The organism is Candidatus Binatus sp. (assembly GCF_030646925.1).
Taxonomy (GTDB): Bacteria; Desulfobacterota; Binatia; order Binatales; family Binataceae; genus Binatus.
On the sequence record NZ_JAUSKL010000107.1, the window covers coordinates 55,902 to 109,049 of the forward strand.

Genomic DNA, 53,148 nt, shown 5'->3' on the forward strand with positions numbered 1-53,148 from the left:
AGAAACAATTGAGCCCGAGCCCGCGGAGCCCGGTCAGCAGTCCGCGCGCATAGCGATTCATGATCTGTTCGGGCTTGAGCGGCGCGGCTTCGTCGATGAGGAGCGCCGTCCGCGACGGGAGAATCAGCGCGAGCCCGAGCCATCCTTCGCCCGCGCCGACAACCCGTCCGCCGGTCAGCCGCCGGTACGCATTGATTCCCGCGCGTTCCGCCGGCCCGCCGTACAGATGAAACCGGCCGAGCGACAGATATCGCCCCGGCGCGCGATAAATCAGCAGGAGCGGCGGCGTCGCCCGCGCGGCGACCGCGTCGAGGAAGTGCAATTCGAGGCCGGCGAGCGCATCGGGCGCCAGTGCCGATGCTGCGATTACATCGAAGGCGGCCACTCCACGATGCTATCCGCGCGCCTCCCGCCGTATCAAGGCGAGCTATCAACGCGATCGTCCGGCAAATTCACATGTTCTGAGGATCTTGTCGCGTTTAGTTTCGGATGATCGCGCTGTCAGAAATGTCGATTACGGGATTCGTCGGACGACCATATGATGTTCACACCTTTATCCCGATTAGGAGCAAAGCGATGAGATATCTATGCGCCGTCTACTTCGAACCGAAGGCATTGGAATCACTGTCCGCGCTTGAGCGCGCGGCGCTCGACCGCGACTCGATGGCCTACGACGAAGAGTTGCGGCGAAGCGGTCATTACCTCGTGTCGGACGCGCTGCAGCCGGTGAGCAAGGCCCGGACGGTGCGAGTCCGGAAGGGCAAAGTATCCGCTATCGACGGTCCCTTCGCCGAGACCAAGGAGCATCTGGGCGGCTTTATCCTGATCGAAGCGAAGGACATGAACGAAGCGATCCAGCTTGCATCGGGGATCCCGCTGGCGAAGCTCGGCAGCATCGAAGTGCGCCCCTCAATGGAGATCGCGCCGCCCGCCGAACGCTGACCCGCACCCCCCGCGGGGAAGAGAGAAGAGGTCCGAAACCCCTCACGGGTTTCGGGCTTCCTGGGGTGACGCGCAGCCGACTTCGGGCCGTAGGGCCGAATCGCAATAAGACAGGATGCGCGCTCCGCGCTGTGCATAGTTTGCGATCAAAGCTGCTGAAAACTAGAGGTTTGCACGGTGCCCTCTCAGCAGCCTACTAACAGGCCGGAGGCCGCATCTTCATCACAACGGGAAGTCCGAAACCTCGTGAGGTTTCAGGGGAATGGTTTTTCCGAGGATCGGACTTGCGCTGCAGCGGCGAGGGGGCGCGATCGCGCGTCAGCGTTCTTCGCCGAAGAGGAAGATCGACAGCGCGATCATCGCGAACATGAAGTTCGGCAGCCATGCTGCGAGCCACGCCGCGAGCAGCCCGGAGCGTCCGAGCGACGACGTGATCCCGAACGACAGCCAGTAGCCAAACCCGATCAGAATCGCGAGCAGAAAGCTCCGTCCGAGACTCGAATTGCGCGGCAATGGATCGAGGCTAAGCGCCATCCCGAGCGCGACCATGATCAGGCACGCAAGCGGCATCGCGTATTTCAAATCGCGATCGACGACGTAGCCGCCGGGGTCGAGCCCCTTGCTGCGCAAATCATCGATATACCGATTGAGTTCCCACAGGCTGAATTCTTCCGGCTCGACGCGCAGCAGGCCGAAGTCAGCGGGAGTCAGGCCGAGATCGAGGCGCATCTTGGCGGTTTTCTTGACGTTGCCGTTGGGTTCCATCTCGAATGAATTGGGCTGATCGGGAATCCATCGGCGGCCGTTCCATTTGGCGCTCTCGGCGCGCACGAGGTCCTTCAGGCCGAACTGATCGTCGAGCTGGTAGTGGCTGACGCCGACCAGTTCTTTGCGCTTGCCGTCGAACACGTCGGCGGAGACGAAGCCGTCGCGCACGCGGACCCAGATTCGCCGATTGGCGAACACCCCTTTCAGTTGGCGCTTTTTCAACTGCACGTCGTAGAGGTACTTCGCCTGGCGCGTCGCAGCCGGCACGACCATCTCGCTGAGGACGAAATCGGCGCCTGAGATCAGGATCGCGATCGCCAGCACCGGCACCGCCATCTCGAGCCGGCTGATACCGAGTTGCTGGCAGGCCAGCACTTCGCCCGATCGATTGAGCAGCGCGAAGCCAAGCAGCACGCCGGCCAGGCTCGCGACCGGCATGATCTGCGACATGATAAGCGGCAGCTTGAGCGCGAAGTACTCGAGTCCGATAAGGCCGAGGCCGCCGTAATGAAGCAGATCGTCGAAGCGATCGAAGACGTCGCCCAGCAGGTAGGCGGCGGTGAAGGCCGCGAGGCAGACGAGGAAGGGGCCGAAGAATTGTCCCGCGATAAAGCGATCCATCACGGGCGACAGGCGCGGACGAAGTCTCATGCTGGTTGCCGGCTCCGCTCGAAGCGCTCGACGAAATCCCAAATCAGGTCGCCGGGGCCGCGGCCCTGGTCGCCGCGATCCGACGCGGCGCGGTAGAAGAGCCAAAAAGCGAGCGCGGCGAACACCACGTTGGGGAGGCTCATCGCGACGAGCGCGTCGAGCCTTCCACGCTGCGCGAGCGTCTCGCTCACGCGCATCAGCGAGTAATAGAGGAAGAATAGCGCGACGCTTACGCCGAAGCGCTCCGAATGACCGCCGCGCGCCGGCCTGAGCCCGAGCGAGACTCCGAGCAGCGCGAACAGCAGCGTCGCGACCGGGACCGTGTAGCGGCTGGCTAGTTCGGTCTCGGCGAGGTAGTCGGGCTTGCCCTTGGCGCGCGCCTCGTGAATCGTTTGCTCGAGCACGGGATAGGACATCTCTTCGGGGTCGAGATCGGTCACGCCCATCGCCATCTCGGGGCTGATACTCAAATCGTAAACGCGAAAACTGGTTACATGCGACGTGTCGGCGGATTGCTCGACGCCAAAGATCGAGCCGTCGAACAGCCGGAGTGTGATCGACCGGTTCTTTTCGTCGGGCAACAGGATTCCGCGCTTCGCGATAATCGTGTTCTGCTGCTTCGGGTCGCGCGCGTCGGAGATCATCACGCCGGTCATGGTCGAGTCGGCGTCGTTCATCTGATCGATATAAACCACTAGGCCCGGGAAGCTGCTGTTGAAGACTTTTTCGCGGAGCCCCGCGGTCGTGCGGCTCTGGCTCAGTTCGTAGAGCGTCAAGCGCAGATGCGAATTGGCCCACGGCCGCAGCGAGAACGCGAAGTAACTCGAAAGCGCATAGACCACGAATGCAAACGCCATCACCGGCACCGCGAGGCGGTAGAGACTCACGCCGCAGGCGCGCGCGGCGGTCATTTCCTGATCGCTCGACATCCGGCCGAAGCCCATCAGCACGCCGAGCAGCACCGCCATCGGAAAGGTCAGTTCGAGAAACGCCGGCATTATCAATCCGATAATGTGTCCGACCTCGCCGAGCGTCACGCCGTGATTGACGACCATCTCGGTGAGCTTCAGCATCCGGCCCGTGACGAGTGCGAAGGTGAGGAGAGCCACGCCGACCAGGAACGGCGAGATCACTTCGCGCGCGACGTAGCGGTCGAGGATCGAGAAGCCTGGAAGTGCGAGTCTCATGATCGGGCGCGAAGTTTCACCACTGATCAAACTCTAAACTTACGCGCGCATGATTGGAACTTCGGATCAAACGGCGCTTGCAGTTTGAAGCGAGCAGAGACGTGATCGAGCGGGCACTGTGGCGGTCTGATATTATCGCGCATGATGAAAGACTTCCGCGACAAGGGCCGCAAGCCGCGCTTCAACCGCGGCGGCCCGAAGCCGCGGCGCTTCGAGAAGAGCGCGCCGCCGAATCAATCGCAGCCGAAAGCGCGGCCATCGCCGGCGCCGACGATGCGCGAGGATCGCCGGCCAGCGGATCGCGCAAGCGCCGGCAACGAGCGCGAGATCGTGTACGGCGTCGAGCCGATTCGCGAACTGGTGGCGGCGGCGGCGGCGACGATTCGGGCGCTGTACGTGAAATCCGGCGACGAGCGGCGCTTCTCGCCAGAGATCAACGAAGTGCGCACGGCAGGCGGCCGCGTCGAATTTGTCGATGACGCCGGACTCGAGCGGCTCGCGGGCCAGGCCGCGCGTCATCAGGGGATCGCGGCCCTGATGCGCGAATACGAGTACGCGCCGATCGAGGAAATCCTCGAGCACAAGCCCGACCCGGTGCTGCTCGTCGATGGCGTCACCGATCCGCGCAATCTGGGCGCGCTGATGCGATCGGCCGAGGGCGCAGGCGTCGGCGCGGTCGTGCTCGCGCGCGATCGCACAGTCGGGATTACGCCGGCGGTGGTGAAATCGTCGTCGGGCGCGTGGATTCACCTTAAGGTCGCGCGATGCGGCAACGTGGCGCGCACGCTCGAACAATTGAAGGAAGCGGGTTACTGGATCGCGGCGCTGGCGGCGGGCGGCGCGACCTCGATCTATGATCTTGATACGACGCGCAAGCTGGTGATCGTCGTGGGATCGGAGGGCCGCGGGGTGCGCGAGATCGTGAGGAAGGGGGCCGACTTCGTGGTGGACATCCCGATGCGCGGCAAGGTCGCGTCGCTCAACGTGTCGGTGGCGGGCGCCGTGGCGCTGTACGAGATCGCGCGCCGCCGGGCGGAATCGGCGCGCACGACCGGTTCGTGAGACGGTCTTCTTTTGGATCTATCTCAGTGTCATTTCGAGCGCAGCGAGAAATCCCGGATCCGGGATTCTTCGCTTCGGCAGCCTCCGCTCTGAATGACAGAAAGGAGATGCTCGCGGAGCAAGAACCAGACCCGGAAATGCCCGAATCGGGCGTTTAGCTTGACAGGCCGGGAGGTGCCGAATAGCTTTTTCTTCTTAATGTCGTTTGCTTAACGTCGTTTGCCGATGTAGCTCAACGGTAGAGCAACTGATTTGTAATCAGTAGGTTGCGAGTTCGATTCTCGCCATCGGCTTGGTCGGCATCGGCTTGAGGAGAGGTTCCCGAGTGGCCAAAGGGAGCAGACTGTAAATCTGCCGGCTTATGCCTACGGAGGTTCGAATCCTCCCCTCTCCACCAGTATGATAGAGGGTTCGACGGAGCGAGCGGGAATAGCTCAGTTGGTAGAGCGCGAGCCTTCCAAGCTCGGGGTCGCGGGTTCGAGTCCCGTTTCCCGCTCCACAGGTTTGACGGTTTTGGGGCGCGTAGCAAGTAGAGAATCGTTCGGGGCGATCGAACGAGAATTGATTCCGGGATTTTTCCGGTTGAGCGCTACGGACGCCCATGTAGCTCAGTCGGTAGAGCACTTCCTTGGTAAGGAAGAGGTCACGGGTTCGAATCCCGTCGTGGGCTTTCCAATCTTGCGCCGTTTAAACGGCGCGCCGGTTTTGGAGCGGATGCGACTATGAGAGATTTGATTTCACTGGCGTGCGAGGGTTGCAAGCAGCGCAACTACACCACCACCAAAAACAAGAAGACCCAGACCGACAAGTTTTCGATCAAGAAGTTCTGTCCGAAATGCCGGGCACATACGGTCCACAAAGAGAATAAAGTTTAGCCCGAGCGCGCCGGATCCCCGTACGCAGGGCGCGGCGGCCGCGCGCGGGTATCGCCGGCAGTGGAAGCGAGGGCCAGTAGCTCCAATTGGCTAGAGCGTCGGACTCCAAATCCGAATGTTCCAGGTTCGAATCCTGGCTGGCCCGCCATCTTGCGGGGAAGGGTAAATTTGCGCAAGGCCCGGATGGAGCGGTCCTTGCTTTGGATGCATTAAATGGATAGATTAAAAAGTTACCTCAATCAGGGCGTAAACTTCTTCAAGGAAGCATGGACCGAACTCGCGAAGGTCCACTACCCCTCGCCCAAGGAGACCATGCAGGCCACGATTGTGGTGGTGGGCCTGACAATAGTGATGTCCCTGTGGTTGGGAGTAGTTGATTTTTTCGCGGTGCGCGGCGTGCAGATGCTGCTCCGCTGAGCGGGCGGTATCGGCCACAGGAAACGATCGCGGGGAAATTAATCGGTAGGCCACGGCTCTGAAAAGAAATGACTGAAGTTCTAAACGACACCGCCAAGCCTGGGATGAAGTGGTACGTGGTCCACACCTATTCCGGCTATGAGCACAAGGCCAAAGCCGCGCTCGAGGAGCGCGTGCGCTCGCTCCATATGGAGGAGAAGGTCGGCAAGGTGCTGGTGCCGATCGAGCGCGTGCAGGAACTCGGCAAGGGCGGGCAGCGCAAAGTCTCGAGCCGCAAATTTTTTCCTGGCTACATCTTCGTGCAGATGGTGCTCAACGACGAGACCTGGCACATAATCAAGAATACGCCGAAGATCACCGGCTTCGTCGGCCATTCGACCAATCCGCCGGAAGTGCCGGAATCGGAAGTCGGCGAGATCGAGCAGCAGATGGAAGAGGGGGCGCTCCGGCCCAAGCCCAAGGTGCTGTTCGAAGTCGGCGAGGCAATCAAGGTGGTGGACGGCCCGTTCCAGGACTTCAATGGCACGGTGGAAGAAGTCAAGCCCGAGAAGGGCAAGGTGCGGGTTTTGATCTCAATCTTCGGCCGCGCGACGCCGGTCGAACTCGATTTCGTGCAGGTGGAAAAAGCCTGAGACGACGACTGCGGCGCGAAACGACATTGAAGACGTCGCGCGGTTTGGCGATCGCGCTGCGAGAGCGAGCTCCGACGCATCCATCTGAATCTATCTGGAAGCTATCTGAACGAAAACTGAACTGAGTACGAATGACCGAACGGCAGGACTCTGAAATCAAGTGGCTAAGAAAGTAGTTGGATCGATTAAACTGCAAATACCCGCTGGCGCGGCGAATCCGTCGCCGCCGGTCGGGCCGGCGCTCGGCCAGCGCGGCGTCAATATCATGGAGTTCTGCAAGGCGTTCAACGCGCAGACGCAGAACATGCAGGGACTAGTGATTCCGGTGGTGGTGACGGTCTATGCCGACCGCTCGTTCACCTTCATCACCAAGAGTCCGCCCGCGTCGATCCTGCTGCTCCGCGCGGCCGGGGTCGAAAAGGGATCGCCGATGCCGAACAAGAACAAGGTCGGCAAGGTGACGCGCGCGCAGGTCGAAGAGATTGCCAAGACCAAGTTGAAGGATCTCACGGCGGCCGACTTGAGCGCGGCGATCAACACGGTCGCGGGCACTGCCCGGTCTATGGGTATCGATGTCACTGAGTGACATCGAGGATTGGGGAATCGACGTTACCGACTGAAGAGGACGGGCGCACAGAAGATGGCAGGCAAGAAATATCAGGAAGCGGCCAAAAAGATCGATCGCGAGAAGCGCTATCCGCTCGACGAGGCGCTCAAGCTGGTGATCGATAACAAAGTCGCGAAGTTCGATGAAACGGTCGAGATTGCGGTGCGGCTAGGGGTCGATCCGCGCCAGGCGGATCAGAATGTCCGCGGCACCGTCGTGCTGCCGCATGGTACCGGCTCGGTGGCGCGGGTGCTGGTCGTCGCGAAGGGCGAGAAAGAGCGTGAGGCGCGCGAGGCCGGCGCAGATTTCGTCGGCGGCGACGAGATAATCAAGAAAATCCAGGAAGAGAACTGGCTCGACTTCGACCGCGTGATCGCGACGCCCGACATGATGGCGCAGGTCGGACGAATCGGCAAAATTTTAGGCCCGCGCGGCCTGATGCCCAATCCCAAGGTCGGCACCGTCACCTTCGACGTGGCGAAAGCGGTGGCGGAAATCAAGGCCGGCAAGGTCGATTACCGCGTGGACAAGGCGGGCGTCGTTCATGCGCGAGTCGGCAAGATCAGTTTCGGCCCGGATAAATTGCTCGAGAACACGCGCGCGCTGCTCGGCTCGATCGTACGCGCCAAACCGGCCAGCGCCAAGGGCAACTACGTGCGGAGCGTCGCGGTGAGCTCGACGATGGGCCCCGGAGTGCGGGTCGATACGGCGGCGGCCGCAGCGAAGGCATTGGCCGCGGCTTAAAGCATCGCGGCGCGTTTGGACAAGATTGGATTCGGATAGAAATTAGATGAAGAAGCAAGAAAAGACCGCGCTGGTCGATGACCTGAAGCAGAGTTTCGGGCGCGCGAGTATCGCGCTCGTGTCGGAATACCGCGGGATGACTGCGGCGGAATCGACCGAGATGCGGCGACGCCTGCGGGCCGTGCGCGGCGAGATGCGAATCGCGAAAAACACGCTGGTCCGGCGCGCAATCAAGGGTACCGCGTACGAGGCGCTCGACGAAAAACTGGGCGGACAGATCGGGCTGATTCTCAGCTACGAGGATCCCGTCGCGCTGGCCAAGACGTTCACCTCGTTCGGGCCGCTCGGCGACAAGCTGAAGCTGCGCGGCGCGGTGCTCGGCGGCAAGGCGCTTTCGGTCGAGGAAGTGCAGGCGCTCGCGACGTTGCCGCCGCGCGAAGTCGTGTTCGGACAGTTGCTCGGACTGCTGAACGCTCCCGCGACGCAGTTGGTGCGATTGCTCAACGAGCCGGGCTCATATCTCGCGCGAGTGATCGACGCGATCGGCAAGAAAAACGGCGAGGGCGCATCGGCGCCCGCCGCTCCCGAATCGGCGCCAGCGGCTTCGAGCGAGACGCCGCCGACAGACACTCCGCCAACCGACGCGGCGCCGCCGGCGGGCGAAGGCCAGGTTTGAATTCGCGGGGACGCAGGTTCCCTTATCGAGGAAGAGACCGGACGACAGCCTCATCACTCAAGGTCCAGCGGGGCGGTTCGAGACTTAAAAATTTGCTTAAGAAGAATCGCTGAAAACTCCCACGTTCAGCGGATTCGTAAGGAGAGAAGGTACCATGGCAGAAGGACAGCTCAGCCGCGATCAAGTGAAGGATTACCTGAAAAATCTCACCCTGATCGATGCGGCGGCTCTGGTTAAGGAACTCGAACAGGAACTCGGCGTGTCGGCGGCGGCTCCAGTCGCGATGGCGGCAGCGCCGGCGGCGGGCGGTGCTGCGGCGCCGGCGGTCGAGAAGGACGAGTTCGACGTCGTGCTGACGGGATCGGGCGAAAAGAAGATCCAGGTGATCAAGGTCGTGCGCGAGTTGACCGGACTCGGCCTCAAAGAGGCGAAGGACCTGGTCGATGGCGCACCGAAGGCGGTCAAGGAAGGGATTAACAAGGCGGAAGCCGAAGAGATCAAAAAGAAGCTCGAAGATGCGGGCGGCAGCGCGGAGCTGAAGTAGGAGACGCGAGTCTTTTTGACGCATAACATCCGGTCGAACAATTCGAACCAGGCGCGGCGTATCGTCGCGTGCGATATTCGAACGGTACTTTTTGAGAAAGCCGTGGGCACGGGGGACATCCCTGCGTCCGCGGCCTTTATTGCTTCACATCGCGCCGCCGGCAAAGCGAACGATCGCGGCCAAGCGAGCGCGGAGCGCCATCCAAAATAACCAAGGCGCAAGCATGGTGAGGTAGCGATGTCCCAAGTTCACGTAACGAGCAATCTTCGTATTCGCCGCTCATTCGGCAAGATCAAGAAGATCATCGAGATTCCGAATCTAATCGAGATTCAGAAGCGCTCGTACGACGATTTCTTGCAGGTGGGAGTCTCGACCGAGGATCGCGCGGACCTGGGTCTGCAGGCGGTCTTCAAGTCGGTCTTTCCGATCAAGGATTTCAACGAAACGGCCTCGCTCGAGTTCGTCAGCTACGAGCTTGGCACGCCCAAGTACGATGTCGACGAATGCCATCAGCGCGGCATGACTTACGCAGCGCCGCTGAAGGTCAAGATTCAACTCGTCATCTGGGACGTCGAGAACGGCCGGCGCTCGATCAAGAACGTCAAGGAGCAGGAAGTTTACTTCGGCGAGATCCCGCTGATGACCGGCAACGGCACCTTCATGGTGAACGGCACCGAGCGCGTGATCGTAAGCCAGTTGCATCGCTCGCCCGGAGTATTCTTCGAGCACGACAAGGGCCGCACCCATTCGACCGGCAAGCTGCTCTACTCGGCGCGAATAATTCCCTATCGCGGGAGCTGGATCGATTTCGAGTTCGATCCGCGCGACGTGCTGTACGTCAGAATCGATCGGCGCCGCAAATTCCCGGCGACGGTGCTGCTGCGCGCGCTCGGGATGACCACCGAAGACCTGCTGAACTACTACTACAAGAAAGACGTCATCATTCTGGATTCGAAGCAGTACGCCAAGCAGTTTATCGCGGACCATCTGCTCGGCTCGCGCGTCAGCCGCGACGTGAAGGACAAGGCCGGCGAGACGATCGCGCGCGAAGGCCGCAAGTTCAACAAGGCAATCGTGCGCGCGATGGAGCAGGCGAAGCTGACCGAAGTGCCGGTCGCGCTCGACGAAATCATCGGCCGCGTCTCCGCGCACGATATCGTGGATTCGACCACCGGCGAGGTGTTGATCGGCACCAACGAGGAGTTGACCGAAGATACGCTCGAGAAGCTGAAGGCGCACGGAGTCAAGAAGATCGAGGTGCTGTTCACCGAGGATCAGCCGGGTGGAGGACCGCTACGGCTGACGCTCGCGCAGGACAAGCTCGGCACGCCGGAGGAGGCCGTAATTGAAATCTACCGGCGGCTTCGTCCGGGCGATCCGCCGACGCAGGAAACGGCGACCACCTTCTTCAACAACCTGTTTTTCAACGCCGAGCGCTACGACCTTTCGAAAGTCGGACGCCTGAAGCTGAATCACAAGCTCAAGATCGACGTGCCGCTCGAGCAGGGGACCCTTCGTCGGGAAGATATCCTCGAAGTCGTCCGCTACCTGATGGAACTGAAGAACGGCAACGGCCAGGTGGACGATATCGATCATCTCGGCAATCGGCGCGTGCGCGCGGTCGGCGAGTTGGTCGAGAACCAGTTCCGGATCGGACTGGTCAGGATGGAGCGCGCGATCAAGGAGCGGATGAGCCTGCAGGATATCGAAACCCTGATGCCGCAGGAGCTGGTGAACTACAAGCCGGCGTCGGCGGTGATCAAGGAATTTTTCGGCTCATCGCAGCTCTCGCAGTTCATGGATCAGACTAATCCGCTGAGCGAGATTGCGCATAAGAGGCGGCTTTCGGCGCTCGGGCCGGGCGGCCTCACGCGCGAGCGAGCCGGCTTCGAAGTGCGCGACGTGCATCCGACCCATTATGGGCGCGTATGCCCGATCGAAACGCCCGAGGGGCCGAATATCGGACTTATCGCGGCGCTTTCGACCTACGCGCGCGTGAACGATTTCGGTTTTATCGAGACGCCGTATCGCGAAGTCGAGAACAATCGCGTCACCGATCGAATCGTCTATCTGTCGGCGCTCGACGAAGAGGACAAGGTGATCGCGCAGGCCAATGCGCCGCTCGATAGCCACGGCAAGTTCACCACCGAGCAGGTCTCGGCGCGAATCGGCGGCGAGTTCACGATCGTGAACGCCGAAGACGTGCAGTACATGGACGTGTCGCCGAATCAGCTCGTCTCGGTGGCGGCGTCGCTGATCCCGTTTCTCGAAAATGACGATGCGAATCGCGCGCTGATGGGATCTAACATGCAGCGCCAGGCGGTGCCGCTGCTCAAGCCCGACGCGCCGCTGGTCGGCACCGGACTCGAAGGCACGGTGGGCCGCGACTCCGGCGTGACCGTGGTCGGCAAGCGCGACGGAATCGTCGAGAGCGTCGATGCGGAGCGGATCGTGGTGCGGGCCGACAAGCAGACCAAGGATCTGCGCGACGCGGGCGTCGATATCTACAACCTGATCAAGTACCAGCGCTCGAACCAGGGCACGTGCATCAATCATCGGCCGATCGTCGTGAAGGGCGAGCGGGTGAAAGCGGGCGACGTGCTGGCCGACGGCCCCTCGACCGACATGGGTGAGTTGGCGCTCGGGCGCAACGTGCTGGTCGCGTTCATGCCGTGGGGCGGCTACAACTTCGAGGACTCGATCCTGATTTCCGAGCGGGTGGTCAAGGAAGATCTTTTCACCTCGGTGCATATCGAGGAATTCGAATGTATCGCGCGCGACACCAAGCTCGGGCCCGAAGAAATCACGCGCGATATCCCGAACGTCGGCGAGGAGGCGCTCAAAGATCTCGATACCAGCGGTATCATCCGGATCGGCGCCGAAGTCCGTCCTGGCGATATCCTGGTCGGCAAGATCACGCCCAAGGGCGAGACTCAGCTCTCGCCGGAAGAAAAACTGTTGCGCGCGATTTTCGGCGAAAAGGCGGGCGAGGTGCGCGACACCAGCCTCCGCGTGCCGCCGGGCGTCGAGGGCACGGTGATCGACGGGCGGGTGTTCGCGCGGCGCGGCGTATCGAAGGACGAACGCACGCAGGAAATCGAAGTGGCAGAGGCCGAGCGGCTCAAGACCGACGAAGGCGAGGAAGTGCGCATCATCCGGCAGGAGACGCTGCGCAAGCTCCGCAAAGCGCTGGTGGGCAAGAAGCTCGCGGGGCGCGTGATGTCCGACGAACGCAAGGAGTTGCTCAAAAAGGGCGATCCGCTTAGCGCCGAAGATCTCGAAGAATTGGCGCCGACCTTGTGGGGCCAGATTCGGGTCGAGAACGAGAGCGCGCAGGCGGAAGCGGCGCAGGCGATCGCGGCGATGAACGCCAACGTGGAGGCGGTGCAGAGTCATTACGGCACCAAGCTCGAGCGCCTCAAAGCGGGCGACGAGCTGGCGCCCGGCGTGATCAAGATGATCAAGGTGTTTGTCGCGATCAAGCGCCGCCTGCAGGTGGGCGACAAGATGGCGGGACGCCACGGCAACAAGGGCGTGCTCTCGCGTATCCTGCCCGAGGAAGATATGCCGGCGCTGGCCGACGGCACCCCGGTCGATATTGTGCTGAACCCGCTCGGCGTGCCGTCGCGGATGAACGTCGGCCAGATTCTGGAGACGCATCTCGGCTGGGCGGCGCGCGAGCTGGGGCATAAAATAGCAGAAGACCTGAAAAACGGCGTCAGCGCCGCGCAATTGAAAAAACGGCTCAAGGAAATCTATCCGGAAAAGGAGAGCCATGAATTCATGGATGCGCTCTCGGAGCCGGACGTGTACAAGCTGGCGGCCAAGGCGCTGACGGGCGTTCACGTCGCGTCGCCGGTGTTCGACGGCGCTCGCGAAGAGGAAATCTTCCAGTTGCTGAAGCGCGCCGACTTGCCCGAATCGGGGCAGGCGACGCTGCATGACGGGCGCACCGGCTTAGAGTTCGAGCAGCCGGTCACGGTCGGCGTGATGTACATGATGAAGCTGCATCATCTGGTCGAGGACAAGATTCACGCGCGCTCGACTGGACCCTACAGCCTGGTCACACAGCAGCCGCTCGGCGGCAAGGCGCAGTTCGGCGGGCAGCGGCTCGGCGAGATGGAAGTCTGGGCGCTCGAGGCGTACGGCGCGGCTTACACGCTGCAGGAGATGCTCACGGTCAAATCCGACGACGTGGCGGGACGGACGCGCATGTATGAAGCGATCGTCAAGGGCGAGAACACGCTCGAGCCCGGCCTGCCTGAGTCGTTCAACGTGATGGTCAAGGAGCTCCAGTCGCTCTGTTTGAACATGGAACTATTGGAACAGCCGCAGAGGGCCTAAGGGTTACGCTGGTTTCACGGGGGCGATGGCCTAAGGAGTAGCAAAGAGATGGAAGATCTCTTCGGAATGTTCGAGAAGCCCAAGAATCCGCTCGCGTTCAACGCGATCCGGATTTCGATCGCGTCGCCGGAAATGATCCGGTCGTGGTCGCATGGCGAGGTTAAAAAGCCCGAAACGATCAACTACCGGACCTTCAAGCCGGAGCGCGACGGACTTTTTTGCGCAAAAATCTTTGGACCTACGAAAGATTACGAGTGCAATTGCGGCAAGTACAAGCGCATGCGCCATCGCGGCGTGGTCTGCGAAAAGTGCGGCGTCGAAGTAATCCAGAGCAAGGTGCGGCGCGAGCGCATGGGTCATATCGATCTCGCGGCGCCGGTCGCGCATATCTGGTTTCTCCGCTCGCTGCCGTCGCGAATCGGCACGCTGCTCGACATGACGCTCAAGGAACTCGAGAAGGTGCTCTACTTCGAGTGCTACGTCGTGACCGACGCGGGCGAGACGCCGCTCCAGTTCAAGGAGCTCCTGACCGAGCGCAAGTACCGCGAGGCGCGCGAGCAATACGCTGACGGCTTCAAGGCCGAGATGGGCGCGGAAGCGGTGCGCACGATGCTCGGACTGCTGACGCTCGACTCGCTCGCGCAAGAGTTGCGCAACGAGATGAAATCGACGGCGAGCGAAGCGCGGCGCAAGAAAGTCTCCAAGCGCCTGAAAGTCGTCAATGCGTTCCGCGACTCGGGCAACAAGCCCGAGTGGATGATCCTGACAATTCTGCCCGTGATTCCGCCGGATCTGCGGCCGCTGGTGCCGCTCGACGGCGGCCGGTTCGCCACTTCTGACCTGAACGATCTGTATCGGCGCGTGATCAACCGCAACAACCGCTTGAAGCGCCTTATCGAATTAAATGCGCCGGACATCATTATCCGCAACGAAAAGCGGATGCTGCAGGAAGCAGTTGACGCGCTGTTCGACAACGGCCGGCGCGGACGCGCGATCACGGGACCGTCGAAGCGGCCGCTCAAATCGCTCTCCGACATGCTGAAGGGCAAGTCGGGACGTTTCCGGCAGAACCTGCTCGGCAAGCGGGTCGATTACTCCGGCCGCTCGGTGATCGTGGTCGGTCCGGAACTCAGGCTTCATCAGTGCGGACTGCCGAAGAAGATGGCGCTCGAACTGTTCAAGCCGTTCATCTACAACAAGCTCGAGGAAAAGGGCTACGTCACGACTATCAAGAGTGCGAAAAAGATGGTCGAGAAAGAGGGCAAGGATGTGTGGGATATCCTCGATGAGGTTATCCGGGAGCATCCGGTGCTGCTCAACCGCGCCCCGACGCTGCATCGATTGGGAATCCAGGCGTTCGAGCCGGTGCTGATCGAAGGCAAGGCGATTCAGCTTCATCCGCTGGTCTGCGTCGCCTACAACGCGGACTTCGACGGCGACCAGATGGCGGTGCACGTGCCGCTGTCGATCGAGGCGCAAGTCGAGTCGCGCGCTCTTATGATGTCCACCAACAACATCCTGTCACCGGCGTCGGGCAAGCCGGTGATCGTGCCGACGCAGGACATGGTGCTGGGCCTTTACTACATGACGCGCGAGAAGCCACTGGCGCGCGGCGAGGGCAAGACCTTCGCCAACGTCGAGGAAGTGCGAATCGCGTACGATCATGAGGAGGTCGATCTGCACGCGCGAATCACGGTGCGGATGTCGCCGCAGGCGGCCATAGGAATCGCAGCGGCGCCTGCCGAGACTAACGGCAAGGCCGACGGGCATCCGCGCGCGGCCAAGGCCAAAGCGGCGTCGGTCGCGCCGAACGTCGGACCTGCTTACGAACGGGTGACGACTACGGTCGGCCGCGTCCTGCTGTACGAGATCGTGCCGCCGGAAGTTCCCTTCTCGGAAGTCAACAAGACCATGAAGAAGAAGGAACTGGGCAATCTGATCGACACGGTTTATCGCCGTTCGGGCGACAAGGCGACGGTTATTTTCGCCGACCGGCTGAAGGATATCGGCTTTGAGTTCGCGACCAAGGCGGGAATCTCGATTTCGATCAAGGACATGACGATTCCGTCGCAGAAGGCGCATCTGCTGGAGGGCGCGCAGAAGCAGGTCAGCGAGATTCAGCAGCAATACAACAACGGCGTGATTACCGACGGCGAGCGCTACAACAAGGTGGTCGATATCTGGGCCGAGGTTCAGGATCAGATCGGCAGCGCCGTTATCAAAGGACTGTCGACGCAGGTGTTCGGCAAGAACGACAAGGGCGAGACGATCACGGGCCCGTCGTTCAATCCGATTTTTATCATGGCGGACTCGGGCGCGCGCGGATCGGAACAGCAGATTCGCCAGCTCGCCGGGATGCGCGGCCTGATGGCGAAGCCGTCCGGCGAAATTATCGAGACGCCGATTACGGCCAACTTCCGCGAAGGGCTGACCGTCGGCGAGTACTTCACCTCGACTCACGGCGCGCGCAAGGGACTCGCGGACACGGCGCTCAAGACTGCGAACTCGGGCTATCTCACGCGACGGCTGGTGGACGTGGCGCAGGATTCGATCATCACCGAGGACGATTGCGGTACGCTCGACGGAATCGAGATGGCGCCGCTGGTCGAAGGCGGCGAAATAATCGAGGGACTCGGCGATCGGGTGCTCGGGCGCGTGGCGCTGGAAGATATCCGCGACGCGTTCACCGGCGAAGTGCTGGTGCACGCGAACGACATGATCGACGAGGACAAGGTCAAGCGGATCGAAGAGGCGGGCGTCGAGCGAATCAAGATTCGGTCGGTGCTGACGTGCCAGTCGCGCCAGGGCGTATGCGTCAAATGTTACGGGCGCGATCTCGGCCGCGGGCATCTGGTGAACCTTGGCGAGTCGATCGGGATTATCGCGGCGCAATCGATCGGAGAGCCGGGCACGCAGCTCACGATGCGCACGTTTCATATCGGCGGTACCGCGAGCCGGCGCGCGGAGCAGACCACGCTCGAAGTGCGCAACGACGGCGTGATGCGCCTGCACGGCGTGAACACGGTCAAGAGCCGCGACGGCAATCTGGTCGTGATGACGCGCCACGGCGAAGTGGTGATCGCGGCGCAGGTGACCGACGAAGTCGGCCGGGTGCGCGAGCGCGAACGCGAGCGCTATCCGTTGGTTTACGGCGCCAAGATTCTGAAGAAGGAAGGCGATTCGGTAAAAGCGGGCGAGACGATCGCGGAATGGGATCCGTACACGACGCCAATCGTCACCGAAGTCGGCGGCGCGATTAAGTACGGCGACATTATCGAAGGCAAGACGATGGAAGAGCGCGTCGATGAGCGCACCGGCGCGCGCTCGAACGTGATCGTCGAGTTCAAGGATCTCGACGTGCGTCCGCGCATCTCGATCAAGGACGCGTCGGGCAAGACGGCCAAGTTGCCGAGTTCGAGCAACTTCGCGCGCTACTTCCTGCCGGTCGGCGCGTATATCAACGTGCCGGAAGGGACGCCGGTCGAGCCGGGCGATGTGATCGCGAAGATTCCGCGCGAGACGACCAAGACCAAGGACATCACGGGCGGTCTGCCGCGCGTCGCGGAACTGTTCGAGGCGCGCAAGCCGAAGGAATTTGCCGTCATCTCGGAAATCGACGGACAGGTATCGTTCGGCAAGGACACTAAGGGCAAGCGCAAGATCGAAGTGACGCCGGAAATCGGCGAGAAGCGCGAGTACCTGATTCCGAAGGGCAAGCATATCGCGGTGCACGAGGGCGATCTCGTGAAGGCCGGCGAGCCCCTGATGGAAGGCTCGTCGAATCCGCACGATATCCTGACCATTCTCGGCGAGAAGGCGCTGGCGAAATACCTGGTCGATGAAATCCAGGAGATCTACCGGCTGCAGGGCGTGAGAATTAACGACAAGCATATCGAAGTGATCGTGCGCCAGATGCTGCGCCGGGTGCGAATCAAGGAAGTTGGCGATACGCCGTTCCTGGTTGGCGATCAGGTCGAGAAGTGGCGCTTCGACGAGGAGAACGGACGGGTGCTGACCCGCGGCGGCGAGCCGGCGATCGCGGAGCCGTTGCTGCTCGGAATCACCAAGGCGTCGCTCTCCACCGAGAGTTTCATCTCGGCGGCGTCGTTCCAGGAGACCACGCGGGTGCTGACCGAGTCGGCGATCAATGGCAAGATCGACCGGCTGGTGGGACTCAAGGAAAACGTGATCATGGGGCGGCTGATTCCGGCCGGCACCGGGATGAACTCGTACAACGAGATGATCGTGAAGGTCGAAGGTTCCGCGGCTGACGAAGAGATCGAAAAACCGGAGCTGGCGGCCGTTCCGGCACCCGGCGGAGATTGACACCGGCGCCCTGCTGCCATAAATAGTTATATTCCCCCAAGGGCGCATATGCCCTTGGGGGGTTTGTTTGAACACACGGTTCCCACCCGAGGCCGTCGCCGCGTTGCGGGCGGCATCGCACTTGGAACGTATCAGCGGATTGGCGGCGGGGAAGTGTCGAGCGGGAACGCGAGCGCCGGTTGGGAATATCAGATCGTAAGAAAAAGATCGCAGAGAAAAAGCAAGACGGACCGTTAACGGGCCGTCAACAGAGAGCGCAGAAACGGGAAGTATAACGTGCCGACGATAAACCAGTTGATACGCCAGGCCCGGGTGAAGAAGACTTACAAGGTGAAGGCGCGTGCGCTCGAAGGCTCTCCGCAAAAGCGCGGCGTTTGCACACAGGTGAAGACCACGACGCCGAAGAAGCCGAACTCGGCGCTGCGCAAGGTCGCGCGGGTGCGGCTCTCGAACGGGATCGAGGTGAACACCTATATTCCGGGCGTTGGGCACAACCTGCAGGAGCATTCGGTGGTGCTGATTCGCGGCGGCCGCGTGCGCGACCTGCCGGGCGTGCGCTATCACGTGATTCGCGGCACGCTCGATTCGATCGGCGTGCAGGAGCGGCGCAAGAGCCGCTCGAAGTACGGCTCGAAGAAGCCCAAGTAGTTTTCCGCAACCGCAATTCAGGAATCCAGCAGCTCGAGTATTCGAGAAGAAGACATCAGATGTCGCGTAAAGGACAGATAAGAGTCCGCGAAGTGCCGGCGGATCCCAAGTATCACGATCGCACGGTGGCGAAGTTCATGAACATCGTGATGGAACGCGGCAAAAAATCGCTGGCCGAGCAGATTTTCTATCACGCGCTCGATTTGGTCGCGGAGCGCTCGAAGGAAGATGGCCTCGTGGTCTTCAAGCGCGCGCTCGATAACGTGCGGCCGGCGGTCGAGGTCCGCTCTCGGCGGGTCGGCGGCGCCAACTATCAGGTGCCGAGCGAAGTGCGGCCGGTGCGCCGCAACTCGCTTGCGATGCGCTGGCTGGTGACGGCGGCGCGGGCGCGGGGCGAGAAGTCGATGGAGGAGCGGCTCGCGGCCGAAATCCTCGACGCAGCCGCCAATCGCGGCGGCGGGGTCAAGAAACGCGAAGATACTCATCGCATGGCGGACGCCAACCGGGCGTTTGCTCACTATCGCTGGTAATACCCGAGTTTTTTAATAATGGCTCGTCAGACACCAATAGAACGGGTGCGCAATATCGGCATCATGGCCCATATCGATGCCGGCAAAACCACCACGACCGAACGCGTGCTCTTCTACACCGGGATTAACTATAAAATCGGCGAGGTGCATGAAGGCACCGCGACGATGGACTGGATGGTTCAGGAGCAGGAGCGCGGAATCACGATTACGTCGGCGGCGACCACGTGTTTCTGGCGCGACCATCGGATCAACATTATCGATACGCCGGGGCACGTCGATTTCACGATCGAAGTCGAGCGGAGCCTGCGCGTGCTGGACGGCGCGGTCGCGGTTTTCTGCGCGGTCGGCGGAGTCGAGCCGCAATCCGAGACGGTCTGGCGGCAGGCGGACAAGTATCGTGTGCCGCGCGTCGCTTTTATCAACAAGATGGATCGCGTGGGCGCGGAATTCGAGCGGGTCGTGCAGGAGATGCGCGACAAGCTGAAAGCCACGCCGCTGCTGCTCCATCTGCCGATCGGCAACGAGGACAAGTTCACCGGCATTATCGATCTGATCGATCAGAAGGCGATGATCTGGGACGAGGATCGGCTCGGCGCGAACTACCGGACCGAGGAAATTCCCGCCGATTTGAAGGAACAGGCGGCGGGCTATCGCGACAAGATGATCGAGATGCTCGCCGATCATGACGAGCAGATTATGGAAATGTATCTCGAGGGCAAGGCGCCGAGCGCGGAGAAGATCCGCGCGGCGATCCGCACCGCGACGCTCAAGTTGCAGGTGACGCCGGTGATTCTGGGCTCGGCGTTTCGCAACAAGGGCGTGCAGCCGATGCTCGACGCGGTGGTGCAGTATCTGCCCTCGCCAATCGATCTGCCGCCGGTGGTGGGCAAGGTCGATGACAAGGAAGAGGAGCGCTGGCCGCGCGACGACGCGCCGTTTTCGGCGCTCGCATTCAAGATCATGAACGACCCCTACATGGGGACGCTGACTTTTATCCGGGTGTACTCGGGCACGCTCGAAAGCGGATCGTCGCTGCTCAATTCGACGCGCGGCAAGCGCGAGCGAATCGGGCGGATGGTCAAGATGCACGCGAACAAGCGCGAGGACATCACGGAGGTTTACGCTGGCGATATCTGCGCGGTGGGGCTCCGCGATACCACCACCGGCGACACGCTCTGCGACCCGGCGCATCCGATAGTGCTCGAGTCGATCGAGTTTCCGGAGCCGGTGATTCAGATTGCGATCGAGCCGAAGACCAAGGCCGACCAGGAGAAGCTCTCCGAGGCGCTGCAGAAACTCGCGAAAGAAGACCCGTCGTTCCGCGTGAGCGTGAACAAGGAAACGGCGCAGACGCTGATCTCGGGGATGGGCGAGTTGCATCTCGAGATTATCGTCGATCGGATGCTGCGTGAGTTCAAAGTCGATGCGAGCGTCGGCAAGCCGCAGGTGGCGTATCGCGAGACGATCAAGCGGGCGTCGGAAGCGGAAGCCAGGTTCGTCCGGCAAACCGGCGGCCACGGACAGTTCGCCGTCGTCGAACTGAGGATCGAGCCGCTCGGTAAGGGCGGTGGATTCGAATTCGAGGACGGCACCAAGGGCGCTCCGATTCCGCGCAACTTCATCCCGCCGATCGAAGACGGGGTGAAGGAGGCGATGGAAAACGGCGTGGTGGCGGGCTATCCGATGGTCGATATCAAGGCGATCTTAATCGACGGCAAGTCCCACGACGTCGATTCGTCGGAACTGGCGTTCAAGATTGCGGGCTCGATGGCATTCAAGGAATGCTGCGAAAAGGCCGAGCCGATTCTGCTCGAGCCGGTGATGGAAGTCGAAGTCGTCACGCCGCAGGAATTCATGGGCGAGGTAATCGGCGATCTCAACGGGCGGCGCGGCAAGATTCTGGACATGGAGAATCGCGCCGGCGCGCAGGTGATCGAGGCGCGGGTGCCGCTCGCGACGATGTTCGGTTATGCGACCCGGCTCCGTTCGATGACGCAGGGACGCGCGACCTACACGATGCAGTTCGGAGCGTACGAGCCGGTGCCGCGAAATATTTACGAGGAATTAACGGCCCGCAACGGCGAAGACGCGCGGGCATAAGCGCTTTTCAGGAACGGCCTCAAGCGGAGGATACATCAGATGGGCAAGGCAAAATTCCAACGCACCAAGCCGCATGCGAACGTCGGCACGATCGGGCATATCGATCACGGCAAGACCACGCTGACCGCGGCGATCACCAAGGTGCTGGCCTCGAAGAAGCTGGCTGTGTTCACCGCTTTCGATCAGATCGACAAGGCGCCCGAGGAAAAAGAGCGCGGCATCACGATTTCGATCGCGCACGTGGAATACGAAACGCTCAAGCGCCACTACGCGCACGTCGATTGCCCGGGACATGCCGACTATATCAAGAACATGATCACCGGCGCGGCGCAGATGGACGGCGCAATTCTGGTGGTCGGCGCCAACGACGGCCCGATGCCGCAGACGCGCGAGCATATCCTGCTCGCGTATCAGGTCGGAGTGCCGTCGATGGTCGTGTTCATGAACAAGGTCGATATGGTCGATGACCCCGAGTTGCTCGACTTGGTCGAACTCGAAGTGCGCGATCTTTTGACCAAGCAGAAGTTCGACGGCGACAACGTGCCGGTGATTCGCGGCAGCGCGCTGAACGCGCTCAACTGCGGATGCGGCAAAGCGGACTGCCCCAACTGCAAGCCGATTCTCGACCTGATGGACGCGGTCGATAACTATATCCCGCAGCCCAAGCGCGAGATGGACAAGCCGTTCCTGATGCCGGTCGAAGACGTGTTCTCGATCTCGGGCCGCGGCACGGTGGTGACGGGACGAGTCGAGAAGGGTAAGGTGAAAGTCGGCGAGGAAGTCGAAATCGTCGGCTTCAAGGACACCACCAAGACGGTCGTCACCGGCGTCGAGATGTTCCGCAAGCTGCTCGACGAAGGCCAGGCGGGCGACAATATCGGCGTGCTGCTGCGCGGGCTGAAGCGCGAAGACGTCGAGCGCGGACAGGTGCTCGCGCAGCCGGGATCGATCACGCCGCATACGCAGTTCGAAGCGTCGGCGTATATTCTGACCAAGGACGAGGGCGGACGGCATACGCCGTTCTTCAGCGGCTATCGCCCGCAGTTCTACTTCCGGACGACTGACGTGACGGGCGTGCTGACGCTGCCGGAGGGAACCGAGATGGTGATGCCGGGCGACAATATCAAGATTGTCGGCGAGTTGATCACGCCGGTCGCGATGGACGAAGGGTTGCGCTTCGCTATCCGCGAGGGCGGCCGGACCGTCGGCGCAGGCGTCGTTTCGAAGATCATGAAGTAGAGAGCTTCGAGCAAAAGTTCGACGGTAATAGATCGGGGTTGAGTGAACGGGGGCGCACAAGGAAATCGAGCGCGGTATGTTTAGATGAACGACAAGATACGGATACGCCTGAAGGCGTACGACTACCGCCTGCTCGATCAGTCGGTGCGGGAAATCGTGGATACTATCCGGCGCACCGGCGGCCGCGTGGCAGGCCCGATTCCGCTTCCGACCCGGATAGAGCGTTTTACGGTTAACCGCTCGCCGCACGTGGACAAGAAGTCGCGCGAGCATTTCGAGATTCGGACTCATAAGCGGCTGCTCGACGTGCTCGAGCCGACGCAGCAGACGATTGACGCGCTCGGCAAGCTTGACCTGGCAGCCGGCGTGGACGTCGAAATCAAGCTCGAGTAGTTGCGATGCTGACCGGATTAATAGGCAAGAAAATCGGGATGACGCAGATGACCGACGCGTCGGGACGCGTGCGCGCGGCGACGGTCGTGACTCTCGGGCCGTGCACGGTCACCCAGTTGAAGACCGAGCCGACCGACGGCTACGACGCGATCCAGGTGACCTTCGGCAAGAAGAAACTCACGCGGGTGACCGGCGGCGAGCGTGGACATTTCGCGAAGAGCGGCGTCGCGGCGGGAATCAAGTCGCTCGAATTCGAGCGGCGCGGCGAAGGCGAACTGGCGCTCGGGCTGGCGATCGCGGCGGGCGACGTTTTCAAAGTCGGCGATCAGGTCGACGTCACCGCGACCTCGAAAGGGCATGGCTACGCAGGCGTAATCAAGCGGCATCATTTTTCAGGCTTCCCGGGCTCGCACGGCACCCACGAATATTTCCGCCACGGCGGATCGATCGGCAACCGGTCGTATCCGGGGCGCGTGCGCAAGGGACTCAGGATGGCGGGACAGATGGGCAACGAGACCGCCACGGTCCTGAATCTCGAGGTGATCGAGTTGCTGCCGGAGGACAATGCGGTCGTGATCTCGGGCGCGGTGCCGGGACCCGACGGCGCATTGGTCGTCGTCTATCATGCGGCGCGGCCGCGGCGGCGTTCGAGTGCGAAGGTGGCGGCCAATGCCTAAGCAGAGCGAAAATTTAGCGCCGGTGAAGATACCGCTTTATTCGGCGGCGCATGAACAGGTCGGCGAACTGGAAGTCGCGGGCGTAGTGTTCGGGCGCGAAGGCGACGTCTCGCTTCTGCACGAAGCGGTGCGGATGCAGCTCGCGAATCGGCGGGCGGGGACGGCCTCGACCAAGACCAAAGGGCTGATTTCGGGCGGCGGACGCAAGCCGTGGCGGCAGAAGGGCACTGGCCGGGCGCGTGCGGGATCGACGCGATCGCCGATTTGGCGGCATGGCGGAACGATCTTCGGGCCGCAGCCGCGCGACTATTCGTACAAGATGCCGAAGAAGGCATGGCGCAAGGCGCTCTGCATGGCGATCTCGGATCGCGCGCGCAATGGCAAGCTATTGATCGTCGAGTCGCTCGATTTGGCTGAAGCGAAGACCAAGGCGGCGAAAGCGGCGCTCGACAAGATGGGCGTCAAGCACGCGCTGATCGTGGTCGGAGAAGACGACGTGAGTTTTTTTCGCGCGGCGCGCAACCTGGCGGCGCATAAGGTGCTCGCGCTGGCGGGGCTGAACGTTTACGACGTGCTCAATTACGACGAACTGGTGATGACGACCAAAACCGCGAAAGCGATCGAAGCGCGCTTTACGGGAGAAGCGAAATGAGCCCGGAGAATCTGATTCTCGCGCCAATCATCACGGAGAAAGGCACCTTCGCGAATGAAAAGGCGGGCCAGGTGCTGTTCCGCGTGCGTGAGCATGCGAGCAAGGACCAGATTCGGGTTGCGATCGAGCAGTTGTTCAAGGTCAGCGTGGTCAAAGTGCGCACCATGAATTTTCTCGGCAAGGAGCGGCGCAAGGGACTCAAGAAAGGCCGGCAGATGAACTGGAAGAAGGCCTATGTCACGCTCAAAGAGGGCGACAAGATCGAATTTTTCGAGGGGCTATAGAAGGGGCCGCCGACAAGAGCGGGTGATACTCCCGAACGGGCGGACGGCGAACGAGTAAGCACGCGAATAGCGAAGCAGCGAAAATAAAATGGCAGTCATACAATTAAATCCGCGCACACCCGGCCAGCGCTTCATGCAGATTGCGGATTTCTCAGGGCTCACGAAAAAAGAGCCGGAGAAGAGTTTGCTCGTACCGGTCAAGCGGACCGGCGGACGCAATAATCGCGGACGGATGACGTCGCGTCATCGCGGGGGCGGCCATAAGCGGCGCCTTCGGCTGATCGATTTCAAGCGAATTAAGGACGGGATTGCAGCGGTCGTCGCAGCGCTCGAATACGATCCGAATCGGTCGGCGAATATCGCGCTGCTGCATTATCCCGACGGCGTGAAGACCTACATCCTGGCGCCGGACGGACTCAAAGTCGGCGACAAGGTTGAATCGGGCGAGAGTGCAGATATCAAGCCCGGCAACGCGCTCAAGCTGCGCCATATTCCGGTCGGCACGATCGTGCATGCGATCGAGATGAAGCCGGGGGCGGGCGCGCAACTCGCGCGCGGCGCCGGCACGCAGGCGCAGTTGATGGCGAAAGAGGGCAAGATGGCGCTGCTCAAGCTGCCGTCGGGCGAGCAGCGGATGGTGCAGGCGGAATGCCGCGCCACGATCGGCCAGGTCGGAAATCTCGATCACGAAAATATTTCGATCGGCAAGGCCGGTCGCTCGCGCTGGCTCGGCAAGCGCGGACACGTGCGCGGCGTCGCGATGAATCCGGTCGATCATCCGCATGGCGGCGGCGAAGGACGCTCGAAGGGGAATCATCCGCAGTCGCCATGGGGACAGCCGGCCAAGGGCTACAAAACGCGCAAGAAGCAGCCGTCGGATCGCTATATCGTGAGCAAGCGGCCGCGCGGGAAGCATTAGGAATATGGCGAGATCGTTAAAAAAAGGACCGTTCGTCGATGGCCACGTGCTGAAGAAAGTCGCCGTGGCGACCGCGACCAACGACAAGCGGATTATCAAGACGTGGTCGCGCCGCTCGATGATCACGCCGGACATGATCGCGCTGACATTCGCGGTGCATAACGGGCATAAGTTCATCCCGGTGTACTGCACGGAGAATATGGTCGGGCACAAGCTCGGCGAATTCGCGCCGACGCGGACTTTTCATGGACACGCGGGCGATCGTAAGGGCGAAGTCAAGCAAGCGTCGGCGCCGCCGGGAAGATAGATCGGAGTAAAGACAGGCCGGGGAAGCCGGGATTTAAGCATCATGGAAGCATTATCGCGAAGCCGATTTATCAGGATCTCGCCGCGCAAGCTCAAGCTTATCTGCGAGCTGATCGCGGGCAAGCGGGTCGATCATGCGTTGTCGATTCTGGAATTCACGCCCAAGAAGGGTGCGAAATTCGTATCGAAGACGCTGCTCGCGGCGGTGGCCAATGCGCGCGATCAGCTAAATGTCGATGAGGACAAGCTATTCGTGAAGCGGGCGACGGCGGACACCGGGCCGACCTGGAAACGATCGATCATGCGGGCGCATATGCATTCGACGCCGATCCACAAGCGCACGAGTCATCTTACGGTGATCGTGGACGAAGAGGCGTCCTGAGGGCTCAAATGGGACAGAAATCACATCCGCGCGGGATGCGGCTCGGGATAATCGAGAGTTGGGATTCGCGCTGGTACGCGAGTCACGACTACGCGAAGCTGCTGCACGAAGATTTGAAGCTCCGCGCCTTTATCAAGAAGCGGCTCTATCACGCCGGGATTTCAAAAATCGAAATCGAGCGGATGGCCAACAAGGCCAAGATCAACATTTACACGGCGCGGCCGGGAATCGTGATCGGCAAGAAGGGCGCCGAGATCGACAAGCTGAAGCTCGATATCCAGAAGCTGATGAAGGGGCGCGACTCGTTTATCAATATCCACGAGGTGCGGCGCCCGGACCTTGATCCGCAACTGGTGGCGGAGAATATCGCGCTGCAGCTCGAGCGTCGCGTGGCGTTTCGGCGCGCGATGAAGGAAGCGGTCACGCGCGCGATGCGGATGGGTGCGCAGGGCGTCAAGGTGCACGTCGCGGGACGCCTGGGCGGCGCGGAAATCGCGCGGCAGGAATGGTACCGGGAAGGGCGGGTGCCGCTGCAGACGCTCCGCGCAGACGTCGCGTACGGATTTGCGGAAGCGCGCACGACCTATGGTCAAATCGGGGTGAAGGTCTGGATTTTCCGCGGCGAGGTGCTGACCCGGCGAGAAGCGGACGCGAAGCGATCGGGAGCGCCGGCGTCGGCGCAATAGTTAATCCGTCATGATGCAACCCAAAAAAGTTAAATGGCGCAAGATGATGAAAGGCCGCGTGACCGGCGCCGAGTCGCGCGGCACCTGGCTTGCGTTTGGCGATTTCGGACTGAAGGCGACCGAGACGGCGCGCGTCGATGCGCGTGCGCTCGAAGCGGCCCGAATCGCGCTGACGCGGCATATCAAGCGCGGTGGCCGCGTCTGGATTCGCGTGTTCCCGGATAAGCCATACACCAAGAAGCCGGCTGAAACCCGCATGGGCAAGGGCAAGGGCTCGCCCGAGGGATGGGTCGCTTGCGTGAGGCCGGGGCGGATTTTGTTCGAGATGGAAGGCGTCGATCGCGTGACGGCGCGCGAGGCGATGCGGCTTGCGGCGCATAAGCTGCCAATCAAGACGATCGTCGTCGAACGCGAGGAAGGGGCACTTGGAGCTTAGCGATCTTAGACAGATGAGCGCGGCCGACTTGGGCGTCAAGGAACGCGAGGCGCGCGAGGAAATTTTCCGCCTCAAGCTCAAGCTGCGCACCAATCAACTAGATAATCACGCGACTTACCGCCGCGCGCGGCGCGAGTTGGCGCGAATCGTGACGCTGCTCGGCGAGAAATCGCGCGCGGCGGGCGAATCGGAGAGAGACGAAAAGAAGGCCGGCAATGCGTGAACTAATCAAGCGGCGCGAAGGCACAGTAGTCTCGGCCAAGATGACCAAGACGGTCGTGGTCCGGGTGGACCGGCTGGTCGAGCATAAACTTTACGGCAAGCGGGTCCGCCGCAGCACGCGCCTGATGGCGCATGACGAGCGCGCCGAGTGCAAAGAGGGCGACCGGGTGCTGATTATCGAAGCGCGGCCGCTGTCGAAAAACAAGCGCTGGCGCGTAAGCCGCGTGCTCAAAAAGGCGGCGGGGTAAAGCGCGATGGTGCAGGTGCAGACAGTGCTCGACGTCGCCGATAATTCGGGCGCGCGCAAGGTGATGTGTATCAAGGTGCTCGGCGGATCGAAGCGGCGCTACGCGAGCGTCGGCGACATAATCGTGGTGGCGGTCAAAGAGGCGATTCCCAACGCGAAGGTGAAGAAGGGCGACGTGTCGCGGGCGGTGATCGTGCGAACGGCCAAAGAGATCAGCCGCGGCGACGGCAGCTATATCCGCTTCGACGGCAACTCGGCGGTGCTGCTCGACAAGGATCACGAGCCGGTCGGCACGCGTATCTTCGGGCCGGTGGCGCGCGAGCTGCGCGCGAAAAAGTTTTTGAAAATCATCTCGCTGGCGCCCGAGGTGATCTGATGGCTCAGGCGAAGCGCACGGCCAAAGTGAAATACAAGATCAAGAAGAACGACATGGTGATGGTCGTCGCGGGGCGCGATCGCGGCAAGACCGGCAAGGTGATGCGCGTGATTCCGGAGCGCGGACGGGTGGTGGTCGAGCGGCTCAACATGGTCAAGCGCCACAGCAAGGCGCGCGGCGCGGCGAGTCCGGGCGGAATCGTCGATAAAGAAGCCGCGCTGGACATCTCGAACGTGATGATCTTTTGCGATCGCTGCAACGCGCCGGTGAGGGTTGGCGTCAAGGCTGCGGCTGACGGTGCCAAAAGCCGCGTTTGCCGCCGCTGCGGCGAGGCGATAGGTAACGACTGATATGGCCGACAAGAAAGAAAAGCCGGACAAGGCGGAGCAGGCGGCGAAGAGCGAGCAGGCGGCCAAAACCGATCAGGCGGCCAAGGCCAAGCGCGAAGGCAAAGCCCGGCAAGCGCAGCAGAAGCAGGCCTCCGCGGATGCGAAGGCCGCGGCTGCCGAGCCGCTGCCGCCGGAACAACCGCTGCCCGCGCGGCTCCGGCTCCGGTTCGACCAGGAGATCGCGCCGGTCCTGATGCGCGAGCTTAAGATCGAAAACCGGATGCGCGTGCCGCGGCTAAAAAAGATCACGATCAACATGGCGCTGCAGGAAGCGCGCGACAACGTGAAGATTCTCGATGCGGCGCTCGAAGAGCTCCGCGTGATCACGGGACAGAAACCGGTTTTAACCCGCGCGCGCAAGGCGATATCGAATTTCAAGCTCCGGCAGGGGATGCCGATCGGCGTGATGGTCACGCTGCGGCGCGACCGGATGTGGGAATTTTTCGATCGGCTGGTGAATAACTCGCTGCCGCGCGTGCGCGATTTCCGCGGCGTCAGCGAGAAGGCATGCGACGGCCGCGGCAATTACTCGCTCGGGCTGCGGGAGCATACGATTTTCCCGGAGCTCAATCTCGACAAGGTCGAGAAGGTGAAGGGGCTGACGATTTCGATCACGACCAGCGCGCGCAGCGACTACGAAGGGCAGACGCTGCTCCGCGCGCTCGGGATGCCGCTGCGCGGCGGTCCGGAGAAAGAGGGCGCCGCGCAGAAAGTAGTCCCGGCCGAAGGCGCGGCGGCGCAGGCGACCGCTTAAGGAATAGAAATTAATGGCGAAGACTTGCCTCAGAGTGAAAGCTACGCGCAAGCCCAAGTTCAACGTGCGCGCCTACAATCGATGCCCGCTGTGCGGACGCGCGCGCGCCTACTATCGGCGCTTCAAGATGTGCCGGCTTTGTCTCCGCAAGCTGGCGCTCGATGGCAAGTTGCCCGGCGTGATCAAGGCGAGTTGGTAGCGAGGCGCAGGCGAGAGACCGATCGAGCGAGACCGATCGAAAGAGATTTATAAATGTCGCAGACTGATCCGATAGCAGAACTCTTGACGCGTATCCGCAACGCGATGCGCGCGCGATACAACGACCTGACGCTGCCTCATTCGCGGCTCCGCGAGGCGATTTGCCGCGTGTTGCTGGCCGAGGGCTTTATCGGCGGCATCGAAGTGGGCGGCGAAGTGCCGAAGAAGATGCTCGCGCTGAAGCTGCGCTATTCGACTGCGCGCGAACCGGTAATCCGGGGAATCACGCGGGTGAGCAAGCCGAGCCGGCGGCGCTACGCGGGAATCGACGAAATCGGCAAGGTGCGCGGCGCGATGGGCGTGCAGATTGTATCGACGCCGCTCGGCGTGATGACCGGGCGCGAGGCGCGGCGCAAAAAAGTCGGCGGCGAGATCTTGTGCAGGGTCTGGTAGAGCGAAGCAGCGGAGCAGCAGTATCCCGATGTCCCGAATAGGCAAATTACCGATTCCGCTCGACAAGAGCGTCAAGGCGACGCTCACGGGCGACATGCTCAAGGTCGAAGGGCCGAAGGGCAAGCTCGAGCTTAAGGTGCAGCCCGGCTTCAAGGTGGAAATCACCGACGGGCAGATCGTGGTGCGGCGGCCGGGCGATACCGGCAACGATCGCGCGGTGCACGGCCTGATGCGCAAGCTGATCGCGAACATGGTCGAGGGCGTGGGCAAGGGATTCAAGCGGGTGCTCGAAATCAACGGCGTCGGCTACCGCGCGGAGGCGAAGGGCGCGCAGGTCAATCTGACGCTCGGCTATTCGCATCCGATTGTCTATCAGTTACCTCCCGGGGTGACGGCCAAGGTCGAGAAACTGGTGACGGTAACGCTCGAGAGCGCAGACCGCCAGTTGCTCGGCACCGTCGCGGCGCAGATTCGCGAGCTTCGGCCGCCGGAGCCTTATAAGGGCAAGGGAATCAAGTATTCGAACGAGACGATTCGGCGCAAGGCCGGCAAGGCGGCGGCGGGATCGACTTCGTCGTAGAGCCGTTTCAAAAGGTTAGTTGCGATTTATGGCTATCGAGAGATCGGAAAAACGCAAGCTTCGGCAGGGGCGTGTGCGCCGCAAGGCGATCGGCAACGATGAGCGTCCGCGGCTCTCGGTGTTCAGGTCGCTGCATCATATTTACGTCCAGGTGATTTCGGATCAGAGCGGACGGACGCTGGCGGCGGCTTCGACGGCCACTGCCGGAGTCGGCGAAGGACTCAAGAGCAAGCGCAACGTGGAAGCGGCCAAGGCAGTCGGCAAGGCGATCGCGGCGCGATGCCTCGAGAGCGGGATTCAGAGCGTGGTGTTCGATCGCAACGGATTTCTTTACCACGGCCGCGTCAAGGCGCTGGCCGATGCGGCGCGCGAAGCGGGGCTAAAATTTTGAACGGCAGGCAGCGAACGTTTCGGGAAGGGACCGTGGCGCAGCGGATCGATCCGCAGGGCCTCGAGATCAAGGAGAAGGTCGTCCATATCAACCGCGTCGCGAAAGTGGTGAAGGGCGGACGCCGCTTCAGCTTCAGCGCGCTGGTGGTGGCGGGCGATCACAATGGGCTGGTCGGCTTCGGCCTCGGCAAGGCCAATGAAGTGCCGGAAGCGATTCGGAAGGGCGTCGATCGCGCCAAGAAGAGCCTCGTGCGCGTGCCGCTGCAGAACGGGACGATACCGCATGAAGTGGTGGGGCGTTTCGGCGCGGGACGCGTGGTGCTGCGGCCGGCGGCGGAAGGCACCGGAGTGATCGCGGCGGGCGGCGTGCGCGCGGTGGTCGAGCTCGCGGGAATCCGCAACATATTGACCAAACGGCTGGGCTCCTCGAATCCGCACAACCTGGTTCGCGCGACGCTCGAAGCATTGGCGGAACTGCGCAGCCCGGACGATATCTCGAAGCTGCGCGGCCGGGCGCCCAATCAACCCGAAGCCGCCGCTTGACGATCGCCGCATAAGTGACTTGAGGTAATTACGATGGCCGATAAAATCCGCGTCAAGCTGGTACGAAGCCCGATCGGCACCAAGCAGCGCGTGCGTGAGACCGTGAAGGGACTCGGCCTGCACAAAATCGGCAGCGAGAGCGAACTCGAACGGACGCCGTCGGTGATCGGGATGATCAACAAGCTGAAGCATCTGGTGGTCGAGGTAAAAGACTGAACTGCGTCGGATCTGATGGGATCGAGGATCGAAGCGATCTAGACGTTGGAGCGATCGAGTAACTGTCCCGAAATAAGCGATCGGGTTGCCCAGGTGATCGAGGAACTGTGCTGAAAAAGGAACTGTACTGAAAAAATGAATCTCAAGGATTTAAAGCCGGCGCGCGGCTCGACTCATCGCAAACGCCGCGTCGGACGCGGAATCGGCTCGGGACACGGCAAGACCGCCGGCCGCGGGCATAAGGGACTCGGCTCGCGCTCGCATGGCAATACGCCGCCGAGTTACGAAGGCGGGCAGATGCCGTTGCAGCGGCGCTTGCCGAAGCAGGGATTTCGCCGGACGCTCAAGAATCAGGCGCGACGCGACGAATTCGCGATCGTAAATCTCGGCCGCCTCGCTGACTTCGAAGACGGCGCGACCGTCGATAGCGCGGCGCTCGCGGGGCGCGGCCTGATTCCGCGCGGACTCAAGGTGAAGGTGCTGGGGGACGGCGAACTGAAGCATCGACTGACCGTGCGCGCCGATGCGTTCTCGAAAAGCGCGCGCGAGAAAATCACCGCCTCGGGCGGTACTGCGGAGCTGGTAACGCCCACCGTCAATAGCTAGATGCTGGATGGGTTTTCAAACGCCTCGCGCATCCCGGAGTTGCGCCGACGGCTGGTTTTCACGGCCATGATGCTGGCCGTGTATCGAATCGGGGTGGCGGTGCCGACGCCCGGGATCGACGGACAGGCGCTGGCGTCCTTCTTCGATGCGGCAAAGGGCACGCTGTTCGGCTGGATCAATCTTTTCTCGGGCGGCGCGCTCGAGCGCTTCTCGGTGCTGGCGCTCGGGATCATGCCGTATATATCGGTCGCCATCATCCTCGATTTGCTGAAGGTCGCGTCGCCGTATCTCGACGAACTGTACAAGGAAGGCGAGGCGGGGCGCCGCAAGATCACGCAGTACACGCGCTTCGGCACGGTCGGCCTCGCGCTGATCCAGGGCTTCATGATCGCGGTCTCGCTCGAAAAGATTCAGGCGCCCGGCGGCGGCTCGGTCGTTTACAATCCCGGGATTGGCTTCGAAGTGATGACGGTGCTCACTGTGACCGCGGGCACGATGTTCCTGATGTGGATCGGCGAGCAGATTACCGAGCGCGGCGTCGGCAACGGCATCTCGCTGATCATCATGGCGGGCATCATTGCGCGCTTGCCAAGCGCGCTCGGCACCACAACGCAGTTCGTGCGCGAAGGTGAGATGAGCATCTTTTTGTTGCTCTTCATCCTGTTGGTCGCGGGCGGCGTAATTTTCGGAATCGTGTATATCGAGACGGCGCAGCGCCGGATTCCGATCCAGTATGCGCGGCGAGTGGTTGGGCGGCGGGTTTACGGCGGGCAGAGTTCTCATCTGCCGCTGAAGATCAACACGTCGGGAGTGATCCCGCCGATTTTCGCGTCATCGATCCTGGTTTTTCCGGCGACGCTGGCGACCTTCGTGCCGTTCCTGAAACCGTATTCGTCGTACCTGACGCCGGGCGGCGTTTACTACGACCTGGTTTACGTCGCGTTGATTGTTTTCTTCTGTTACTTCTATACTGCGGTTACTTTCAATCCGATCGACGTCGCCGACAATCTGAAAAAGTATGGCGGCTTTATCCCGGGGATCAGGCCGGGGCGCTTCACCGCGGACTATATCGACAAGGTTCTGTCGCGAATCACGCTTGGCGGCGCGGTTTACGTGAGCGCGGTCTGCGTGCTGCCGACGATCCTGATCCAGCGCTTCAACGTGCCGTTCTACTTTGGCGGTACCGCACTGCTGATCGTGGTTGGCGTGTCGATCGATACGATCGCGCAGATCGAGACGCATCTCATCACGCGCAACTACGAATGCATCATGGGTCCGGGCGGGACGCGCCGGAAGAAATCGCGGAGGCGAGCGTAGCGGTGCGATTGATCTTGCTGGGTCCGCCGGGTGCGGGCAAGGGAACGCAGGCGCGGTCGCTCGGAGAGCGGTGGAATATACCGCAAATCGCGAGCGGGGACTTGCTGCGGGCAGCGGTGCGGGACGGCGGCGAACGCGGACTCGAAGCCCAAGGCTTTATGGATCGCGGGCAGTTGGTGCCCGATGAACTGGTGCTGAAGCTGGTAGCCGAGCGTTTGACCAATCGCGATGCGGCCGCGGGATTTATCCTCGACGGATTTCCGCGCAGCGTCGCGCAGGCGGAAGCGCTGGCCGGAATGATCGGCCGCACTCATCGGATCGACAAAGTAGTGGCAGTGATTGTGCCGGATGAAGAGATCGTGCAGCGGATCTCGGGCCGGCGCACGTGCAAGGACTGCAACGCGATGTATCATGTGAAGTTCGAGCCGTCGAAGGCTGCCGGAGTCTGCGACAAATGCGGCGGCGAACTTTACCAGCGCGCCGATGACGCCGAGGCTACCGTCCGCGAGCGGCTCAAAGTTTACGAAACGAATACGCGTCCGCTGCTCGACCATTATCGGCGGCTCGGATTGCTCGCGCAGGTCGATGGAGTAGGACGCACCGAAGAAGTCGAGAAACGAATTGTGGCGGCGCTCGACGGCGTGACGCCCGCAAGCCAGGCAGGCGGCAAGGCCTGAACCAAAAGCCTGAACCAGGATGATCACGATCAAGACGCCGGCTGAGATTGCCGTGATGCGCAAGGCGAGCAGAATCGTCGCGGAGATCCTCGAGGAGCTCGTGGCGGCCGTGCGTCCCGGAATCTCGACTGACGAGCTGGATCGCCTGGCGGAGAATCTGACGCTGAAGAAAGGCGCGCGGCCGGCATTCAAGGGCTACAAGCCCGGCGACGTGGTTTATCCGAAGTCTCTCTGCGTTTCGATCAACAACGAGATCGTGCACGGGATTCCGTCGAGCCGGAAGCTGAAGGCGGGCGATATCGTCGGGCTCGATTTCGGCGTGGTGTACGAAGGTTTCTACGGCGACGCGGCGCGGACGGTCGCAGTGGGCGAAGTGCCGGAGCACGTGAAGAAGCTGCTCCGGGTGACGCGTGAATCGCTCTATGCGGGAATCGCGCAGGCGCGGGCGGGGAATCGAATCGGTGATATCGCGCGCGCAGTGCAGCAGACCGTCGAGCGGGCAGGTTTTTCAGTGGTGACTGATTTCGCCGGGCACGGAATCGGCCGGCGATTGCATGAGGATCCGCAGGTGCCGAATTACTTCCGGGCCGGGATGCCGAATCCGCGGCTGCGAGAGGGGATGGCGCTTGCGATCGAACCGATGGTTAACGAGGGAAGCCCCGATTTGGAGATACTTTCCGATGGCTGGACTGCGGTGACGGCGGACGGTAAACTATCCGCCCACTTTGAACACTCCATCGCGATTACCTCCAACGGGCCGGAAATTCTAAGCGAGCTCGATAATGTCTAAGGGTGACGCGATTGAAGTTCAGGGAACGGTGCAGGAAGCACTGCCCAATGCGGTGTTTCGGGTGACGCTCGATAATGGGCACAAGGTGTTGGCGCACATATCGGGCAAGATGCGGATGCATTACATCAAGATCCTCGCGGGCGACAAGGTCACGGTCGAGCTGTCGCCATACGACTTGACCCGCGGACGGATTACGTACCGGATGCGCTAGCGGAAAATCCGGATAGCGATTTAAAAGGCAATGAAAGTTCGAGCCTCGGTAAAAAAGATTTGCAAGAACTGCAAGGTCGTGCGGCGCGAGGGCGTCGTGCGGGTCCTTTGCTCCAACCCGCGCCACAAGCAGCGCCAGGGCTAGGAAGGGTTTCGCGATGGCACGCATAGCAGGAATCGAACTGCCGAAGAACAAGCGGATGGATATCGCGCTGACGTACATCTACGGCATTGGCCGTCCCGGCGCGCTCAAAATCCTGAAAGCGGCGAACGTCGATCCGGCGAAGAAGACCGACGATCTCTCGGCGGATGAGCAGGTCCATATCCGGCAGATGATCGATACGGACTTCGAAGTCGAAGGCGATCTGCGCCGCGATATCCAGCAATCGATCAAGCGGCTGATGGACTTGGGGTGCTACCGCGGGATTCGTCATCGGCGCGGATTGCCGGTGCGCGGACAGCGGACGCATACCAATGCGCGAACGCGCAAAGGTCCGCGCAAAGTGGTCGCGGGCAAGAAGCAGGCGCCAACGAAGTAAGAAATTTTGGGCGCGCGCAATATCAATCGAAGAGAACTGAGCGAGAGCATCTGGCAAACTGATGGCTGAAGAAACCAAAGAGACCAAGGCCGCGCCGGAAAAGAAGGCGGCGACCGGAGCACCTGCCGCGGCGGGAGCCTCGGGCACGCCAGCGCCTGCGCCGCGCCGCAAGAAAGTCCGGCGCAACGTGCCTGAGGGCGTCGCGCATATCCATGCGACGTTCAACAACACGATCGTGACGATCACGGACCAGCAGGGGACGGTGATCGCATGGTCGAGCGCGGGCTCGGTCGGCTTCAAGGGATCGCGCAAAGGGACGCCGTACGCCGCGCAGACGGCGGCGGAAGCGTGCGCGCGGAAATGCTCGGAAGTCGGGATGCGCGCGGTGGTGGTTCACGTCAAGGGGCCGGGCGGCGGACGCGAATCGGCAGTGCGCGCGCTCCAGGCCGCGGGACTTGGGGTGATATCGATCAAGGATGTCACGCCGATACCGCACAACGGATGCCGTCCGCCGAAACGGCGCAGGGTTTGACCCGCGCGCTCGCCGCGGCGAAAAAGGATAAAGCAAAGTGGCCAGGAATTTAGGTCCGGTATGCCGGCTCTGCCGGCGCGAGGGACTGAAGCTCTTCCTCAAGGGAGAGCGGTGTTACAGCGACAAATGCGCAATCGAGCGGCGTAACTATCCGCCGGGCGCGCACGGGCAGGCGCGAACCCGTTTTTCTGAATTCGCAATCCGGCTGCGCGAAAAGCAGAAGGTGAAGCGGATTTACGGATTGATGGAAACCCAGTTCGCCAAGTATTTCGAGATGGCCGAGCGGATGCCGGGAATCACCGGCGAGAATCTGCTGGTGCTGCTCGAGCGCAGGCTCGACAACGCGGTGTATCGGCTCGGCTTCGCGAGTTCGCTCGCGCAGGCGCGCCAGGTGGTGCGCCACGGGCATATCGCGGTCAACGGCAAGAAGGTCACGATCCCGTCGACGCTGATCGAAGTGGGCGACACGATCAGCGTGACCGAATCGAGCCGGCAGAAGAAGGTGATCGTCGAAGCGATCGAGATGGCGCAGCGCCGCGGCGTACCGCCGTGGATGGCGCTGGAGCGGGAGCAATTCCGCGGCACGCTGCGTTCGCTTCCGGCGCGGGCGGAATTAACGATGCCGATCAGCGAGAAGCTGATCGTCGAGCATTATTCCAGGTAGCGGAGGAACACCGATCGGCGTCCCGGTCCGCGGTGGGCATGCGGGCGCCAGAAAATCCATCGGAAAAAAAGAGCGTTGATTATGCAGAACGATTGGCGAGATTTGATCAAACCCAAAGCGGTCGAGTTCGACGAGAAGGAAGTCACTCCTTCCTACGGCAAGTTTTCCGCGGAGCCGCTCGAACGCGGCTACGGAATCACCGTTGGCAACGCGCTCAGGCGCATCCTGTTGTCCTCGCTGCCGGGTTTTGCGATTACGGCGGTCCGAATCAAGAACGTGCTGCACGAGTTCTCGACGCTGGCCGGGGTCAAGGAGGATGTGACCGATATCGTCCTCAACCTGAAGGAAGTCCGCCTGCGGTTGCATGAGGGCGAGCAGCTCACCGCCACGCTCAAGGTGAAAGGCGAGGCGCAGGTTACCGCGCGCGATATCACCGGCGGGCCGAGCCTCGAAGTTCTGACGCCGGACAAGCATATCGCGTCGCTCGACAAGGGCGCCGAACTCGACATGGAGTTGGTGATCAAGCGCGGGCGCGGCTACGTTCCTGGCGAGCGCACCGACGAAGAGGAAGCGATCGGCACGATTCGCCTTGACGCGATCTTCTCGCCGATTCGCAAAGTCAATTTCACCGTGACCAATGCGCGCGTCGGCCAGCGCACCGATTACGATCGGCTGACGCTGGAAATCTGGACTGACGGCTCGATCAATCCGCGCGAGGCCCTGACCTACGCGGCGCGCGTGATGCGCGACCAGATGACGATTTTCGCGGGCGTCGAAGAGGAAGCCGCGGCGCCGGAAGCGGTCGAAGGCGGCGAGGCGCGTCCGACGCTCAGCGAACTGCTGTATCGTCCGGTCGAGGGGCTGCCGATTTCGGTGCGCGCGTTTAACGGCCTGCAGAACGCGGATATCAAGTATGCCGGCGAGCTGGTGCAGCGCACCGAGCAGGATATGCTCAAGATCAAGAACTTCGGCCGCAAGTCGCTCAACGAAATCAAGGAAGTGCTGGCCGACATGGGTCTTTCGCTCGGGATGCGGCTCGAGAATCTGCCGCCGCGCGGCGAACTCGATCGCATGTGGGAAGAACAGGAACGGCGCGAGTCGGCCTAAGGAACCGCGATCGTCCATCGTGAATGATCGAATGTCTGGAGTGAGTTAGCCGATGCGTCATCTGAATTCGGGCCGCAAGCTCAATCGCACTTCCGCTCATCGGAAGGCGCTCTTCAAAAATATGGTGCTGGCGCTGATTCGCCACGAGCGAATCAAGACCACCGATCCGAAGGCCAAGGAACTCCGCCGGATTGCGGATCGGATGGTGACGCTGGGCAAGCAGGGCGATCTGGCCGCGCGCCGGCGCGCATTTGCGGCGCTGCAATCGCATACCGCGGTGAAGAAACTGTTCGATGAAATCGCGCCGCGCTTCAAGGATCGCAACGGCGGCTATACGCGCGTGATCAAGTTCGGGCATCGCCGTGGCGACGCCGCGATGCTCTCGATTATCGAGTTCACCGGCAACGAAGAACAGACCAAATCGAAGAAGCCGAAAAAGCGCGCACGCAAGCAGGATGCGACCGCGGAGACCCCGCGCCGCCAGCGCGCCGCCGCCGGCTAGTCGCAGCGAAGTATCAGGCGGGAACAAGAGGGCATCGAGCGATCGCGCTCGATGCCCCCCTGTTTTTCGCGCTGTTACAGTCAGTACCGCAAATTGCTCAGATTCTGCCAATTTCCGAAAATCTGCGTAATCGGTGCAATCTGCGGTTTCAGTTCCCTCACTCGATCGATTCCAGCAGCTTGGCGCGGAGCGCCATGTGCGCGCTTTTGAGGCCGGCGAGGATGCCGTCTTCGAAGTTCCAGATGCCATTCTGAATCAGATCGGGAAAATCGTGCGGATTGCGGATGTCCTCGGTGGTGAGACCCGGATGAATCTGCCGCGCCATCTCGAGCACTTTGTCTCCCTGCTGCGCAATCATTTCGAGCATCAGGCGATCGACTAGTTGAAGCGTTTCGGGGGTCGCAGCCATGGCGGGAATCGTAGCCCTTTTCGCGACAGCTTCGCTACGAAGCGCGGCGCGGCGAAGGCGCTCGCTTCTGGCCCGCGGTGCGCTCTGTTAAACTAGCGGACACAGGCGGAAATAAGATGTCTAATGAATTGATCGTCCCCGACAAGTTTTTCCTGAATCGTTTTGGCATGAATCACGGCGCGCTCGAGCGGATTCTCGGCTCCGCACTCGAACGCAAAGCCGATTACGCCGATCTTTATTTCGAGTACCGCAGCGCCGAAGGACTCGGCCTCGAAGAATCGATGGTGAATCACACCAGCAAGAGCATCAGCCAGGGTGTCGGCGTGCGCGTCTGCGCGGAAGATCGCACCGGCTACGCCTACACCGACGAAGTGACGATCGATCGGATGCGCCTTGCGGCGGAGGCGGCGCGCGCGATCGCCGATCAGCGCGGCACGGTGCCGGCCGCGGTGCAGGTCGGCGCTCCGATGGCGCATCGCGCGCTGTACGACCTCGACAGCACGCCGCTCGACGTGCCGGTGCAGGACCGCGCGAAACTGCTTAACGAGATCGATCAGATGGTGCGGGCGTACGATCCGCGAATCAAGAATGTGATGGCGTCGTTCGCCTGCGAGCAGAAGATCGTGATGATCGTGAACAGCGACGGGCAGGTCGCCGCGGATATCCAGCCGTTATGCCGGTTGAACGTCACCGTGATCGCGGACGACGGCAAGAGCCGGCAGATCGGTACTCACGGCGGCGGCGGACGCGTCGAGTACAGTTATTTTTTCGAGAACGATCGATGGCGCGAGTACGCGCTGATGGCGGCGCGTCAGGCGCTCTTGAATCTTGACGCGGTCGATGCGCCGGCGGGCGAGATGGTTGTGGTGCTGGGCCCGGGATGGCCGGGAATTCTGCTGCATGAGGCGATTGGGCACGGACTCGAAGGCGATTTTAATCGCAAGGGTGTGTCGGCGTTTGCAAATCGAATCGGACAGAAAGTTGCGAGCGAACTTTGCACGGTGGTCGATGACGGCACGATTCCGAATCGGCGCGGCAGCCTGAATGTCGACGATGAGGGGACGCCGACCTCACGCACAGTGCTGATCGAGAAGGGAATCCTGCGCGGCTACCTGCAGGATCGGATGAATGCGCGGCTGATGAAGATGGTGCCGACCGGCAACGGCCGCCGCGAGAGTTTTGCGCATTCGCCGATGCCGCGGATGACCAACACCTTCATGCTGGCCGGCGATTCGACGCCGGAGGACGTGATCAAATCGGTCGATCGCGGTTTGTACGCAGTTAGTTTCGGCGGCGGACAGGTCGATATCACCAACGGCAAATTCGTTTTTTCAGCCAGCGAGGCTCATCTGATCGAAGGCGGCAAGGTGACGCGGCCGGTGAAGGGCGCGACGATTATCGGCAACGGGCCCGACGTGCTGACGCGCGTCTCGATGGTGGCGAACGATCTCGCGCTCGATGCGGGCGTGGGAACCTGCGGCAAGGACGGGCAATCGGTGCCGGTGGGCGTCGGTCTGCCGACGATCAGAATTGACGGCATAACGGTCGGCGGCACGCGCGCCTGACGGAGAATCGGGAAATCACGATGGCGACAGTGGATTTGGAACTCGCCAGTTGGGCGCTCGGCGAAGCTAAGAAAAAAGGCGCGACGGCTGCCGAAGTTCTATGCGTCAACGCGGAGTCATTGGCCGCTGGAGTCCGGCTGGGCCAGGTCGAGAAGCTCAAAAGTTCGCGCGAGCGCCGGCTCGGCCTGCGGGTTTTCTGCGGACAATCTTCGGCGACTTCTTCGACCGCCGAGCTCGAGCGCGATTCGCTCGCAGACTTCGTCGCGAACACCGTTGAACTCGCGCGCCTCTCTGCGGCGGATCCGTGGGCTGGGCTCCCTGATCCGGCGCTGCATCCAAAGACGTTTCCCGAATTGTCGCTCGCCGATCCGGATAGCGGAATCGTGTCGGCGGATCGCGCGCTCGAGCTGGCGCGAACAGCGGAGCAGGCCGCGCTGAAATTCGATCCGCGGATGAAAAATTCGGAAGGCGCGGAATTCAGTTCGGGCCGCTACCACGTGATGTTCGCCAACAGCCAGGGTTTCGCCGGCGAATATTCGGGGACGGCGTACTCGCTGGTCGTGCAGCCGATCGCGCAGGACGGCGACTCGATGCAGCAGGGGTTCTGGTACACGTCGAATCGGCGCTTCGGCAAACTTGAGGATGCGGAATCGGTCGGTATCACCGCGGCGAAGCGCGCGCTCAGAAGGCTCGGCGCGCGAAAGATCAAGACGACGCGGGCACCGATTGTTTTCGATCCGGACATGGCCGCGGGACTCATTCGCTCGATTATCGGCGCGGCGTCGGGACCGTCGCTTTACAAGGGCGCGTCGTTTCTGATCGGCCAGTTGGGCAAACAGATCGCGGCGTCGGGCGTGACGATTATCGACGACGCGCTGATTCCCGGCGGACTCGGCTCGAAGCCATTCGATGGCGAGGGTCTGCCGACGTCGCGGAAAAAAATCGTCGATAACGGCGTACTCGCGACGTACCTGCTCGATTGCTATTCGGCGCGCAAGCTCGGACTTGCGCCCACCGGCCACGCGTCGCGCTCGGTCGGCGACTCGCCCACGGTCTCGACCACCAATCTTTATCTCGAACCGGGGACGCATACGCCGGCCGAGATTATCAAGTCGGTGAAGCATGGCCTCTACCTGACCGAGACGATCGGCTTCGGCGTTAACCTGGTCACCGGCGACTACTCGCGCGGCGCGGGCGGGATGTGGATTGAAGACGGCGAGCTGGCCTATCCGGTCCAGGAGATCACGATCGCGGGCAATCTGAAAGAGATGATCGGCGGTATCGAGATGATCGGCAACGATCTGAACTGGCGATCGTCCACGGTCTCGCCCACGATCAAGATTGGCGAGATGACGATCGCGGGCGCTTAGGCGTCCGTGCCCTGATTAATTGATGGCTACAGCCCTTGACGCTCGCCGCGCCGTTAGATAACAAAGTGTAGGATTTATTTACAACTCACATCGACGCAGCCGCGAAAGGGGAAATGCGTATGAATTTGCAAGTCTCGGCGCAAGCCCAGGAGCGGCTGCTATCCAGGCTATCGGCGATGGGACTGCCGCGCGCGGCGTCCGCGGCGCTGCTGCAACGGCACATGGTCGTGCGGTATCCGAAGGGCGGCGAGCTGTTCACCAAGGGCTCGCCGGCCGACGTGGTGTTCGCGGTGCTGAGCGGCGTCGTCAAAGTGCACGGCTGCCGTCCGGGCAGCGACCCGGTGCTGATCGAGCTCGCGGGCCCCGGCGACCTGGTCGGCTACGCGGATTTTTTTGAAGCCGGCGGCGAGCGTTCGCAACTGTTCGACGCCACCGCGCTCAGCAATTGCTGCGTCGCGCTGTTCACCCGGCATCACATCATGGCGGTGCTGAAGACCCTCGAGCCCGACGCGCTGCTTAGTTTTGCGGAGGCGATCAACTCGATGTGGTCGGCGGTCGCGTACCGCTACGCGTCGTTTCTCGGCATGTCGCTGCGTCAGCGGCTCGAGGTCGTGCTCGCCGAACTGGCCGAACGCTTTGGCGTGCCGGATGCGCGCGGGACGCTGCTGCTGCCCGAGCTGGCGCAGGAAGAACTCGCGCAGATGATTGGCAGTTCGCGTCCGATGGTCAGCAAGCTGGTGACCGAGATGACGGAAAGCGGCATCCTGCTGAAGCAGGGCCGCCGACACATCCTGGTGACTCCGAAATCGTTCGCGAGCAGGCCCGCAGAACGAGAACCTAACGCTCGTCAGGCGGCGGACTCCGGCGAGCGGGTACGCGCGGATCGCCGCGCGATCCGCAGCGGCGGCGCGACAGCCGCGATCATCTGAATCGAAAGTGCTGGCGGCGTCGGACCAGCGCCGCCGCTTCCGTATCGATGTGACCTGGACAGTCAAGGCGTCGTCTTGCGGTTCGCTCGACTGCGTCCAATCCCTTCAGCTTCGCCTTCCCGCCGTAAGCGTCCCGGAGTGACTCATTCGCGGCCGCGCTTGAGTTTAGAGCGCGCGATGCGGGATAAGAGATCGAACGCGCATCAACACTGGCGGTCGCGCCGAGGCGAATCCCATGTTCAACGACATCAAGGTAATCGACGCCGACGGGCACGTGATGGAGCCCAACGAGCTGTACGATCAGTACCTCGAAGCGAAGTTCAAACCCGAACTTGAGGAGCTGAAGAAGGTCGCGGCGACGCGGCGCTCGAAATATTTCTTCGGCTATTTTCATCAGCTCAATACCGGGCGACCGCTCGGCGTCGCCGCGATCGACAAACCGCTGATGCGCAGCGGCCGCAAGCCGCATGGCGAGATGCCCGACATGCGCGGCGGCTTCGACCCGTCGATACGAATCAAGGACATGGATCGCGAGGGGATCGACATCGCAGTGTTGTTCGCGACGGTGGTGTCGAGTTTCTGCGCGCTCGAGAGCGTCGAGTTCGAGGTGGCGATGATCCGCGCGTATCATCGATGGCTCGCGGATTATTGCGCGGCGTATCCGAATCGGTTGAAGGGCGTCGCAGTGGTGCCGATGCGATCGCCGGAGCATGCCGCCGACGAGATTCGCCGCGCCGCGAAGGAACCGTGGTGCGTCGGCGTTTATCTGTCGTCGCACATGGAGGACAAACTGCTCGACCATCCCGCGTTTCATCCGATCTGGCAGGCTTGCGTCGATACCGATTTGCCCGCGTGCTTCCATGGCGGCACCGCGCGCCCGCCTTACGGAATCGGCACGTTCGAGATGGGCAGCAATCTTTTTATCCAGCACTCCGCGACCAATCCGTTCGAGGTGATGCGCGGGATTGCGGCGCTGATCGGCGGCGGCGTGCTCGATATTTTTCCGAAGCTGCGCGCCGCGTTCCTGGAAGCAGGCGCCGGCTGGCTGCCGTTCTGGATGGAGCGGCTCGACGAGCATTACGAGCTGATGCCCGAGTACGTTCCGTTTCTTCACCGCAAGCCATCGGATGTGATTCGCAGCGAGAATTTTTTCATCTCGTGCGATCCTGACGAGGAGACGCTGCCTTTCGTCGTGAGCACGGTCGGCGCGGAGCGCATCCTGTATGCGTCGGATTATCCGCATTTCGACGGGCGCTTCCCGCATACGGTGCGTCTGACGGCCGGCCGCGCTGAGTTCCCGCTCGATGTGCAGAAGAAAATCCTGCACGAGAATCCAGTGCGCCTTTACCCGAGGCTCAAGTAGCGCGGGATGAAGTTCCACAAGATCGCGGTCGGGCTGATGGCGGTCGTGCTGATGCTCGCGATCCCGCCATTTACGCGCGCGCAGGCAGCCAACGACGACGATGCCGAGATGTCGGAATCGGATAAGGCCGATGCCGTCGTCCGGCGCCATAAAAAGGAGATCAAGAAAATACCGCACGTCGCGAACGTCGAGGCGGATGAGACAGACAGCGGCGAGATCGTAATCAACGTCGAGGTCGATAAGCAGAAGAACGTCGATGAGGTCGCGCGCAAGGTTCCGTCGCGCATCGAGGGCTTCGCAGTCGATGTGATCGCCGAGGACGAAGAGGAAACTGTAAGCGATCGAGCGTTCTCATCGAGCTCCGATCCGTCAAGCGAGTTGAACCGTGGCGAGCTAAAAGCGGGCGAGAATGTCGTATCCGGCGCGACGAACCCCGACGCGCCGCCGAGACCGGCAGCATCGCGTTAAGACAGTTGCGCGGCGAACATCCATTCAAACCGCGCCAACTTGACTGCAATTCCAGCGGGTACTTATAGTTGAGCACTTGGACTCCACCGTTTTCGGCGGGTCGTGCTTCGAACGCCGAAACCCAATCCAGACCTAGGATTTCGCGCTGGTCCACCAATGAAGAGAAAGGAAGAAATGACCTTTTGGGAGAAGATTTATCTCCCCGAAATCCTGAAAGGCCTGGCCGTCACCAACTACCACTTTCTCCGGAATTTTGGGCTCCACACGGCCCATCTGTTCGGGCTCAAGAAGAGCGTCAACGCGACCTCGACGACCCAGTATCCCGAGGAACGCAAGCGTTATCCGGATAATTTTCGCGGCAGTCATCGCCTCACGCTGCGCGAGGACTCGTCGGTGCGATGCACCGCCTGCTTTCTCTGCGCGACCGCCTGCCCCGCGCAATGCATCTATATTGAAGCCGGCGAGTCGCCTGATCCTCAAATCGAAAAATACCCGCTGCGGTATGAAATCGACACGCTGCGATGTATCTACTGTGGACTCTGCGTCGAGGCATGCCCGTGCGACGCGATTCGGATGGATACCTACGTTCATCCGCGCATCTGGGGCTTCGACCGCCGCGACTTCGTCGAAACCAAGGAACAACTGATGCATCGGTCGCGCGTGCTCGCCGAGAAAGGCCGCGACGGCAACATGAACGAGATGCTCGAGTGGTACGCGGAGCAGAACGCCGAGGTCTATAATCCGCAGCGTCCTGAGCTTCGAACCTACACCAATCGCGACGTGCCGAAGCATTATGCGGAACCGGCGGAGACCGACGAACTGCCGGCTATCGATCGCCACCAGGAACGAACCGCCAAGTAGCCACGATGACTCGAGTCACAATCCTGCTGACGCTGGCGGGTCTCGCCGTGCTGTTTGTCGCCTACGCGCAAGGCGTTCACGCGATCCACGGCGGCAGCGTGATTACGCATATGTACTGGGCGACGGCGGCGATCTCGCTGGTGGCGCTGGCGAATTTTATCGCGGTGGCGCATCTCGCGCGGTCGGAGCGGATGATCCAGGAACTGCGCGCGTTGTGCGACAAGAACGGAATCGACTACGGTGAAGATTAGGCCGAACTTCAGTCGCGAGTTTTCGGCTATACTGAAAGAGCTTCGGCGACGCTGATCGATGTGCGCCCACAGTATCGACGGCCGCAAAGGTGACGCAATGACCCAGATAGAAGCCGCACGCAAAGGCATAATCACTCGCCAGATGACCGAGGTGGCAGAGGACGAGGGCCTCCCCGCCGAAGAAATTCGCGCGCTGGTCGCGACTGGCGAAGTCGTCATCCCGCACAACCATCATCACGAATTCCGCGCGATCGGAATCGGCAAGAATCTGCGCACCAAGGTCAACGCCAACATCGGCGCTTCGAATTTTCATCAACTGATCGAGGAAGAAGTCGAAAAACTTTACACCGCGGTCCGCTTCGGCTCCGACTCGGTGATGGATCTTTCGACCGGCGCCGACCTCGACAAGATTCGCGTCGAGATACTCTCGCGATGCCCGGTGATTCTCGGCACGGTGCCGATTTATCAGCTTGGTTCCGAGCGTTCGATCATGGAGATGGACGCGGAATTTTTCCTCGACGTGATCGAACGGCAGGCGCGCCAGGGCGTCGATTACATGACGCTGCATTGCGGCGTCACGCGCGAGAGCGTGAAGCGGCTGCGCGGGCACCATCGGATCGAAGGAATTGTGTCGCGCGGCGGCGCGATGCTGGCGGCGTGGATCGAGCGGACCGGCAACGAGAATCCGCTCTACGAGCACTTCGACGAAGTGTGCGCCGTGCTGCGCGAGCATGACGTGACGATCTCGCTGGGCGACGGCTTGCGTCCGGGTGCGACCGGCGATGCCACCGATCGCGGGCAGCTCGCGGAATTGCTGGTGCTAGGCGAGTTGACCGAACGGGCGCGCGCGCTGGGCGTGCAGGTGATGATCGAGGGTCCGGGGCACGTGCCGCTCGATCAGATCGAAGCCAACGTGAAACTCGAGAAGCGGGTTTGCGGCGGCGCTCCCTTCTATGTGCTGGGTCCGCTGACTTGCGATGTCGCGCCCGGCTATGACCACATCACCGGTGCGATTGGCGGGGCGATCGCGTCGGCGGCGGGCACCGATTTTCTTTGCTACGTCACGCCGGCGGAGCATCTGCGATTGCCTGATATCGACGACGTGCGCGAGGGCGTGATCGCGACGCGAATCGCGGCGCACTCGGGCGACCTGGTCAAGGGCGTGCGCGGCGCAAAAGTCTGGAACGATCAGATGTCGCGTTATCGCAAGGCGCTCAATTGGGAAGGGATGTACGCGATGGCGATGGATCCCGACAAGGCGCGCCGCTACAAGGAAGAAAGCGAAGCGGCGGGCAGCAACGTTTGCACGATGTGCGGCTCGCTCTGCTCGATCAATATCGACAATGCGGCGCTGAAGTTCACCAAGAAGCGCGCGCTGGCGGAGGCGCCCGCTCATGCCGCCGGCTGAGGTGAACGGCAAACCGGATCCGGAAGCGCTCGAACTCGCGCTGCCGGATCAGAGCGGCGAAATTCGCAAGCTTGCGGATTTTCGCGGCCGCAACGTGATCGTCTATTTCTACCCGATGGACGACACGCCGGGATGCACCGTCGAGGCGAAGGAGTTTCGCGACTCGTTCGAGCAGTTCGAAGAGCTGGGCTGCGCGATCGTGGGCGTCAGCACTGATTCCGTCGCGCGTCATCGCGCGTTCGCAGACAAGCACGACTTCCCGTTTATCCTGCTGTCGGACGAGGGTGGCCGCCTCGCCGATGCGTTCGGCGTGCTGAAGGGCTCGCGCGCGGCGCGGACGACTTTCGTGTTCGATCGCGGCCTCCGGATGCGCACGACGTTTCGCGACGTGACGCCGCGCGGGCATGCGGCGCAAGTGCTCAATTTCGTCCGCACGCTGGTCGAATCTCATCGGATGCTCGGCGGCTGACGCCCCAATCGCGCGGCCTAGCACGGAGTCGCGCGATGGTTATAGTTGTATATTGAAACCGGCTACTCCGGCCGCGGATGGATAGATCTCTATGGCGAAATCCTCAAAAAATATTCTCGACGAAGCGCGCTCCTCGATTAAGCAAATCGATATCGATGAAGCGCGCCGGATGATCGAAAAGCCGGGCACCGTGCTGCTCGACGTGCGCGAAAGCGACGAGTGGCGGCAGGGGCATATTCCGCAGGCGGTCGGCATTCCGCGCGGATTCCTGGAGTTGCGAATCGAGGAAAAAGTCCCTGACCACAAGACGCCGGTGATTCTGCAGTGCGCGTCGGGCACGCGCTCGCTGCTGGCGGCGCGAACGCTGCGCGAACTCGGTTACGACAACGTTTACAATCTCACCGGCGGCTTCAACGCGTGGAAGGACCGCGGGCTGCCGTGGATCGCCGACCGCAATTTCACGCAGGACGAACTCACCCGCTACGCGCGTCATTTTGTGATTCCCGAAGTAGGCGAGAAGGGACAGGCCAAGCTGCTCGATTCGAAGGTGCTGCTGCTCGGCACGGGCGCGCTCGGCTCGCCGTCGGCGCTGTATCTCGCGGCGGCGGGCGTCGGCACGATTGGACTGGTGGATTTCGACGTCGTCGATATGTCGAATCTGCAGCGGCAGATAATCCATACGACGGAACGGGTCGGGATGCTCAAGACGGAATCGGCGCAGAAGCAAATCAACGCGCTCAATCCGGGCACCAAAGTGATTCGGCACGACGTGCGGCTCACGTCCGAGAACGCGATGGAGATCATCAAGGACTACGACGTCGTGGTGAACTGCGGCGACAATTTTCCGACGCGCTACCTGATCAACGACGCGTGCGTGTTCGCAAAGAAGCCGCTGGTCGATGGCGCGATCTACCGCTTCGAGGGCAACACCACGGTTTTCTACCCGGCCAAGGGCGGACCCTGCTATCGATGCCTCTATCCGGAGCCGGCGCCGCCTGACATGGCGCCCTCGTGCGCGGAGGCGGGCGTGCTCGGCGCGATTCCCGGACTGATCGGATCGATCGAAGCGCTCGAGGCGATCAAGCTGCTGATCGGCGCGGGGCATCCGCTGATCGGCAAGATGGTGTACTTCGACACGCTGTCGGACAAGGACTTCGTGCGAGTGCTGAAGATTCGCAAGGATCCGAAGTGCCCGGTCTGCAGCGAGCATCCGACGCAGACGACGCTGATCGATTACGAGGCGTTCTGCGGCCTCGCTCCGGCGAGCAACGGCGCATCGCATGCCGACGTCGGCGTCGCGCACGCGGCTGAGGGAGCATCGGCGCGCTAGCTCTGGTTTCTTGAGTCGAAAATCTGGTTTGATGGCGGCGGACGCTTATCACGGCGTTCGCCGCAGTTTTTTTGCCGCGGATTTCTTCGAGTTGCTCGGGAGCTAAACTGAATGGCGCTTGGACCATTTTACGTCGCGGATAAAATAAGGCATGGAGTCGGAATGAGAGGAGTCGCGTTGTTTATGCGCCACGGCGAGACCGCGTGGAATCGCGAAGGCCGCGTGATGGGCCGCGTTCCGATCGATCTCGATGAAGACGGCCGCGCACAGGTGGCGGCCTCGATTCCGTTCGCGAGGCTGATTGCGCCCGACTTGATCGTCACGAGTCCGTTGCCGCGCGCACGCCAATCGGCGGAGATCATCGCAAGCGGAGTCGGCGGCGTGCAGATAGTCGAAGAGGAGCAAATCGCGGAAGTTCAGTACGGGCGATGGGAGGGGATGGTGTACGACGACCTGATCGACGACCCCGACTATCGGCACTATCGCAAGCATTCGCTCGATACGCCGACGCCCGGCGGCGAGACGATCGCGCAGGTGCAATCGCGCGGAGTCGAGGCGGTGAATCGCGCGGTCGCGGCGCACGAGGGCCGACGCATCCTGTTCGTCTCGCACGGCGACATAATCCGCACGATTTTATGTCATTACATGGGAATGGAGCTGGCGAACTTTCGGCGCATCCGGGTGGACAACGCGACGTTCTCCGCGATTCAGATCATCGGCGACTTCGCCGAAATCAAATTTCTGAATCTGCTGCCGGACCCCGGGCGCGCTTTCGTCGCGCCGTTCGTATCGAAGAAGAGCAAGCCGGTTTAGGATCGCGCGATGCGATCGGCTCAGGGAATCGCGCTGCTGCCAGAAGGATCGTAGGAGGCTGATTCCGAGTGGCGCCCGCCGATTTCGATTCCTTTGCGCACGCGAACATCGGCGCTTGGATTGCCGGGAACGTCAACGCGCAGACTGCGATATCCGCCCGAAGCGGCATCCGGCGCGACGAATCCAACCGTGTACTGCTCGCGCAACTCGAGGCTGATACTCTCGCAGGCGCGCCGCAGCAACTCACCGTCGCCGACCTGCCTGACGATGTAAGTCTTGGCGCCGCTCTCAGTCGAAAGCTTTTGCAGCGTTTGCGCATCGACGCGATCGAGCTCCGTGCCGCCGACGATGAACGGCCCGACCGCGATCGACAGCCCCGACGCGTTGGGATCGCCGATTCCGATCGAATACACCAGCACGCCCATCCGCCGCGCCTGCGCGACGACTGCTTCGACCGAGGCTGAGCTCGAATTGTCCATTCCGTCGGTCACCACGAGCAGAGCTTTCTTGTCGTAGCGCCCGTGCTGGACCATCTGCAGGCCCTGCATGATCACGTCGAACAGCGCGGTCTGTCCGTAGGCATGCAGCAGCGCAAGCCGGCGCATTACGAGGTCGTGATTGATCGTGAACGGCTGCAGCAGAAACGGCTTGCTCGAGAACGCAAACAGAAAGATGTCATCCTTGTCGTTCAGATTGCGGATGAACTGCGCGATTGCCGCGCGCGCCTGCACGATCTTGGGCGTCATGCTGCCCGATGTATCGACCAGAATCCCAATCGAGACCGGAGTGTTCAGATCCTGGCGAAAAAACTGGATCGGGCGCTGCTGGCCGTCCATGTAGAGCTTGAAGTCGTCCTTCTGGAGCCCGGTTACGTAGGTGCCGTTGGGATCGGTGACGGTGACCGTGACCTGCGCATAGCCCGGCTGTTCGCGCAATTGCCGCGACGGGATGACGAGTTCCTGCCCGCCTTGCGGAACCTGCGGCGGGATGTTGAGCGCGCCGCCCTGTTGCTGCTGCTGGCGCGGTACCGCCGGCAGTTCGAGCGTGGAACTTTGCTGATTCTGATTGGCGGGGATTTGCTGGCGCGGCGGCGGCACGCTGCCCTGCTGCTGCGCATTCGCCGGCATCGACGCCGCGATAAATATCGTGAGCATCGCCGCAAAAATCGCGACTACCCTCGAGCTGTGCCGCGCGTGATTGCTTGATTTTGTCATCGGATGCGAACCCGCCGAAAGCGCTCCTTCTCAATGATCCTATTTGCCCCCGCTTTGGGCAAGCTGGTCATTTTCCGGCGCTCTCGGGACAGTCCGAGTCTTCACATATGATTGGACGAATTCGCGACCCTGATGTTTCAGAATTTCAGCCCGCAACGTTGAAACAATTCGACGCGCGGCCTAGCATTACCGCAATCCTGCACCCAACCGATGAGCCAACCGCCAAAAATCGATCCCCTCGCGCCCGCTGCTCAACGCGATACCGCGCTCACGATGGATAGCGCCGGGTTGGTGATCGAGTGGAGCGACGATGCCGAAGCGATTTTCGGCTGGAGCAGCGCCGACGCGATCGGCCGCCGGCTCTCCGAATTGATCATTCCTGAGCGCCTTCGCTCGATGCATGAAGCGGGATTGAAGCGGTTCATGGCCGGCGGACCGGGCACGGTGCTGAATCGCGCGATCGAGATTGCGGCGATCGACCGCGACGGCCGCGAGTTTACGGTCGAGGTCCATATCACTCCTGAAAAGACTGCTCACGAGCTTAGGTTCGCGACGTCGGTGCGCAAGCTTTAGCGACCCGCGCGAATCCATCGAGGCGGGCTCTGCCGCACAATCGACCGAGCGACGGCGATTTATTGTTTTGGCGCCGATTTCAGCCTAAGTTGAAAAATCGGCCCATCGTCACAGCCTGCCCGCGGCGAACCGGCAAAGCGAGGATCAATGATGAAGTTCGGAATATTCATGGCGCCGTTCCATCGCGTCGGCGAAAATCCGACGCTGTGTTTCGAGCGCGACATGCAACTGATCGAATGGCTCGACGATCTCGGCTACGAAGAGGCGTTCATCGGCGAGCATCATTCGTCGGGCTGGGAAACGATCTCGTCGCCGGAGATTTTCATGGCGGTGGCGGCGGCGCGCACGCGCCGAATCATGCTGGGCTCGGGCGTCGTGAGCATCCCGTATCATCATCCGTTTCACGTCGCGAACCGGTTCGCGCTGCTCGACCATCTGACGCGCGGGCGCGTGATGCTCGGCTGCGGTCCGGGAGCGTTGGCCGGCGATGCGCGGATGCTGGGGATCCAGACGACGACGCAGCGCAAACGGATGGTCGAAGGCGTCAAGGCGATCATCCGGCTGTTCACCGAGGAAGGAAAAATTTCAATCGACGGCTCGTACTTCAAACTCGTCGATGCGCACTTGCAGGTGAAACCGTTTCAGCAGCCGCACATGCCGATCTTCGTCGCGAGCACGATCTCGCCGTCGGGGATGGTCGCGGCGGGAGAGTTGGGGGTTGGCGTGCTCTCGGTCGCATCTTACGCGCCGAGTGGACTCGACGATCTGGTCAGGCGCTGGGCGATGGCCGAGGAGACCGCCGCCGAACACGGCAAATCAGTCGATCGGAAGAACTGGCGGCTGGTGTTTCCGATTCATCTGGCGGAGACGCGCGAGGAAGCGCTGAACGATATTCGCGCCGGCGCGAACCGCTGGATTCACGAATACTTCATCTCGACGCTGGGCGCGCGCTTGCAGTTCGAAGAATATCCCGGCCAGCCGGTCGAGGAGATGACGGTCGATCGCATGGTTGCGCGCGGCGGCACGATCATCGGCACGCCGGACGACGCGATCGCAAAAATCAAGGAACTGCAGCAGGCGACCGGCGGCTTCGGCGGCCTCCTGGGCTTGGCGCATGAGTGGACCACCCGCGAGAAGACGTTGCGCTCATACGAGCTGTTCGCCAGATACGTTGCGCCGCAGTTTCAGGGTCCGGTCGCGAGCCAGGTGCAGTACTCGAACGAGTGGGCGCGGGAGCATCGCGACGAGTTGTTTTCCAATGCGGTCGCGGGAGTGCTCACCGCGATGCAGGAGTACGCGCAAGGCAAAATCGAAAAGGGCGAGCCGGTGCCCGAGATGCTGACGATGCCGCCGACTCGAATCCGTCCGTAAACTCGCGGTCGAAGTCTGGATCGCGGGTCGAGGCACTCGGTGGAGCTTTTGATTCGTTCCACGCGACCTTGCTGGGCTGATTAGACATTACTTATCCGGGATGAAACAACGAGTGGTACAGATGACCGCCCTCGATCAGGCGATTGTCGGCCATCTTCGCCGGAGTATGGAAGCGCGGGTTGTATCCAGCACCGCCAGCGCTGCACGGTTTACATCGACTATCTCTCTGAAGTCTCTGAGTTGTCCTTTGATCCCGGCTGCATGAAGCGTCGCCAGCAGGGCCGCCGCTGAGGTCAGCAAAGTATTGTGAGCCTGGACTGTTTCATCGTACGTGCCGAGAGATGCGCCAGCGCACTGTCCACGAAGGCAATGCAAGTAGTGGCGGAAGGCCGCTTGCTCCGTGAAACCTGAGGAT

The 53,148-nt window shown here is 61.7% G+C and carries 63 protein-coding genes, 5 tRNA genes and 2 pseudogenes (1 of these 70 cut by a window edge); 64 read left to right on the top strand and 6 right to left on the bottom strand.

Features of this window, described 5'->3' with window-relative positions; genetic code table 11:
• Nucleotides 1-385 carry the start of a hypothetical protein gene (locus tag Q7S58_RS18620; RefSeq protein WP_304829502.1) on the bottom strand. It extends 662 nt beyond the left edge of the window, so only the first 385 of its 1,047 coding nucleotides appear in the window; its start codon is at nt 383-385; its stop codon lies off the left edge, out of view.
• A 191-nt stretch (nt 386-576) separates the two neighbouring features.
• On the opposite strand from Q7S58_RS18620, the gene Q7S58_RS18625 reads away from it, so the two are divergent.
• A complete protein-coding gene (locus tag Q7S58_RS18625; RefSeq protein WP_304829506.1) occupies nt 577-942 on the top strand; it encodes a YciI family protein in 366 nt (121 codons plus the stop codon).
• A gap of 318 nt (nt 943-1,260) precedes the next feature.
• Here the strand turns inward: Q7S58_RS18625 and lptG are convergent, their stop codons facing one another.
• The gene (lptG, locus tag Q7S58_RS18630; protein WP_304829509.1) at nt 1,261-2,361 is read right to left on the bottom strand and encodes an LPS export ABC transporter permease LptG; all 1,101 of its coding nucleotides are present in this window, start codon (nt 2,359-2,361) and stop codon (nt 1,261-1,263) included.
• Nucleotides 2,358-3,548 (bottom strand): LPS export ABC transporter permease LptF, encoded by a 1,191-nt coding sequence (lptF, locus tag Q7S58_RS18635; protein ID WP_304829513.1) that lies wholly within the window; start codon nt 3,546-3,548, stop codon nt 2,358-2,360. The genes lptG and lptF overlap by 4 nt, the downstream gene beginning before the upstream one ends.
• A gap of 141 nt (nt 3,549-3,689) precedes the next feature.
• Here lptF and rlmB point away from each other — a divergent pair, with 141 nt between their 5' ends.
• The 50 genes and pseudogenes from rlmB to rplQ all read left to right on the top strand — a co-directional run bounded on the left by rlmB (nt 3,690) and on the right by rplQ (nt 38,339).
• Nucleotides 3,690-4,610 (top strand): 23S rRNA (guanosine(2251)-2'-O)-methyltransferase RlmB, encoded by a 921-nt coding sequence (gene rlmB, locus Q7S58_RS18640; RefSeq protein ID WP_304829516.1) that lies wholly within the window; start codon nt 3,690-3,692, stop codon nt 4,608-4,610.
• Nucleotides 4,611-4,831: 221 nt separating this feature from the next.
• Nucleotides 4,832-4,903, top strand: a tRNA-Thr gene (locus tag Q7S58_RS18645).
• Between the two features lie 18 nt (nt 4,904-4,921).
• Nucleotides 4,922-5,007, top strand: a tRNA-Tyr gene (locus tag Q7S58_RS18650).
• 26 nt (nt 5,008-5,033) lie between these two features.
• A tRNA-Gly gene (locus Q7S58_RS18655) sits at nt 5,034-5,109 on the top strand.
• Between the two features lie 98 nt (nt 5,110-5,207).
• Nucleotides 5,208-5,280: transfer RNA gene (locus tag Q7S58_RS18660), tRNA-Thr, on the top strand.
• 52 nt (nt 5,281-5,332) lie between these two features.
• A complete protein-coding gene (rpmG, locus tag Q7S58_RS18665; protein ID WP_304829518.1) occupies nt 5,333-5,485 on the top strand; it encodes a 50S ribosomal protein L33 in 153 nt (50 codons plus the stop codon).
• Nucleotides 5,486-5,555: 70 nt separating this feature from the next.
• Nucleotides 5,556-5,633: transfer RNA gene (locus tag Q7S58_RS18670), tRNA-Trp, on the top strand.
• 65 nt (nt 5,634-5,698) lie between these two features.
• Nucleotides 5,699-5,902 carry a preprotein translocase subunit SecE gene (secE, locus tag Q7S58_RS18675; protein WP_304829521.1) on the top strand — a complete coding sequence of 68 codons (204 nt, stop codon included), beginning with the start codon at nt 5,699-5,701 and terminating at the stop codon, nt 5,900-5,902.
• Nucleotides 5,903-5,970: 68 nt separating this feature from the next.
• Complete coding sequence (gene nusG / locus Q7S58_RS18680) at nt 5,971-6,534, top strand: transcription termination/antitermination protein NusG (RefSeq protein WP_370655546.1); 564 nt, start codon at nt 5,971-5,973, stop codon at nt 6,532-6,534.
• Between the two features lie 160 nt (nt 6,535-6,694).
• On the top strand, nt 6,695-7,120 hold the full coding sequence (rplK, locus tag Q7S58_RS18685; RefSeq protein WP_304829524.1) for a 50S ribosomal protein L11: 426 nt from the start codon (nt 6,695-6,697) through the stop codon (nt 7,118-7,120).
• Between the two features lie 54 nt (nt 7,121-7,174).
• On the top strand, nt 7,175-7,885 hold the full coding sequence (gene rplA, locus Q7S58_RS18690) for a 50S ribosomal protein L1 (RefSeq protein ID WP_304829527.1): 711 nt from the start codon (nt 7,175-7,177) through the stop codon (nt 7,883-7,885).
• 46 nt (nt 7,886-7,931) lie between these two features.
• Nucleotides 7,932-8,561, top strand: a complete 630-nt coding sequence (rplJ, locus tag Q7S58_RS18695) for a 50S ribosomal protein L10 (RefSeq protein ID WP_304829530.1) — start codon at nt 7,932-7,934, stop codon at nt 8,559-8,561.
• A gap of 154 nt (nt 8,562-8,715) precedes the next feature.
• Nucleotides 8,716-9,105 carry a 50S ribosomal protein L7/L12 gene (gene rplL, locus Q7S58_RS18700; RefSeq protein ID WP_304829533.1) on the top strand — a complete coding sequence of 130 codons (390 nt, stop codon included), beginning with the start codon at nt 8,716-8,718 and terminating at the stop codon, nt 9,103-9,105.
• A gap of 237 nt (nt 9,106-9,342) precedes the next feature.
• Nucleotides 9,343-13,440, top strand: a pseudogene (rpoB, locus tag Q7S58_RS18705) (DNA-directed RNA polymerase subunit beta); the annotation flags it as partial.
• Between the two features lie 57 nt (nt 13,441-13,497).
• Nucleotides 13,498-17,775, top strand: a complete 4,278-nt coding sequence (rpoC, locus tag Q7S58_RS18710) for a DNA-directed RNA polymerase subunit beta' (protein WP_304829539.1) — start codon at nt 13,498-13,500, stop codon at nt 17,773-17,775.
• A gap of 276 nt (nt 17,776-18,051) precedes the next feature.
• Complete coding sequence (gene rpsL, locus Q7S58_RS18715; RefSeq protein WP_304829542.1) at nt 18,052-18,423, top strand: 30S ribosomal protein S12; 372 nt, start codon at nt 18,052-18,054, stop codon at nt 18,421-18,423.
• A gap of 59 nt (nt 18,424-18,482) precedes the next feature.
• Complete coding sequence (rpsG, locus tag Q7S58_RS18720) at nt 18,483-18,953, top strand: 30S ribosomal protein S7 (RefSeq protein WP_304829545.1); 471 nt, start codon at nt 18,483-18,485, stop codon at nt 18,951-18,953.
• 18 nt (nt 18,954-18,971) lie between these two features.
• Complete coding sequence (gene fusA / locus Q7S58_RS18725; RefSeq protein ID WP_304829548.1) at nt 18,972-21,053, top strand: elongation factor G; 2,082 nt, start codon at nt 18,972-18,974, stop codon at nt 21,051-21,053.
• 39 nt (nt 21,054-21,092) lie between these two features.
• The gene (tuf, locus tag Q7S58_RS18730; RefSeq protein WP_304829551.1) at nt 21,093-22,292 is read left to right on the top strand and encodes an elongation factor Tu; all 1,200 of its coding nucleotides are present in this window, start codon (nt 21,093-21,095) and stop codon (nt 22,290-22,292) included.
• 84 nt (nt 22,293-22,376) lie between these two features.
• Entirely contained in the window at nt 22,377-22,685 is a 309-nt protein-coding gene (rpsJ, locus tag Q7S58_RS18735) for a 30S ribosomal protein S10 (RefSeq protein WP_304829554.1), read from the top strand.
• Nucleotides 22,686-22,690: 5 nt separating this feature from the next.
• The gene (gene rplC / locus Q7S58_RS18740) at nt 22,691-23,362 is read left to right on the top strand and encodes a 50S ribosomal protein L3 (RefSeq protein WP_304829557.1); all 672 of its coding nucleotides are present in this window, start codon (nt 22,691-22,693) and stop codon (nt 23,360-23,362) included.
• The gene (rplD, locus tag Q7S58_RS18745; protein WP_304829560.1) at nt 23,355-24,014 is read left to right on the top strand and encodes a 50S ribosomal protein L4; all 660 of its coding nucleotides are present in this window, start codon (nt 23,355-23,357) and stop codon (nt 24,012-24,014) included. The genes rplC and rplD overlap by 8 nt, the downstream gene beginning before the upstream one ends.
• Nucleotides 24,011-24,298, top strand: coding sequence for a 50S ribosomal protein L23 (gene rplW / locus Q7S58_RS18750; RefSeq protein WP_304829563.1), 288 nt, complete (start codon nt 24,011-24,013; stop codon nt 24,296-24,298). Before rplD ends, rplW begins: the two co-directional genes overlap by 4 nt.
• Nucleotides 24,299-24,386: 88 nt before the next feature.
• Nucleotides 24,387-25,217 (top strand): 50S ribosomal protein L2, encoded by an 831-nt coding sequence (rplB, locus tag Q7S58_RS18755; RefSeq protein ID WP_304829566.1) that lies wholly within the window; start codon nt 24,387-24,389, stop codon nt 25,215-25,217.
• A gap of 4 nt (nt 25,218-25,221) precedes the next feature.
• Complete coding sequence (gene rpsS / locus Q7S58_RS18760) at nt 25,222-25,524, top strand: 30S ribosomal protein S19 (protein ID WP_304829569.1); 303 nt, start codon at nt 25,222-25,224, stop codon at nt 25,522-25,524.
• Nucleotides 25,525-25,566: 42 nt separating this feature from the next.
• On the top strand, nt 25,567-25,905 hold the full coding sequence (rplV, locus tag Q7S58_RS18765; protein ID WP_304829573.1) for a 50S ribosomal protein L22: 339 nt from the start codon (nt 25,567-25,569) through the stop codon (nt 25,903-25,905).
• An 8-nt stretch (nt 25,906-25,913) separates the two neighbouring features.
• Nucleotides 25,914-26,591 carry a 30S ribosomal protein S3 gene (gene rpsC / locus Q7S58_RS18770; protein WP_304829576.1) on the top strand — a complete coding sequence of 226 codons (678 nt, stop codon included), beginning with the start codon at nt 25,914-25,916 and terminating at the stop codon, nt 26,589-26,591.
• A 10-nt stretch (nt 26,592-26,601) separates the two neighbouring features.
• Complete coding sequence (gene rplP / locus Q7S58_RS18775) at nt 26,602-27,027, top strand: 50S ribosomal protein L16 (RefSeq protein WP_304829579.1); 426 nt, start codon at nt 26,602-26,604, stop codon at nt 27,025-27,027.
• 13 nt (nt 27,028-27,040) lie between these two features.
• Nucleotides 27,041-27,250, top strand: coding sequence for a 50S ribosomal protein L29 (gene rpmC, locus Q7S58_RS18780; RefSeq protein WP_370655547.1), 210 nt, complete (start codon nt 27,041-27,043; stop codon nt 27,248-27,250).
• Nucleotides 27,243-27,497 carry a 30S ribosomal protein S17 gene (gene rpsQ, locus Q7S58_RS18785; protein WP_304829585.1) on the top strand — a complete coding sequence of 85 codons (255 nt, stop codon included), beginning with the start codon at nt 27,243-27,245 and terminating at the stop codon, nt 27,495-27,497. Before rpmC ends, rpsQ begins: the two co-directional genes overlap by 8 nt.
• A 6-nt stretch (nt 27,498-27,503) precedes the next feature.
• Entirely contained in the window at nt 27,504-27,872 is a 369-nt protein-coding gene (gene rplN, locus Q7S58_RS18790; RefSeq protein ID WP_304829588.1) for a 50S ribosomal protein L14, read from the top strand.
• Nucleotides 27,872-28,222, top strand: coding sequence for a 50S ribosomal protein L24 (gene rplX / locus Q7S58_RS18795; protein WP_304829590.1), 351 nt, complete (start codon nt 27,872-27,874; stop codon nt 28,220-28,222). Before rplN ends, rplX begins: the two co-directional genes overlap by 1 nt.
• A gap of 181 nt (nt 28,223-28,403) precedes the next feature.
• Nucleotides 28,404-29,015, top strand: coding sequence for a 50S ribosomal protein L5 (gene rplE, locus Q7S58_RS18800; RefSeq protein ID WP_370655551.1), 612 nt, complete (start codon nt 28,404-28,406; stop codon nt 29,013-29,015).
• Nucleotides 29,016-29,028: 13 nt separating this feature from the next.
• On the top strand, nt 29,029-29,214 hold the full coding sequence (locus Q7S58_RS18805) for a type Z 30S ribosomal protein S14 (RefSeq protein WP_304829593.1): 186 nt from the start codon (nt 29,029-29,031) through the stop codon (nt 29,212-29,214).
• 53 nt (nt 29,215-29,267) lie between these two features.
• Nucleotides 29,268-29,666: a 30S ribosomal protein S8 gene (rpsH, locus tag Q7S58_RS18810; protein WP_304829596.1), complete on the top strand. Its 399-nt coding sequence runs from the start codon at nt 29,268-29,270 to the stop codon at nt 29,664-29,666.
• Between the two features lie 28 nt (nt 29,667-29,694).
• Nucleotides 29,695-30,246 (top strand): 50S ribosomal protein L6, encoded by a 552-nt coding sequence (rplF, locus tag Q7S58_RS18815; RefSeq protein WP_304829599.1) that lies wholly within the window; start codon nt 29,695-29,697, stop codon nt 30,244-30,246.
• 28 nt (nt 30,247-30,274) lie between these two features.
• On the top strand, nt 30,275-30,637 hold the full coding sequence (gene rplR, locus Q7S58_RS18820; protein ID WP_304829602.1) for a 50S ribosomal protein L18: 363 nt from the start codon (nt 30,275-30,277) through the stop codon (nt 30,635-30,637).
• Nucleotides 30,638-30,669: 32 nt separating this feature from the next.
• Entirely contained in the window at nt 30,670-31,179 is a 510-nt protein-coding gene (rpsE, locus tag Q7S58_RS18825; RefSeq protein WP_304829605.1) for a 30S ribosomal protein S5, read from the top strand.
• A 33-nt stretch (nt 31,180-31,212) separates the two neighbouring features.
• The gene (rpmD, locus tag Q7S58_RS18830) at nt 31,213-31,395 is read left to right on the top strand and encodes a 50S ribosomal protein L30 (RefSeq protein WP_304829608.1); all 183 of its coding nucleotides are present in this window, start codon (nt 31,213-31,215) and stop codon (nt 31,393-31,395) included.
• 135 nt (nt 31,396-31,530) lie between these two features.
• Nucleotides 31,531-32,001 (top strand): 50S ribosomal protein L15, encoded by a 471-nt coding sequence (gene rplO, locus Q7S58_RS18835; protein WP_304829611.1) that lies wholly within the window; start codon nt 31,531-31,533, stop codon nt 31,999-32,001.
• Entirely contained in the window at nt 32,002-33,318 is a 1,317-nt protein-coding gene (gene secY, locus Q7S58_RS18840) for a preprotein translocase subunit SecY (protein WP_304829615.1), read from the top strand.
• Between the two features lie 2 nt (nt 33,319-33,320).
• Entirely contained in the window at nt 33,321-33,995 is a 675-nt protein-coding gene (locus tag Q7S58_RS18845; RefSeq protein WP_304829618.1) for an adenylate kinase, read from the top strand.
• A gap of 19 nt (nt 33,996-34,014) precedes the next feature.
• On the top strand, nt 34,015-34,785 hold the full coding sequence (gene map / locus Q7S58_RS18850; RefSeq protein ID WP_304829621.1) for a type I methionyl aminopeptidase: 771 nt from the start codon (nt 34,015-34,017) through the stop codon (nt 34,783-34,785).
• Nucleotides 34,778-34,996, top strand: coding sequence for a translation initiation factor IF-1 (gene infA, locus Q7S58_RS18855; protein WP_304829624.1), 219 nt, complete (start codon nt 34,778-34,780; stop codon nt 34,994-34,996). The genes map and infA overlap by 8 nt, the downstream gene beginning before the upstream one ends.
• Nucleotides 34,997-35,026: 30 nt before the next feature.
• Complete coding sequence (gene rpmJ / locus Q7S58_RS18860; protein ID WP_304829627.1) at nt 35,027-35,140, top strand: 50S ribosomal protein L36; 114 nt, start codon at nt 35,027-35,029, stop codon at nt 35,138-35,140.
• A gap of 13 nt (nt 35,141-35,153) precedes the next feature.
• Nucleotides 35,154-35,534 carry a 30S ribosomal protein S13 gene (gene rpsM, locus Q7S58_RS18865; protein ID WP_304829630.1) on the top strand — a complete coding sequence of 127 codons (381 nt, stop codon included), beginning with the start codon at nt 35,154-35,156 and terminating at the stop codon, nt 35,532-35,534.
• 61 nt (nt 35,535-35,595) lie between these two features.
• Nucleotides 35,596-36,066, top strand: coding sequence for a 30S ribosomal protein S11 (gene rpsK, locus Q7S58_RS18870; protein WP_304829633.1), 471 nt, complete (start codon nt 35,596-35,598; stop codon nt 36,064-36,066).
• 37 nt (nt 36,067-36,103) lie between these two features.
• Entirely contained in the window at nt 36,104-36,730 is a 627-nt protein-coding gene (rpsD, locus tag Q7S58_RS18875) for a 30S ribosomal protein S4 (protein WP_304829636.1), read from the top strand.
• Between the two features lie 81 nt (nt 36,731-36,811).
• On the top strand, nt 36,812-37,837 hold the full coding sequence (locus Q7S58_RS18880) for a DNA-directed RNA polymerase subunit alpha (protein ID WP_304829639.1): 1,026 nt from the start codon (nt 36,812-36,814) through the stop codon (nt 37,835-37,837).
• Between the two features lie 52 nt (nt 37,838-37,889).
• Nucleotides 37,890-38,339 carry a 50S ribosomal protein L17 gene (gene rplQ / locus Q7S58_RS18885; RefSeq protein ID WP_370655548.1) on the top strand — a complete coding sequence of 150 codons (450 nt, stop codon included), beginning with the start codon at nt 37,890-37,892 and terminating at the stop codon, nt 38,337-38,339.
• Between the two features lie 157 nt (nt 38,340-38,496).
• Here rplQ and Q7S58_RS18890 read toward each other — a convergent pair whose 3' ends face one another.
• A complete protein-coding gene (locus tag Q7S58_RS18890) occupies nt 38,497-38,748 on the bottom strand; it encodes a hypothetical protein (RefSeq protein ID WP_304829642.1) in 252 nt (83 codons plus the stop codon).
• Between the two features lie 116 nt (nt 38,749-38,864).
• Between Q7S58_RS18890 and tldD the strand changes: the two genes are divergently transcribed.
• The 11 genes from tldD to Q7S58_RS18945 all read left to right on the top strand — a co-directional run bounded on the left by tldD (nt 38,865) and on the right by Q7S58_RS18945 (nt 49,575).
• Complete coding sequence (gene tldD, locus Q7S58_RS18895; protein ID WP_304829645.1) at nt 38,865-40,313, top strand: metalloprotease TldD; 1,449 nt, start codon at nt 38,865-38,867, stop codon at nt 40,311-40,313.
• 20 nt (nt 40,314-40,333) lie between these two features.
• Entirely contained in the window at nt 40,334-41,683 is a 1,350-nt protein-coding gene (locus Q7S58_RS18900) for a TldD/PmbA family protein (RefSeq protein WP_304829647.1), read from the top strand.
• 119 nt (nt 41,684-41,802) lie between these two features.
• Complete coding sequence (locus Q7S58_RS18905) at nt 41,803-42,612, top strand: Crp/Fnr family transcriptional regulator (protein WP_304829650.1); 810 nt, start codon at nt 41,803-41,805, stop codon at nt 42,610-42,612.
• 235 nt (nt 42,613-42,847) lie between these two features.
• Nucleotides 42,848-43,975 (top strand): amidohydrolase family protein, encoded by a 1,128-nt coding sequence (locus Q7S58_RS18910; protein WP_304829653.1) that lies wholly within the window; start codon nt 42,848-42,850, stop codon nt 43,973-43,975.
• A gap of 6 nt (nt 43,976-43,981) precedes the next feature.
• On the top strand, nt 43,982-44,443 hold the full coding sequence (locus tag Q7S58_RS18915) for a hypothetical protein (RefSeq protein ID WP_304829656.1): 462 nt from the start codon (nt 43,982-43,984) through the stop codon (nt 44,441-44,443).
• A 156-nt stretch (nt 44,444-44,599) separates the two neighbouring features.
• The gene (locus Q7S58_RS18920; RefSeq protein WP_304829659.1) at nt 44,600-45,304 is read left to right on the top strand and encodes an NADH-quinone oxidoreductase subunit I; all 705 of its coding nucleotides are present in this window, start codon (nt 44,600-44,602) and stop codon (nt 45,302-45,304) included.
• A gap of 5 nt (nt 45,305-45,309) precedes the next feature.
• On the top strand, nt 45,310-45,555 hold the full coding sequence (locus Q7S58_RS18925) for a hypothetical protein (RefSeq protein WP_304829661.1): 246 nt from the start codon (nt 45,310-45,312) through the stop codon (nt 45,553-45,555).
• 97 nt (nt 45,556-45,652) lie between these two features.
• Nucleotides 45,653-46,963 (top strand): phosphomethylpyrimidine synthase ThiC, encoded by a 1,311-nt coding sequence (gene thiC, locus Q7S58_RS18930; protein WP_304829664.1) that lies wholly within the window; start codon nt 45,653-45,655, stop codon nt 46,961-46,963.
• Nucleotides 46,950-47,432, top strand: coding sequence for a peroxiredoxin (locus Q7S58_RS18935; RefSeq protein ID WP_304829667.1), 483 nt, complete (start codon nt 46,950-46,952; stop codon nt 47,430-47,432). The genes thiC and Q7S58_RS18935 overlap by 14 nt, the downstream gene beginning before the upstream one ends.
• Before the next feature lie 91 nt (nt 47,433-47,523).
• Complete coding sequence (gene moeB / locus Q7S58_RS18940) at nt 47,524-48,762, top strand: molybdopterin-synthase adenylyltransferase MoeB (RefSeq protein ID WP_304829670.1); 1,239 nt, start codon at nt 47,524-47,526, stop codon at nt 48,760-48,762.
• Nucleotides 48,763-48,873: 111 nt separating this feature from the next.
• A complete protein-coding gene (locus tag Q7S58_RS18945) occupies nt 48,874-49,575 on the top strand; it encodes a histidine phosphatase family protein (RefSeq protein WP_304829673.1) in 702 nt (233 codons plus the stop codon).
• 20 nt (nt 49,576-49,595) lie between these two features.
• On the opposite strand, the gene Q7S58_RS18950 is transcribed toward Q7S58_RS18945, so the two are convergent.
• Complete coding sequence (locus Q7S58_RS18950; protein ID WP_304829677.1) at nt 49,596-50,789, bottom strand: VWA domain-containing protein; 1,194 nt, start codon at nt 50,787-50,789, stop codon at nt 49,596-49,598.
• A gap of 210 nt (nt 50,790-50,999) precedes the next feature.
• Between Q7S58_RS18950 and Q7S58_RS18955 the strand changes: the two genes are divergently transcribed.
• Both Q7S58_RS18955 and Q7S58_RS18960 read left to right on the top strand, forming a co-directional pair.
• A complete protein-coding gene (locus tag Q7S58_RS18955) occupies nt 51,000-51,362 on the top strand; it encodes a PAS domain S-box protein (RefSeq protein ID WP_304829679.1) in 363 nt (120 codons plus the stop codon).
• 150 nt (nt 51,363-51,512) lie between these two features.
• Nucleotides 51,513-52,733, top strand: a complete 1,221-nt coding sequence (locus Q7S58_RS18960) for an LLM class flavin-dependent oxidoreductase (protein WP_304829682.1) — start codon at nt 51,513-51,515, stop codon at nt 52,731-52,733.
• Nucleotides 52,734-52,868: 135 nt separating this feature from the next.
• On the opposite strand, the pseudogene Q7S58_RS18965 reads toward Q7S58_RS18960, so the two are convergent.
• Nucleotides 52,869-53,148: pseudogene (locus Q7S58_RS18965) on the bottom strand (hypothetical protein); the annotation flags it as partial.

Coding starts and splice junctions, on each gene's coding strand:
- Q7S58_RS18625 (WP_304829506.1), top strand. CDS start 577: ATGAGATATCTATGCGCCGTCTACTTCGAACCGAAGGCATTGGAATCA.
- lptG (WP_304829509.1), bottom strand. CDS start 2,361: ATGAGACTTCGTCCGCGCCTGTCGCCCGTGATGGATCGCTTTATCGCG.
- lptF (WP_304829513.1), bottom strand. CDS start 3,548: ATGAGACTCGCACTTCCAGGCTTCTCGATCCTCGACCGCTACGTCGCG.
- rlmB (WP_304829516.1), top strand. CDS start 3,690: ATGATGAAAGACTTCCGCGACAAGGGCCGCAAGCCGCGCTTCAACCGC.
- rpmG (WP_304829518.1), top strand. CDS start 5,333: ATGAGAGATTTGATTTCACTGGCGTGCGAGGGTTGCAAGCAGCGCAAC.
- secE (WP_304829521.1), top strand. CDS start 5,699: ATGGATAGATTAAAAAGTTACCTCAATCAGGGCGTAAACTTCTTCAAG.
- nusG (WP_370655546.1), top strand. CDS start 5,971: ATGACTGAAGTTCTAAACGACACCGCCAAGCCTGGGATGAAGTGGTAC.
- rplA (WP_304829527.1), top strand. CDS start 7,175: ATGGCAGGCAAGAAATATCAGGAAGCGGCCAAAAAGATCGATCGCGAG.
- rplJ (WP_304829530.1), top strand. CDS start 7,932: ATGAAGAAGCAAGAAAAGACCGCGCTGGTCGATGACCTGAAGCAGAGT.
- rplL (WP_304829533.1), top strand. CDS start 8,716: ATGGCAGAAGGACAGCTCAGCCGCGATCAAGTGAAGGATTACCTGAAA.
- rpoC (WP_304829539.1), top strand. CDS start 13,498: ATGGAAGATCTCTTCGGAATGTTCGAGAAGCCCAAGAATCCGCTCGCG.
- rpsG (WP_304829545.1), top strand. CDS start 18,483: ATGTCGCGTAAAGGACAGATAAGAGTCCGCGAAGTGCCGGCGGATCCC.
- fusA (WP_304829548.1), top strand. CDS start 18,972: ATGGCTCGTCAGACACCAATAGAACGGGTGCGCAATATCGGCATCATG.
- tuf (WP_304829551.1), top strand. CDS start 21,093: ATGGGCAAGGCAAAATTCCAACGCACCAAGCCGCATGCGAACGTCGGC.
- rpsJ (WP_304829554.1), top strand. CDS start 22,377: ATGAACGACAAGATACGGATACGCCTGAAGGCGTACGACTACCGCCTG.
- rplC (WP_304829557.1), top strand. CDS start 22,691: ATGCTGACCGGATTAATAGGCAAGAAAATCGGGATGACGCAGATGACC.
- rplD (WP_304829560.1), top strand. CDS start 23,355: ATGCCTAAGCAGAGCGAAAATTTAGCGCCGGTGAAGATACCGCTTTAT.
- rplW (WP_304829563.1), top strand. CDS start 24,011: ATGAGCCCGGAGAATCTGATTCTCGCGCCAATCATCACGGAGAAAGGC.
- rplB (WP_304829566.1), top strand. CDS start 24,387: ATGGCAGTCATACAATTAAATCCGCGCACACCCGGCCAGCGCTTCATG.
- rpsS (WP_304829569.1), top strand. CDS start 25,222: ATGGCGAGATCGTTAAAAAAAGGACCGTTCGTCGATGGCCACGTGCTG.
- rplV (WP_304829573.1), top strand. CDS start 25,567: ATGGAAGCATTATCGCGAAGCCGATTTATCAGGATCTCGCCGCGCAAG.
- rpsC (WP_304829576.1), top strand. CDS start 25,914: ATGGGACAGAAATCACATCCGCGCGGGATGCGGCTCGGGATAATCGAG.
- rplP (WP_304829579.1), top strand. CDS start 26,602: ATGATGCAACCCAAAAAAGTTAAATGGCGCAAGATGATGAAAGGCCGC.
- rpmC (WP_370655547.1), top strand. CDS start 27,041: ATGAGCGCGGCCGACTTGGGCGTCAAGGAACGCGAGGCGCGCGAGGAA.
- rpsQ (WP_304829585.1), top strand. CDS start 27,243: ATGCGTGAACTAATCAAGCGGCGCGAAGGCACAGTAGTCTCGGCCAAG.
- rplN (WP_304829588.1), top strand. CDS start 27,504: ATGGTGCAGGTGCAGACAGTGCTCGACGTCGCCGATAATTCGGGCGCG.
- rplX (WP_304829590.1), top strand. CDS start 27,872: ATGGCTCAGGCGAAGCGCACGGCCAAAGTGAAATACAAGATCAAGAAG.
- Q7S58_RS18805 (WP_304829593.1), top strand. CDS start 29,029: ATGGCGAAGACTTGCCTCAGAGTGAAAGCTACGCGCAAGCCCAAGTTC.
- rpsH (WP_304829596.1), top strand. CDS start 29,268: ATGTCGCAGACTGATCCGATAGCAGAACTCTTGACGCGTATCCGCAAC.
- rplF (WP_304829599.1), top strand. CDS start 29,695: ATGTCCCGAATAGGCAAATTACCGATTCCGCTCGACAAGAGCGTCAAG.
- rplR (WP_304829602.1), top strand. CDS start 30,275: ATGGCTATCGAGAGATCGGAAAAACGCAAGCTTCGGCAGGGGCGTGTG.
- rpmD (WP_304829608.1), top strand. CDS start 31,213: ATGGCCGATAAAATCCGCGTCAAGCTGGTACGAAGCCCGATCGGCACC.
- rplO (WP_304829611.1), top strand. CDS start 31,531: ATGAATCTCAAGGATTTAAAGCCGGCGCGCGGCTCGACTCATCGCAAA.
- secY (WP_304829615.1), top strand. CDS start 32,002: ATGCTGGATGGGTTTTCAAACGCCTCGCGCATCCCGGAGTTGCGCCGA.
- map (WP_304829621.1), top strand. CDS start 34,015: ATGATCACGATCAAGACGCCGGCTGAGATTGCCGTGATGCGCAAGGCG.
- infA (WP_304829624.1), top strand. CDS start 34,778: ATGTCTAAGGGTGACGCGATTGAAGTTCAGGGAACGGTGCAGGAAGCA.
- rpmJ (WP_304829627.1), top strand. CDS start 35,027: ATGAAAGTTCGAGCCTCGGTAAAAAAGATTTGCAAGAACTGCAAGGTC.
- rpsM (WP_304829630.1), top strand. CDS start 35,154: ATGGCACGCATAGCAGGAATCGAACTGCCGAAGAACAAGCGGATGGAT.
- rpsK (WP_304829633.1), top strand. CDS start 35,596: ATGGCTGAAGAAACCAAAGAGACCAAGGCCGCGCCGGAAAAGAAGGCG.
- Q7S58_RS18880 (WP_304829639.1), top strand. CDS start 36,812: ATGCAGAACGATTGGCGAGATTTGATCAAACCCAAAGCGGTCGAGTTC.
- rplQ (WP_370655548.1), top strand. CDS start 37,890: ATGCGTCATCTGAATTCGGGCCGCAAGCTCAATCGCACTTCCGCTCAT.
- Q7S58_RS18890 (WP_304829642.1), bottom strand. CDS start 38,748: ATGGCTGCGACCCCCGAAACGCTTCAACTAGTCGATCGCCTGATGCTC.
- tldD (WP_304829645.1), top strand. CDS start 38,865: ATGTCTAATGAATTGATCGTCCCCGACAAGTTTTTCCTGAATCGTTTT.
- Q7S58_RS18900 (WP_304829647.1), top strand. CDS start 40,334: ATGGCGACAGTGGATTTGGAACTCGCCAGTTGGGCGCTCGGCGAAGCT.
- Q7S58_RS18905 (WP_304829650.1), top strand. CDS start 41,803: ATGAATTTGCAAGTCTCGGCGCAAGCCCAGGAGCGGCTGCTATCCAGG.
- Q7S58_RS18910 (WP_304829653.1), top strand. CDS start 42,848: ATGTTCAACGACATCAAGGTAATCGACGCCGACGGGCACGTGATGGAG.
- Q7S58_RS18915 (WP_304829656.1), top strand. CDS start 43,982: ATGAAGTTCCACAAGATCGCGGTCGGGCTGATGGCGGTCGTGCTGATG.
- Q7S58_RS18920 (WP_304829659.1), top strand. CDS start 44,600: ATGAAGAGAAAGGAAGAAATGACCTTTTGGGAGAAGATTTATCTCCCC.
- Q7S58_RS18925 (WP_304829661.1), top strand. CDS start 45,310: ATGACTCGAGTCACAATCCTGCTGACGCTGGCGGGTCTCGCCGTGCTG.
- thiC (WP_304829664.1), top strand. CDS start 45,653: ATGACCCAGATAGAAGCCGCACGCAAAGGCATAATCACTCGCCAGATG.
- Q7S58_RS18935 (WP_304829667.1), top strand. CDS start 46,950: ATGCCGCCGGCTGAGGTGAACGGCAAACCGGATCCGGAAGCGCTCGAA.
- moeB (WP_304829670.1), top strand. CDS start 47,524: ATGGCGAAATCCTCAAAAAATATTCTCGACGAAGCGCGCTCCTCGATT.
- Q7S58_RS18945 (WP_304829673.1), top strand. CDS start 48,874: ATGGCGCTTGGACCATTTTACGTCGCGGATAAAATAAGGCATGGAGTC.
- Q7S58_RS18950 (WP_304829677.1), bottom strand. CDS start 50,789: ATGACAAAATCAAGCAATCACGCGCGGCACAGCTCGAGGGTAGTCGCG.
- Q7S58_RS18955 (WP_304829679.1), top strand. CDS start 51,000: ATGAGCCAACCGCCAAAAATCGATCCCCTCGCGCCCGCTGCTCAACGC.
- Q7S58_RS18960 (WP_304829682.1), top strand. CDS start 51,513: ATGAAGTTCGGAATATTCATGGCGCCGTTCCATCGCGTCGGCGAAAAT.